Genomic DNA, 56,568 nt, shown 5'->3' on the forward strand with positions numbered 1-56,568 from the left:
CAAAGCCCGTATACATCGGCGCCTCCAGACTCATCTGCTTCATGTCGCTATTGTCCCATCCCGGCAGTCTGGCAGGAAGGTTTTGCAGACCTTCCCTGATTTTGGGCGAACCCTTCAACGCCTGGGTGTTGGCCGGCACCGTGCTGGTGCTGGCCGGGGTGCTGTGGGTGAGCCGGCAGTGAGAAGGTTTCTGAACGGAAAAGGAAAAGGAGACGAACCATGGATCTGGGAATCGCGGGCCGCTGGGCTTTGGTGTGTGGGGCCAGCAAGGGCCTGGGATGGGGGTGTGCGCAGGCGCTGGCGCGCGAAGGCGTCCACCTGGTGATGGCCGCGCGTGGGGCCGAGGCGTTGGAGCAGGCTGCGGCTGTCTTGCGCGCCGAAACAGGCGTGCAGGTGTTGACCGTGGCGGCCGATGTGACCACGCCCGAAGGGCGGCAGGCGCTGTTTGCCGTCCCGGGCGGTCCGGGGCGGGCGTTCGATATCGTCGTGACCAACGCCGGGGGGCCGCCGCCGGGGGATTTTCGTGAGTGGGGCCGCGACGCCTGGCTCCGGGCGATCGAAGCCAACATGCTCACGCCCATCGAGTTGATCAAGGCCACGGTGGATGGCATGGCCGAGCGCGGGTTTGGCCGCATCGTCAACATCACCTCCAGCGCGGTGAAGGCGCCGATCGACATCCTGGGCTTGAGCAACGGCGCGCGCAGCGGGCTGACCGGCTTCGTCGCGGGGGTGGCGCGCAGCGGCATCGCGGCCCGCGGCGTCACCATCAACAACTTGTTGCCCGGCAAGTTCGACACCGACCGTCTGCAGGCCACGCTGGCCGGCGCGGCCCAGAAATCGGGCAAGACCGTGGAGGAAGTGCGTGCCGCGCAAATGGCCCAGATTCCTGCCCGGCGCTTTGGCACGCCGCAGGAGTTCGGCGCCATTTGCGCCTTTTTGTGCAGCGTGCAGGCGGGCTACATCACGGGGCAGAACATCTTGCCCGACGGTGGCGCTTTTCCCGGGACTTTCTGACGCGGCTGGCGGGCAGATGCGGCGCCCTCAGCGCCGCGACGACACCACGATGCCGGCGACGATGAGCGCAAACGCCACCCCGTGAAACAGCCGGGGCGGCTCACCCAGGAACGCCAGCGACATGAGGGCGGCAAACAGCGGTGTCAGGTTGCTGAAAAAACCGGCCACGGTGGGGCCCGCCCGCTGCACGCCGGCGCCCCAGCAGCGGTAAGCCAGCAGGGAAGGGCCAATGGCCACGAACACCAGAATCGCCGCCAGCGCCCAGCTCCACTCGATATGCGCCTGCCCTTGGCTGCCCAGCCAGAGCCATTCGCCAGCGGTCAGCACCGAAGCGCTCACCAGGCCCAGCGCCGTCTGCGCCAGCAGGAAGGCAGCCCAGTCGTTGCGGATGTCGCTGGCTTCGTCGCGTTGGGTCAGCAGCCAGCTGTAGCTGGCCCAGACGAAGGCGGCCAGCAGCATCCAGGCGTCTCCGGGCACCCACTGCAACTCGCGCACCCGGCCCAGATCGCCCTGGGTCAGCACCACCAGCACCCCGAGCAGCGAGCAGCCCGCCCCCAGCAGCGCGCTGCGCCGGATCGGCGCCTGAAAGAACAGCCGGCCCACGAGCAGCATCCACACGGGCATGCTGGCCGCCACCAGGGTCACGTTGATGGGGGTGGAGGTCCGCAGCGCCAGATATTGCAGCATGTTGTAGCTGGCAATCGACAGCAGGCCCAGCAAAGCGTAGCGCTTCCAGTGCCGCCACAAAGGGCTGCCCCGCCGCAGCACCCAGCCCGCCAGGGGCAGCAGGATCAGCAGCACCAGCACCCAGCGCAGGAAGTTGAAGGTGACGGGGGGAATCCAAGGCGCGGCGATGCGGCCGACCACCGCGTTGCCTGCCCACATGAGGGGCGGGACGAGCAGCAGGCCCGCGGTGGACCAGTTCAGAGGGGGGTGGGACGAAGACATCCCCACAAATGTAACAAGCCGGACACCCCTGAGTGGCCCTAGGGGCTGCAAAGCCTGCGGCTTCGTGGCACCATCATGCCCGTTTGCCAACCAGGAGCCCGCATGAACAGCCCCATGACCCGCGCCGTGCAGATCGACCAGCCCGGCGGCCCCGAGCAGATGCGCATCGTCCAAGTGCCCGTGGGGGAGCCCGGGCCGGGCGAAGTGCGCATCCGCCACCACGCCATTGGCCTGAATTTCATCGACGTGTACCAACGCTCGGGCCTGTACCCTTTGCCGATGCCTTTGCGGCTGGGCATGGAAGGGGCCGGGGTGATCGAGGCCGTGGGCGAAGGCGTGAGCCACCTGCGCGTCGGCGACAGGGCGGCCTACGCCAGCCAGCCCCCCGGCAGCTACTGCGACGCGCGCGTCATGCCCGCCATGAACGTCTGCCGCCTGCCGGACGCCATTGCCTTTGAAGAAGGGGCGGCCATGATGCTCAAGGGGCTCACGGCCCAGTACCTGCTCAAGCACTGCAAGCCGGTAGAGGGTTTGCAGCCTGGCGATTTCGTGCTGTTCCATGCCGCTGCCGGGGGGGTGGGCCTGATCGCTTGCCAATGGGCTCGGGCGCTGGGGCTGCAGTTGATCGGCACGGCCGGCTCGGACGAGAAATGCGAGCTGGCCCGGGCCAACGGCGCGGCGCATGTCATCAATTACCGCACCGAAGACTTCGCGGCCCGGGTCAAGGCGATCACCGGGGGCAAGGGCGTGAAGGTGGTGTACGACTCGGTCGGCAAGGACACCTGGGACGCCTCGCTGGACTGCCTGGCTCCATTTGGCCTGATGGTGACCTTTGGCAACGCTTCAGGGCCGGTGCCGCCGTTTGCCCCGGCCGTGCTGGCGGCCAAAGGGTCCATCTACGTGACGCGCCAGACCCTGTTCAGCCACATCACCAGCCGCGAGCGCACCCAGGCCATGGCCGACGACCTGTTCGCGGTGGTCGCTTCCGGCCAGGTGAAGATCCATGTGGCGCAGCGCTATCCGCTGGAGCAGGTGCAAGCAGCCCATCGCAGCCTCGAAGCCCGCCAGACCATCGGCTCGACGGTGCTCATTCCGTGACGGCTGTCACGCGCTGGGTCAGACCCCCGTGAATTCCGGACGTCTTGTAAGACGTTGAGATATCGGCGACAATTTTGTCCAAGACAAAGTTGGGAACGCCGATGCGTGCATCAGAAGAATCCGGGCGCGAAGACGCCATTCACCCGCTGGATGCGCAGCGCCGGCGGGGTGACAAGCTGCTGCGCCTGCCCTTGCTGCTGTATGCGGCGGTGGCCGTGGCGCTGGGGGTGGCGTTTCCCAACCCGGTGATGTCGCTGCCGGCGGTGCTGGGTTGGGCGCTGGCGCTGATGGCGCCGGGCTTGTTGGCCACGGTGGTGTGGCGTGGCAAGCTGGCTGCGCGCCTGGTCGTGGCGTTGTCGCTCTCCGCCCTCGTGGCGCTGCACATCCAGCTCAGCGCCGGGATGATCGAATTCCACTTCGGCGTCTTCGTCACTCTGGCCTTGCTGATGGTCTATCTGGACTGGCGGCCCATCGTGCTGTCGGCGGCCTTTTTCGCGGTGCATCACCTGCTGTTTGACCGCTTGCAGGCGGCGGGCTTCGGCGTCTATTGCCTGACGCAGCCACACTTGGGCATCGTTTTCATCCATGCCGGCTATGTGGTGGCGCAAACCGCCTTCGAGGTGCTGTTCGTCTCGCGCCTGTCGCGCACGGTGCGCGACAACGCCGAAGTGGCGCAGTTGGCCGAGCGCATGAGCGAGGGGGAGCGCATCGCGCTGGACGTGCAGCATGTGGCTGTTCGCGCCCCCATGGCGGTGGAGCTCAAGAGCATTCTGGGGCGCATGGCTGCCGTCATGACCACGGTGCGGCAGACGAGCGATCACATCCTGTCGGCCAGCGCCGAGATCGCTTCAGGCAACCGGGATTTGAGCGAGCGCACCGAAAGAGCGGCCAGTCACCTGGCCCTGACCAGTTCCCATGTCGATACCCTGACGGCCACCGTGCGCCAAAGCGCTGAAGCCGCGCAGCAGGCCAGCCATTTGGCCGGTGAGGCGGCGCAGGTGGCGCAGCGTGGCGGCGCCGTGGTGGGCGACGTGGTGCAAACCATGGACGCCTTGCACGCGGGCAGCCGGCGCATGGCCGAAATCATCGGCGTCATCGACGGCATCGCGTTCCAGACCAACATCCTGGCTTTGAATGCGGCGGTGGAAGCGGCCCGCGCCGGCGAGCAAGGCCGGGGCTTTGCCGTGGTGGCGGCCGAGGTGCGCAGCCTGGCCCAGCGCAGCGCGCAGGCCGCCCGCGAGATCAAGCAGCTCATCGATGAGAGCGTCAATCAGGTGGCCGCCGGCAACGAGCGGGCGCAGTCCGCAGGCGCCACCATGAAGGATGTGGTGGACAGTGTGCAGCGCGTCTCCGAGATGCTGGCCGCCATCGCCGCCTCGGCCCGCGAGCAGAGCGACAGCATCGCCCAGGTCAATGGCGCCGTGGGCGAGTTGGACCAGATGACGCAGCAAAACGCGGCGTTGGTGGAGCAAAGTTCGGCAGCCGCCGAAAGCCTCCGCGACCAGGCACAGCGCCTGGCACAAATGGTGACGACGTTCCGCTTGGCCGGCTGAGCGCCAGTCTGGTCGGACTCACGGGGGCGGGCGCGAGGTGCCGGCTTCAGCGCGTTGGGGCGCGTTCGCACCAATAGGCCAGCTCGTGGTGCCGCAGCGGCTCGCGGATCACCTGCAGGCCCGTGAAGCCATGAGGGCCGCGGGGATCGTTTTGCGGCAGATAAAACGCCTGATGCATCAAGTAGGGCTCACCGGAGAACACGCCATAGGTGCGCACCTTCACGCCAGCGCCCGGCTCCGGGGGCAGGCGGTTGATCACCTCCAGCACGAAAGAAGCCCCTTCCAGCAGGGGCGTGACGGCGTCGGTCTGGCTGCCCGGGGCGATGGTGAAGGTGCGGGTGGCGCCCGCGAAACTCACGTGGCACTGAATGTTTTGTGCGCTGGCCACCCCCGCCACAGCGCCGAGCATGGCGAACCACAGACCGGCTGCCCAGCGTCCCCGTGGGCGGGTGACGATAGGCCGCCGGAGGCACGAAGTGGGGCGGGCAGAGGGGCTGGACATGCAAGGGGCAGGGCGGGATGCACGGTCAGCGCGAGCGCCGCACGCGCAGGATTTCATCCAATATTAACCCGATTGCTCCGATCGTGATGGCGACATCGGCCAGATTGAAGGCGGGAAAGTGGCCGCCACGAAACACCGGCGCCAGCCAGCGCCAGTGGAAGTCCAGCATGTCCACCACATAGCCGTGGACGAGCCGGTCGATCACATTACCCACCGCCCCGCCCATGATGCAGGCCAGCGAGAAGGCAAACAGCTTCTGGTTGTGGTGCGAACGCAACATCCAGAGGATGAACACCGTCGCGGCCACCCCCACCGCGGTGAAGAACCAGCGCTGCCAGCCGCCTGCCGTGGCCAGAAAGGAGAAGGCCGCCCCGGTGTTGTGCACCCGAACGATGTTGAAAAACGAGGTGACATAGGTGGATTCGCCCGGTCGGTAGAAGCTGACGATCCACCATTTGGTGGCCTGATCGGCCAGCAGAATGGCAAACGCCAGGCCCAGCCAGACCAGCATCCCCTTGGAAGACGGTTTGCCCATGCGCCGCCTGCCTCCGTCAAGCCACGGTGCGGGTTTCCCCGGCGCCAAACAGGTTGCTGGTGCAGCGGCCGCACAGCTCGGGGTGGGCGGGGTCGTGCCCCACGTCGTCGCGCCAGTGCCAGCAGCGGGCGCATTTGACGCCGCTCGACGGCTGCACGTCGACCGCCAGTTCCGTGCCCGGTTGCAAGTCCACGGACGAGACGATGAATACAAACTTCAGGTCGGCCCCCAGGCTGGAGAGCAGGGCAAAATCTTCCGGCGCGGCCCGCAGCGTCACGTGCGCTTGCAGGGACGAACCCACCTGCCCCTGTTCCCGCACCGCCTCGATGGCCTTGTTGACCGCGGCCCGCACTTGTAGGATGCGCGTCCACTTGGCCAGCAAGGCGGCGTTGGGCGTATCCAGCGGCAGGAAGGTTTCGGTGAAGATGGAAGGCGAGCCATTGATCGGCGTGCCGATCAGCGCCCAGGCTTCCTCGGCGGTGAAGCTCAGGAACGGTGCCATCCAGCGCAGCATGGCATGCGTGATCTGGTGCAATGCCGTCTGGGCGCTGCGCCGCGCCAGGCTTTGGGGCGCGGTGGTGTAGAGCCGGTCTTTCAGTGCGTCCAGGTAGAAGGCGCCTAGGTCTTCGGAGCAATAGACCTGCAATTTGGCCACCACGGGGTGGAATTCGTAAGCGTCGTAGTGGGCCAGGATCTCGGCTTGCAGTTCGGCCGCGCGGCTCAAGGCATAGCGGTCGATTTCCAGCATCTGGTCGGCAGGCACGGCGTCCTTGGCCGGGTCGAAGTCGCTGATGTTGGCCAGCAGGAAGCGCAAGGTGTTGCGGATGCGGCGGTAGGCGTCCACCACGCGGGCCAGGATCTTGTCGTCGATGCCCAGGTCGCCGGAGTAGTCGGTGGAGGCGACCCATAGCCGGATGATCTCGGCCCCTAGCTTGGAGCTGACTTGCTGCGGGGCCACCACGTTGCCCACGCTTTTGCTCATCTTGCGGCCCTGGCCATCCACGGTGAAGCCATGGGTGAGCAAGCCTTTGTAGGGGGCGCGGCCGTACATTGCGCAGGCCGTCAGCAGCGAGGAATGGAACCAGCCGCGGTGCTGGTCATGGCCTTCCAGGTACAGGTCGGCCTCGGGCCCGCTGTCGTGGCCGGCACCCGCATGGCTGCCTTTGAGAACCGTGGTGTGCGTGGTGCCCGAGTCGAACCACACCTCCAGGATGTCGGTGCTTTTGGTGTACTGGGCCGGGTCGGTCGCGTCGCCGATGCGCTGCAGGATCTCGGCCGTGGTGAGCTTGCTCCAGGCTTCGATGCCGCCGGCCTCCACCACCTGGGCGGCCAGGTCGATGATCTCGGGTGTGCGCGGGTGCGGCTCGCCGCTGTCCACGTGCAGCAGGAAAGGCAGGGGCACGCCCCAGCTGCGCTGGCGGCTGATGCACCAGTCGGGCCGGTTGGCGATCATGTCGCGCAATCGGGCGCGGCCGTTCTCGGGGTAGAACTGCGTGTGGTCGATGGCCTCCAGCGCCATCTGGCGCAGCGTCTTGGGGGCCTTGTCGGTGGTGAAGATGCCCTCGCCCTCGTCCATGCGCACGAACCACTGGGCGGCTGCGCGGTAGATCACCGGCGTCTTGTGGCGCCAGCAGTGCGGGTAGCTGTGGGTGATGGTCTCGGTGGCGAAGAGCCGGGCATGCTCGCGCAGCGTCTCGATGATCGCCGGGTAGGCCTTCCAGATGTTCTGGCCGCCGAACAGCGGCAAGCTTTCCTCATAGTGGCCGTTGCCCTGCACGGGGTTGAGGATCTGGTCGTAGGCCAGACCATGAGCGACGCAGGCGTTGAAATCCTCCACGCCGTAGGCGGGCGCCGAGTGCACGATGCCGGTGCCGTCATCAGCGGTGGCGTAGTCGGCCAGATAGACGGGCGAGAGCCGGTCGTAGCCCGGGTGCACGTGGGCCAGCGGGTGGTGAAAACGGATCATCTCCAGCGCACGGCCCTGGGTGGTGGCCAGCACGCGGCCTTCCAGGCCGTAGCGCTTCAGGCAGGCTTCGACCAGCGGCTCGGCCAGCACCAGCAGGCCGCGTGGGGTTTCCACCAGCGCGTAGACGATCTCGGGGTTGAGGTTGAGCGCCTGGTTGGCGGGGATGGTCCAGGCGGTGGTGGTCCAGATCACCGCATACATCGGCCGGCCTTCCAGGCCCTCGGGGCTGCCATGGGGCAGGCCGGTGTCGCGGAAGAAGGCTTGCAGCAGCTTGGCCGGCTCTGCGCACAGAAAGCCCACGTCCAGCGTCTGGCTCTTCTTGTCCTGGTATTCGATCTCGAACTCGGCCAGCGACGAGCCACAGTCGAAGCACCAGTACACGGGCTTCAAGCCGCGGTAAACGAAGCCGCGCTCCATCACACGCTTGAAGGCGCGGATCTCGTTGGCCTCGGTCACGAAGTCCATCGTGCGATAGGGCCGGTCCCACTGGCCCAGCACGCCCAGGCGCTTGAAGTCGGCCATTTGCTGGGCGATCTGCTCGGTGGCAAATGCCCGGGCCTTGGCCTGCATCTCGTCGCGGCTCAGGCCCCGGCCATGGAGTTTTTCGATGGCGTTTTCGATCGGCAGGCCATGGCAGTCCCAGCCGGGAATGTATTGCGCGTCGAAGCCGGCGAGCTGGCGCGCCTTGACGATCATGTCCTTGAGCACCTTGTTGACGGCATGCCCGATGTGGATCTGTCCATTGGCGTATGGCGGGCCGTCGTGCAGCACGAATTTGGGCGCGCCGACGCGGGCGGCACGCAGGCGCTGGTAAATGCCTTGCTCGTCCCACTGCTGCACCCAGCCCGGCTCGCGCTGGGGCAGGTTGCCGCGCATGGGGAATGGGGTGTCGGGCAGGTTGAGGGTGTGGCTGTAGTCGGTGCCGCTAGCGGCGGGGGCGGTGTCGGACATGGCGGTGTTCGGCAAATCGAAAGTGGGGCTCGACAGGCTCGACCCACTCCACACAGGGCAGGGCGATGAGGGGGCCGCGCATCCCGAGCCTGTCGAAGGCTGCGCAACCGCGCCCGGACCGAGCGGCCCAGGCAGCGGGCAGGGTCAAATTCGATCTCGGGTGGTTTGGCGGCGGACGGCGGCATGGCTGCTGGCGGCTGCCGGCTCGCCGTCGAAGAGGCGGGTGTGGGCGGCCAGCCAGGCACGCGCGTCGGCGCAGTCTTTGGCGATGCCCTGGGTCAGGGCGTCCAGACTGTCGTATTTCAGTTCGTCGTGCAGTTTGTGCAGCAGCTCCACCCGGATGATTCTACCGTAGGCCTCCCCCGGGGTGGGGGCATGCGCCAAGGCGCGGCGGACCCGCTGCGGCCACAGCAGGCAGTGGGTTTCCAGCAGGACGCGCCCGCCGTTGATGTCGTTCGGGTCCAGCGAAGGGCGCACCCCCAGGTTGGCCACGCCCGGCAGCGGGGCGGCTTGGGGGTCGGGGTCCAGCCCATGCACCTGGACGGCGAAGATCCCGCTGGCCGCCGGTTTCCAGTGCGAAAAGCGCAGGTTCAACGTCCGAAAGCCGTCGTCGGCCTGCGGGCCGCTGGCTCCCAGGCGGCGCCCCAGCTTGCGGCCATGCACCACATGCCCGGTGATGCCGTAGGGGCGGCCCAGCAGGGCGGCGGCCTCGTCCATGCGGCCGGCGGCCAGGGCTTGGCGCACGGCCGAGCTCGACACCCGCATCCCATGCACCTCGTAACTCATCATGCGGGCCACGTCGAAGCCCCAGCGGCTGCCCGCGGCGTCCAGCATGGCGTAGTCGCCCTGGCGCTGGGCGCCAAAGCGGAAATCGTCGCCCACCAGCACGTATGTCACGCCCAGGGCCTGCACCAGCACCTGCTCGATGAAGTCTGGCGCCGACAGGCTGGCCAATGCCTCGTCAAACGGCAGGATCACGCACTGCTGCACGCCGCAAGCACGCAGCTCGTGCAGTTTGTCGCGCAGGGTGGCGATGCGGGCCGGGGCCAGTTCGGGCTTGTGGTGGCGAGCGGCAAAGAAATCGCGCGGGTGCGGCTCGAACGTCAGGGCGCAGCTGGGCACGCCGCGGTGCCGCGCCTCGTTGTGCAGCAGCGCCAGCATGGCCTGGTGGCCCCGGTGCACCCCGTCGAAGTTGCCAATGGTCAGGGCGCAACCGGCCTCCCGGGCGCGGGCATGGCGCCACAGGTTGTTGAGGCCTTGGATGATTTTCATGGGGGTTGGCAGGCGATGGAGCCCGTGTCGGCGAGCGGACATCAAAGCGCGTTATATTGACACAAGTTCATGCATCCGTTGGCGCAGCTGCTCACCCGGCTGCGCTGGCAGGACGGATTCCGGTGCTTGGGTGCCCGATCGAGGGCGTTACACATGGAGGTCGGTCTTGAAGGTGTTGAAGTTGTCGGCGCAAGGGTTGCCGCAGTCGTGGCTGAGCCTGGAGGAAGCGGTGCTGCATTACGCCGCCGATCAGGTGCGCTGGGAAATGGGCCAGCCCGTGGCGGTGTTTCGCGGGGGGCATAATGCCGTCACCGGCCGCCAGTCCGTCATCGAGATCAACTCCATCATCGGCACCAAGGGCGTGCCACACATCAATCCGTTCGATCTCAAGCCCGCGCTGTCCAACGCCAAGCTCTTTGCGCGCGACCGCCATGTGTGCGCCTATTGCGGCGGCCGTTTCCACGAGGAAGACCTCACCCGCGAACACATCCGGCCGCTGGCCCAGCAGGGGCGCGATCACTGGATGAACGTGGTCACGGCCTGTCGCTCGTGCAACCACCGCAAGGGCAATCGCACCCCCGAGCAGGCCGGCATGCCGTTGCTGTATGCGCCCTACGTGCCCAGCCTCTGGGAAGACTTCATTCTGCGCAACCGCCGCATTCTGGCCGACCAGATGGAGTTTCTGATGGCGCATTTGCCGCGCCACTCGCGTCTGCATGCGTGAGCTTGGGGCCGATTTCGAACGCGGCGCAGTGCAGCGGTGGCATCCGGGCCGCCCCGAATGACCGGGGCCGCCGGGGCGGTGATACGATGCGTTTCAGTTTGTCCCTAGAGAGAGGAGCCGCCCGTGTCCACCACGCCCCCTGCATCGCACCGTTGGCGTTTTTTCCGTTGTGGGGGTTTCGATCAGGTGCGCATCGAGACGGCTGAGGACTTGCGCCATCTCGGGACGCTCGACCAGAAGCTCTGGGCAGTGCTGGCCTGCCCCACGGTGGGCCTGGAGTTCGATGAGCGCACGCTCAAGCTGCTGGATGCCGATGGCGATGGGCGCATCCGCGTGCCGGAGTTGCTGGCCGCCGTGCGCTGGGTCTGCGAGGTGTTGCGCGACCCCGGGGTGTTGTTCCAGCCGGGCGACAGCCTGCCCCTGTCGGCGCTCGATGACCGGCAGCCAGCGGGGCAGGAACTGCTGGCGGCAGCGCGTGACGTGCTGGCGCGGGTCGGCCGCGCGGGCGACGAGGTGCTTTCGCTGGCCGACCTGTCGGACCCGGCGCGCCTGTTCCCGCCCGAGCGTTTCAATGGCGACGGCGTCGTGCCGGCTGCGCTGACCGATGACGAAGGGGTCAAGGCCCTCATGGCCGAGGTGCTGGCCTGCGTCGGCGCGCAGACGGATCGCAGCGGTGAGCCCGGCGTGACCGCTCAGACGCTGGATGCTTTCCTCGCGGCGGCTGAAGAAGCGCGGCAGTGGCAGGCCCGCGCCTGCAGCGACGCGACGCAGATTCTGGCCTTCGGTGACGACACCGCGGCCGCCCTGGCCGCTTTCGATGCCGTGCAGGTGAAGGTGGAGGACTATTTCACCCGATGCCGGCTGGCGGCCTTCGATGAGCGTGCCACGCCTGCGCTCAACCCTGCCGACAGCCAATACGCCGAGCTGGCTGCCCTGCCGCTGAGCGACGCCCGGCAGGAGGTGGCCGCCCTGCCACTGGCCAAAGTCGTGCCCGGCGGCGCGCTGCCGTTGGTCGATGGCATCAACCCGGCCTGGCAAGCCGCGATGGCGGCCTTGCGGCAGCGTGTCGTCTGGCCGGTGTTTGGGGAGCAGCCGGCGCTCACGTTGGCGCAGTGGCAGCAGCTCAGCGCCAAGTTCACCGCCTACCGCGAATGGCTGGCTGCCAAGCCCGCCACGCCGGTGGCCGACATCCCGGCCGAGCGCCTGGACGCGCTGTTGCGGCCCGACACCGTGGCCGCCCTGCGTGCCCTCATCGAACAAGATGCCCAGTCCGATACCAATGCCGCCGGGGTGGACGCGCTGGAGAAGCTGTTGCGCCTGCGCCGCGATCTGGTGACGCTGCTGCGCAACTTCGTCAACCTGAGCGATTTCTACGGTGGCCAGCAGCCGGCCGTGTTTCAGGCCGGCACGCTGTACATCGACCAACGCAGTTGCAACCTGTGCCTGCGCGTGGCCGACATGGGCCGCCACGCGGCGCTGGCCCCGCTGTCGGGCACCTACCTCGTCTATTGCCAGTGCGTGCGTCAGGGCGAGGCGCCCATGACCATCGTCGCGGCGATGACCGGCGGCGATACCGACGAGATGATGGTGCCCGGCCGCAATGGCGTGTTCTACGACCGGCAGGGCCGGGATTGGAACGCCAGCGTGGTCAAGGTGGTGGAAGCCCCGATCAGCGTGCGCCAGGCATTTTGGGCCCCCTACAAGCGGGTGGCCCGCATGATCGGGGAACAGATCCAGAAATTCGCCGCGGCCCGTGACAAGGCGGTGGAAGCCAAGTCGGCCGAAGGCGTGACCCAGGTCGGCACCCAGGCGGCCACCCCGGCCGAAGGTGGTCGAGCGCAAGCTTTCGACATCGCCAAGTTCGCTGGGATCTTTGCCGCCATTGGCTTGGCGCTGGGGGCCTTGGGGACGGCGCTGGCGGCCGTGGTCACGGGCTTTTTGCGCCTGCCAGCCTGGCAGATGCCGCTGGTGGTGTTGGGTGTGGTGCTGCTCATTTCCGGGCCGTCCATGTTGATGGCGTGGCTCAAGCTGCGCCAGCGCAATCTGGGCCCGCTGCTGGATGCCAATGGCTGGGCGGTCAACATCCGTGCCCGCATCAACATTCCTTTCGGCGCGGCGCTCACGGGCGTGGCGGCTCTGCCAGCCGGCTCGGAGCGTGCGCTGCACGACCCGTACGCCGACCGGTCCAGCCCCTGGCCCTGGCTGGCGCTGTTGGCGGTTTTGCTGGGTGCGGTGTTCTGGGCACACCGCCAGGGGTGGTGGTAAGGCGCCCATGAAGCGCAGCGGCCTGTCGATCCCTGGGTGGCTGCTGGCGGTTGCTTTGACCGTTGCCAAGGTGGAGCCTGCCTCGGCGGCCCGGCCGGGGTTTGACGAGTTGTTTCTGCAGCACGACATCCCGATGCTGCTGATCGAGCCGGCCAGTGGCCGCATCGTCGATGCCAATCCGGCCGCGGCCCGCTTCTACCGCTACGACCGCGATGCTCTGCTGGGCATGAGTATCCAGCAGATCAACACGCTGACGCCGCAGCAGGTGGCCGAGGAGCGCGGGCTGGCCGAGCGGGAGGGCCGCAACTTTTTCATCTTCCGGCACCGCCTGGCCGATGGCGACATCCGCACGGTCGAGGTGCATTCCCGGCCCTTCGATTTCGATGGGCAGCGCCTGCTGCATTCGGTGGTGCTCGACATCACGCCCGGGCGCCACCAGGCGCAGGACCTCTGGCATTACCAGCAGCGCCTGGAGGAATTGGTGGACGCCCAGGTGCAGCAGATTGCCCGCAGCCGCACCTTGCAGTTCTGGCTGTTGCTTTCGGCCCTGCTGGCGCAGGCGCTGGTGATTGGCTGGCTGGTGCGCAGCATACGCCGCGCCCGGGCGCTGCAGGCCGAGCGCGAGACGCTGCTCCAAGCATTGGAGCAGGCCAATGCGCGGCAGAAGCGCACCATCGAGGCCCTGGCCGGCAGCGAGGCCTTGCTGGAGCGGGCCCAGCGCATCGCCCACATCGGCAGTTGGACCCTGGAGGCCGACACCGGCGAGCTGATCCGCTCCGGCGAGGTGGCCCGGATCCTGGGCTGCGACTTGCGGGCCGCGCCCACCACCTACGACGGCTTCCTGGCCATGGTGCATCCAGACGATCGGGCCCGCTTCGATCAGGCGTTCCAGCAGTCCTTGCAGGAGGGACAGAGCCGGTTCGATGTCGATTTGCGGATCGTGCGCCGTGGCACCGGCGAGGTGCGCCATGTGCACGTGCAGGGCGAGCACGAGCGCAGCCCCGAAGGCCGGCACGTGCGCTCCTTCGGCAGCATGCAGGACATCACCGAGCGCATGGTCTTGCAGGCGGCCCTGCATGCGCTCAACGCCGAGCTGGCCCGGCTCAGCGGACAGGCATTTTTCCGCGGCGTGTGTCAGCACCTGACCCAGGCCCTGGGGCTGGACATGGCGTTCGTCGGCCGGCTCGATGCATCTGGCCTGCGGGTACAGGTCGTTGGCGGTTGCGACGGTGACCGCCCGCTCGAACCGTTTACCTACGACCTGGCAGGCACGCCCTGCGAGAATGTGATGTCCAGCGGCAATGCCGTCTATCCTTCGGAGGTGCAGGCGCTGTTCCCCGACGATGAGGCGCTGGTGCATCTCGGGGTCCAGTCCTACATCGGCAACGCCTTGCTGGACAAGGCCGGCCAACCGATCGGCATTTTGGTGGCCCTGGGGCGCCAACCGCTGCCCCCGGCGCTCAGCACCCTGGCCAGTCCGTTGCTCGATTTGTTCGTCGATCGGGTGGCTTCCGAGATGCTGCGGGCCGAGGCCGAGGCGCAAATTCGTCAGCAACTGGCGTTCCAGCAACTCGCGGCGCAGGCGTCGGCCGCGCTTCTGGGCGTGGATGCCGAAACCGGCTTCGATCCGGCCGTCGATGAATGCCTCAGCGGCCTGGGTCGGCTCATGGGGCTGGACCGCTGCTACGTGTTCCAGTTCGATGAAAGCGCCACCTGGATGAACAACACCCACGAGTGGTGCGCGCCCGGCATCGAGCCACAGCGCCAGCGCATCCGGGATGTGCGGGTGCAATCCCTCTCCTGGTGGCTGTCTCGATTTCTGAGCACGGGCATTGTGCAGGTGCCCGATGTCGAGCAACTGCCGCCCGAGGCCCGTCTGGAACGGGCCGAATTTCGCCGGCGCCAGGCGCGGTCCGTGCTCACGGCCGCGCTCAAAGGCTCCGACGGGCGGCTCATTGGCTTTCTGGGGGGCGACAGTGTGAGCCGTCAGCGCGATTGGAGTGCCGATGATGCGGCCATGTTCGGCGTGCTGGCCGGCGTCATTGGTTCGGCCATCGACCGGCGCCGCGCCCGGCAAAAGCTGGACCAGGCGGCCAGCGTGTTCGAGCACGCCAACGAGGGCATCCTCATCACCGATCCCGAAGGCCGCATCCTCGACGTCAATGCCGCATTCACCCGCATCACCGGCTATGCCCGGGAGGAGGTGATCGGGCGCAACCCGCGGGTGCTCGCTTCGGGTCGGCACGATGCGGCCTTCTTCGCCGAAATGTGGGAGTCGCTGCGCTTGCAGGGGCATTGGAGCGGCGAGGTGTGGAACCGGCGCAGCAACGGTGAAATCTATGCCGAACTGCTTACCATCAGCGCCGTGCTCGACCGGCAGGGGCAGGTGCAGCGTTACGTTGGCCTGTTCACAGACATCACCGCGCTCAAAGAGCATCAGCGCCAGCTCGAACACATCGCGCACTATGACCCGCTGACCGGCCTGCCCAACCGCAGCCTGTTGGCCGACCGGCTGCAGCAGGCCATGGCCCAAGCCAGCCGGCGTGGTCTGCACATTGCGGTGGCCTACATCGATCTGGACGGCTTCAAGGACATCAACGACCGCTTCGGCCACGACACCGGCGACCGGCTGCTGGTCGAACTGGCCCAGCGCATGCGTCAGGTGCTGCGCGAAGGCGATACCCTGGCCCGGCTGGGCGGCGATGAATTCGTCGCCGTGCTGCTGGACCTGGCCGACCTGGGGGCCTGCGAGCCCTTGCTCGCGCGGCTGCTGGATGCGGCGGCGCACCCGGTGGAAGACGAAGGCCGCAGCCTGCAAGTGTCCGCCAGCGTCGGGGTGAGCTTTTATCCGCAGCTCGACAGCGTGGATGCCGACCAATTGCTGCGACAGGCCGACCAGGCCATGTATCAGGCGAAGCTGCTCGGCAAGAACCGCTACCACCTGTTCGATGCCGCGCACGATCGCGACGTGCGGGGCCGTCACGAAAGCCTGGAGCGGCTGCGCGAGGCGTTGCGCCAGCAGGAATTCGTGCTCCACTATCAGCCCAAGGTGCACATGCGCACGGGGCAGGTGGTGGGGGCCGAGGCCCTGATCCGCTGGCAGCATCCGCAGCAAGGCTTGCTGGCGCCCGCGGTGTTCCTGCCGGTACTGGCCAACCACCGTCTGATGGTGGACCTGGGGCAGTGGGTGCTCGACACCGCGCTGGCGCAAATCGAGGCGTGGCGGGCGCAAGGGCTGCACTTGCCGCTGAGCATCAATGTGGACGCCATCCAGTTGCAGCAGCCCGATTTCGTGGACCGGTTGCAGCAGGCCCTGGAGAGGCACCCCGGGGTGCAGAGCGGGGATCTGGAACTGGAGATCCTGGAGACCAGCGCGCTGGAAGACGTGGCGCGCATCGCGGAAACGATGCAAGCCTGCGCGGCGCTGGGCGTCGGCTTCGCGCTGGACGATTTCGGCACCGGTTACTCCTCGCTGACCTACCTCAGGCGCCTGTCGGTGCAGACGCTCAAGGTCGATCGCAGTTTCGTGCGCGACATGCTGGAGGACCCGGACGACCTGGCGCTGCTGGAGGGCGTGTTGGGGCTGGCCAAGGCGTTCCGGCGTCGGGCCATCGCCGAGGGGGTGGAGACGGTGGCCCATGGCGAGATGCTGCTGCGCATGGGCTGCGAATGGGGGCAGGGCTATGCGATTGCCAAACCCCTGCCGGCCCACGAAGTGGTCGATTGGGTGCGCGGTTGGGCGCCGCCAGACGCCTGGCAGGCCGTGCCCAGCGTCGATCACGACGACGTGCCGCTGCTGTTTGCCATGGTGGAGCACCGGGCCTGGACCGTGGCGCTCATCGACTACCTCAAAGGCGCTTCCCGGGTGCTGCCCAGCCTCACACCGGCCGATTCGCGTCTGGGGCAGTGGCTGGAGGAAAGTGGCCGCGTCCGGCATGCTCGCCGTCCGGAAATCGCGCTGGTCGAATCCCTGCACCGCGAAAGCTACCGCCAGGCGCGGGAACTGGTGGCTCGGTTGCATGAAGGCGCCCCGGCCTGGGACGAGGCCGGGTGTGCGCGGCTGGAGTCACTGCAGGCGGCCTTGCAAGAAACGCTGCGCAGTCTGATGCAGTGAGCCGTGGCCCGGTCCGCCGCGTGGCTGGCGGGATTCAGGCAAACACGCCGGCCGTGGCCTGCATCCGGGCCGAGACTTCGCCCAGATGGTGCAAGGTGTCGCCCCAGGTCATTTCGAGCTGGGTCAACGTCTTGAAGTAGTGGCTGACGATGTACTCGTCCGTCACGCCGATGCCGCCGTGCAGTTGTACCGCCTGCTGGCCCACGAACCGCATGGATTGCCCCAGCTGCACCTTGGCGCGCGACAGGGCTTGCCGGCGCTCGGCGACGGGCGCGTGGAGCTTGAGGCTGGCGTAGTAGCTCATGCTGCGTGCCAGTTCGAGCTGCATCTTCATGTCGGCCATGCGGTGACGCAGGGCCTGGAAGCTGGCGATCGGCACGCCGAACTGCTTGCGGGTGTTGAGGTAGTCGGCGGTCACGGCCAGGGTTTGGTCCATCACGCCCACGGCGTAGGCGCTGCTGGCCGCGATGCCGATGTCTGCCGCGTGCTCCAGCGCGGTCTGTCCGTCACGGGTGACCAGCTGGGCGGCGGCGCCGTTGAGACTGACCTCGGCGGCGCGGCTGCCGTCTTGCGTGAGGTAGCCGCTGGCCTGGGTGCCTGCCGCGCCTTTGGCCACCACAAACAGCCCCAGCCCTTGTTCGGTCAGCGCGGGCACCAGCCAGGCATCGGCGGCGTCTCCGGCCGGCACCAGGCTCTTGCGCCCGGTCAGGGTCCAGCCGTCACCCTGGGGCGTGGCGCGTGTCAGGGCCGCGCCCAGGGCATAGCGCAGGCCGCGTTCCTGATGCGCCAACACCACCAGCGCGTCGCCGCTCGCGATGCGGGGCAGCCATTCGGCCTGCAGGTCGGCGCTGGCATAGCCGCCGATCAGGGCCGATGCCAACAGCGTCTGCGCCAGCGGCTCCAGCACGATGCCGCGGCCCAGCTCTTCCATCACCACCATGCCTTCCACCGGCCCCATGCCCAGCCCGCCGTGTGCCTCCGAAACGTAGAGGCCGCACAGGCCCAGTTCGGCCAGCTCTGCATACGCGGCGCGGTCAAAACCCCCGGCTGCCACGATGGCCTTGCGGCGCTCGAAGCCGTAGCCCTTGTCCACCCAGCGGCGCACGGCGTCGCGCAGTTGCATCTGGTCATCGGAAAAATCGAAATCCATGTTTGGCTCCTCAACCCAGCACGGTCTGCGCCACGATGTTGCGCTGCACTTCGTTGCTGCCACCGTAGATGGTGGTCTTGCGCATGTTGAAATAGTTGGCCGCCAGCGGCGCGTTGGCCACCACGCCGCCGGGGAAGTCGCCCTGCCAGCCGGCGTCCATGGCCTCGAAAATGAACGGCAGGCTGAACGGGCCGGCGGCCAGCATCATGAGTTCGGTGTAGCGCTGCTGGATTTCGCTGCCGCGGATTTTCAGCAGCCCGGCGATGTCCAGGCTTTGCTTGCCCGACTTCTCGGCCGAGAGCACGCGCAGCACCAGCATTTCCAGCGCCACGATGTCCACCTCCAGCAGGGCGATCTGGTCGCGAAAGCGCAGGTCGTCGTACACGCCTTCGGCCTTGGCGATGCGCTTGAGGCGTTCCAGTTCGCGCTTGGCGCGGTTGACGTCGGCGATGTTGGTGCGCTCGTGGCTCAGCAGGTGCTTGGCATAGGTCCAGCCCTTGTTCTCCTCGCCGATCAGGTTTTCCACCGGCACCTTCACGTTGTCGAACCAGACTTCGTTGACCTCGTGCTCGCCGTCCAGCAGCTTGATGGGGCGCACGGTCACGCCGGGGCTTTTCATGTCGATGAGCAGAAAGCTGATGCCGGTCTGCGGCTTGCCTTCGGTGCTGGTGCGCACCAGGCAGAAAATCCAGTCGCCGTACTGGCCCAGGGTGGTCCAGGTTTTTTGGCCGTTGACGATATAGTGGTCGCCCACGCGTTCGGCGCGGGTCTTCAGACTGGCCAGGTCGGAGCCTGCGCCGGGCTCGCTGTAGCCCTGGCTCCACCACACCTCGCCGCTGGCGATGCCAGGCAGGAAGCGCTCCTGCTGCTCGCGGTTGCCAAAGGCCATGATGACCGGCGCCACCATCACCGGCCCAAAGGGCACGATGCGCGGGGCCCCGGCCAGCGCGCACTCCTCCTCGAACAAGTGCTTTTGGACGGCGTTCCAGCCCGGACCGCCGAACTGTTTGGGCCAGCCGTAGCCCAGCCAGCCTTTTTTGCCGAGAATCTTGGCCCAGCGCTGCATGTCGTCGCGGGTCAGGCGTTGGGCGTTGTGCACTTTGTGGGCGATGTCGGGTGGCAGGTTGGCCCGCACCCAGGTGCGGATTTCTTCGCGGAACGCCAGTTCTTCCGGCGTGAAAGCCAAATCCATGCGATGGTCTCCGTGGGGCTGAATGGTGGCAGGTGTTTTAGCACGGACGTTCGCCGGGCGGCTGTCCGGGGGGTGACAGGCGCCCTTACACTTGCGGGCATGTCCGATCACGCCTCCAAAAACATCGTCGTGCTCATCTCCGGGCAGGGCTCGAACATGCAAGCCATCGTGCGGGCCGCCCGCGACCGTCAATGGGGCCGCCGCTGGGGCGCGCGGCTGGCCGGCGTGGTGAGCAACCGCCCCGAAGCGGCCGGTTTGGCCTGGGCGCAGGCCGAAGGCTTGCCCACGGTGGCGCTGGATCATCGGGCCTATGCCAGCCGGGAGGCGTTTGACGCTGCGCTCATCCAGGCCATCGATGGTCTGTGCCCGCCTGGCCCCTTCCTGGTGGTGCTGGCGGGGTTCATGCGCATCCTCACGCCGGGCTTCGTCGAACATTACGCCGGCCGGCTGATCAACATCCACCCCTCGCTGCTGCCGGCTTTTCCGGGTTTGCACACCCATGAGCGGGCGCTGCAGGCGGGCTGTCGCTTCGCGGGCGCCACGGTGCATCGGGTCACGGCCGAGCTCGACCACGGGGAATACCTCGACCAGGTGGTCGTGCCCGTGATGCCCGATGACAGCGCCGACACCCTGGCCGCGCGGGTGCTGACCCAGGAGCACCTGATGTACCCCCGGGTGATCGAGCGCCTGCTCGCCGCAGGCTGAGCCTCGGTTGGAGGGGGCTGGGCGTCAGCGCAGGGCGTACATGAGGCCGCCGGCCAGCACCAGCGCCACCGTGATCCAGCCCAGCCGGTCGATGTGCCGGTGCAGCTGCGCTTCCATGCGGGCGCCGCCCCAGCGCATCAAGGCCGCCACCAGGAAGAAACGCGCCCCACGGCCCACCACCGAAGCCGCCACGAAGGGCAGCAGCGCCATCGACAGCACACCCGCGGCCACCGTGAACACCTTGTAAGGGATGGGGGAGAAGCCGGCCACGAACACCGCCAGCACGCCCCAGCGGTCGAACCATTCGAGCGCCTGCTGATAGCCGGCCCAGTAGCGCGGCTGGGTTTGCAGCCAGGGCTCGATCAGGCCGAAGGCATAGGCCCCGATGACATAGCCCAGCAGTCCGCCCAGCACCGAGGCGATCGTCGTGATCCAGGCAAAGCGCCAGGCCCGCTGCGGTTGCGCCAGGCACATCGGGGCCAGCATCACGTCCGGCGGGATGGGGAAGAACGACGATTCGGCAAAGCTCATGCCCCCCAGATACCAGGGCGCATGGCGATGGCGCGCCCAGCGCATGGCGCGTTCGTACAGCGGGGCGAAGATTTTCACAAGCGCCCTCGGGCCATCACAGGGTTTTGTGGAACACCAGGCCCGCGTGCTCGCGCATGGCGTGGAATTGGATTTTGGGCCAATTGGCTTCCACGGCGCGCAAGGTGGCGCTGTGGTCCACCAAGATGGCGGGGGCATCCACCGCGTCCCAGGCCATGCGGTGCAGGTTGGCGTCGATGAAGCGCTTGAGTTCCTGCTCGCCGCCGTTTTCCGGCGGGCAGGTGACCCAGCGCACCACATGGTAGGCGCTCGGGGTGATGCGGGCCTTGACGCCGTATTCGGTCTCCAGCCGGTGCTGCACCACCTCGAATTGCAACTGCCCCACGGCGCCCAGCATCAGCACGCTGCCGGCCATGGGGCGGAACACCTGGATGGCGCCTTCTTCGCCCAACTGCGTCAGGCCGGCCTTGAGCTGCTTGGTGCGCAGCGGGTCGGCCACTTCGACGTTGCGAATGATCTCGGGCGCGAAAAACGGCAGGCCGGTGAATTGCAGCGCTTCGCCCTCGGTGAGCGTGTCGCCGAGTTGCAGCACGCCGTGGTTGGGGATGCCGATGATGTCGCCGGCAAACGCTTCGTCCAGCAACTCGCGCCGCTGCGACAGGAAAGACACCACCGTGTTGGGCCGCAGCTCTTTGCCGTTGCGCGTGACTTTGAGCTTCATGCCGCGCTGGAAATGGCCGCTGGCGCAGCGCACGAAGGCGATACGGTCGCGGTGCGCCGGGTCCATGTTGGCTTGAATCTTGAACACCACGCCGCTGAACTTTGGCTCGGTCGGCTCCACCACGCGCTGCAGGGCGGGCTTGGGGCCGGGCGGCGGGGCCAGGTCCACCAGCGCGTCGAGCACTTCGCGCACGCCAAAGTTGTTGATCGCCGAGCCAAACAGCATGGGCGTCTGCTTGCCGGCAAGGAACTCGGCTTCGTCAAAGGCGGGCGACGCCCCCGCGACGAGTTCCAGCTCGTCGCGCGCTTGCTGCCATTCCAGGCCAAAGCGCCGCGCCGTCTCGGGGTTGTCCAGTCCGGCGAGCACCTCCTCGTCGCCACCAACGCGGTCTTCGCCCGGCGTGAACACACGCATCTGGTCGCTGCGGCGGTCATAGACCCCGTGAAACAGCTTGCCCATGCCCACCGGCCAGGTGAACGGCACCACCGTCATGCCCAGCTCACGCTCGATCTCGTCCATCACGTCCAGCGGGGCTTGCACCTCGCGGTCCATTTTGTTGACGAAGGTCAGGATGGGGGTGTTGCGGGCCCGACACACCTGCAGCAGGCGCCGGGTCTGGGGCTCCACACCGTTGGCCGCGTCGATCACCATGAGCGCGGCGTCCACCGCGGTCAGCACGCGGTAGGTGTCCTCGCTGAAGTCCTGGTGGCCGGGCGTGTCCAGCAGGTTGATGACGCAGTCGCGGTATTCCATCTGCATGACCGAGCTGGCCACCGAGATGCCGCGTTGCTTTTCGATTTCCATCCAGTCGCTGGTGGCGTGGCGCGCCGCTTTGCGTGCCTTCACCGAGCCGGCGATGTTGATGGCCCCGGAAAACAGCAGCAGCTTTTCGGTCAGCGTGGTCTTGCCCGCATCGGGGTGCGAGATGATGGCAAAAGTGCGGCGGCGCCGCACTTCGGAAACAATGTCAGACATGGGGCCCAATTATCCTGCACCCGTCCTGCTCCCATCCCGCTCCCGCTTGCCCGACAATGCGCGCCATGCCTTCTTCCGCAAGATCCACCGACTGGTTTGAGGCGCTGCTGGCGCGCGTCATGACCCTGGCGCAGCCGGCCGATGTCGCCGCCGCCGACTTCTTCCGCGAACACCCCCAGATCGGGGCGCGGGATCGCCATGCCCTGTCCGACCGGTTGTTCGCCCATTTGCGCAGCCTGCCGCTGCCCGACTGGCTGGCGCAATCGTTGCAAAGCCTGCTCGGCCCGGAGTACGACGCCTTCTGGCAGGCCATGCAGCACAGCGCGCCCCTGGACTTGCGGGTCAACACCTTCAAGGCCAAGCGGGCGGCGGTGCGCCAGCAGCTGCAAAGCCACGGCCTGGACGTGGCCGACACTCCCTATTCCCCCTGGGGATTGCGGCTGGCCGGCAAGCCCTCCCTGCGCGAGCTGCCCGCCTACCGCGACGGTCTCATCGAGGTGCAAGACGAAGGCTCCCAACTGCTGGTGCTGCTGGTGGAGCCGCGCCGCCATGACCTGGTGGTGGACTTCTGTGCCGGCGCCGGCGGCAAGACGCTGGCGCTGGGCGCTTGGATGCGCAACCAGGGGCGCCTTTATGCCTTCGACACCTCGGCGCACCGGCTCGATGCGCTCAAGCCCCGGCTGGCGCGCAGCGGGCTCACCGAAGTGCAAACCATGGCGCTGGCCCACGAGCGTGACGAGCGCCTGCAGCGTCTGGCGGGCAAGATCGACCGCGTGCTGGTCGATGCCCCTTGCTCGGGCCTGGGTACCCTGCGCCGCAGTCCCGACCTGAAGCTGCGCCAGACGCCGCAGGGCGTCGAGGCGTTGGCCGCTGCGCAGACGCGCATCCTGACCGAAGCCGCGCGGCTGGTCAAACCGGGCGGGCGGCTCGTGTACGCGACCTGCAGCCTGCTGCCCCAGGAAAACGAGCAAGTGGCCGACGCATTTGGCCAGGCGCATCGGGATTTCGTGCCGCTCGATGCCGCGCAGCCTTTGCAGCGGGCCGGCGTGGCAGACGCTGCCACCCTGTGCCACACCGGGCATTTGCGGTTGTGGCCCCATCGGCATCAGACCGACGGTTTCTTCGCCGCCATCTGGCAGCGCCGGCCCTGAGCGCTCGGGCGGGCCCGCGTTCGCTCGGCCGATACACCCGGTTACCGAAAATGTTTGGTGTTTTGGGGCGTCACCCCTACAATCCGCCGGGGCTGGTGTAAACGCTGGCCCGATGTACCCCTATGGGTGTGTGTGTTCTCGTGTGAAAGAGTTTATGGTTTCGATGGAATCCGGCTGGAACGCCTTGCTGACTTTTCTGGCCGACGGCCTCACCGGCGCGAGCTGGTGGCAGGCCCTGGTGGTGGCCCTGGTGCTGACCCACCTCACGATCGTCAGTGTCACGCTGTATCTGCACCGGCATCAGGCGCATCGCGCCCTGGACCTGCACCCGGCGGCGGCGCACTTCTTCCGTTTCTGGCTTTGGCTGACCACGGGCATGGTCACCAAGGAATGGGCCGCCATCCACCGCAAGCACCACGCCAAGTGCGAGCAGGAGGGCGACCCCCACAGCCCACAGGTGTTTGGCATCAAGAAAGTGTTCTGGGAAGGGGCCGAGCTCTACCGCGCCGAAGCCAAGAACCGCGACACGCTGGAGCGCTACGGCCACGGCACGCCCGATGACTGGATCGAGCGCCACCTCTACAGCCGCCACTCCCGCCTGGGGGTGAGCCTGATGCTCATCATCGACGTGGCGCTGTTCGGCGCCATGGGGTTGGCCGTCTGGGCCGTGCAGATGGTGTGGATCCCGTTCTGGGCCGCCGGCGTGGTCAACGGCATCGGCCACTACTGGGGCTATCGCAACTTCGAAGCCCCCGATGCCAGCACCAACGTGTTTCCCTGGGGCGTGATCATCGGTGGTGAGGAACTGCACAACAACCACCACACCTACCCCACCTCGGCCAAGTTCTCCGTCAAACCTTACGAATTCGACATCGGTTGGCTGTACATCAGCGCGCTGGCCAAGCTGGGCCTGGCCCGCCCCAAGAAAACGCCGCCCAAGCTCGCCTTTGGCGACGTCAAGCCGGTGGCCGATGAGAAAACCCTGGAAGCCATCATCGCCAACCGTTACGAAGTGATGGCCAGCTATGCCCGCGAGATGCGCGCCACCGTGCGTGCCGAGCTCGATGCGCTCAAAGCCCGCAGCGCCGACGTCTCCATGCTCAAGACGGCCCGTCGCTGGCTGCACCGCGATGACGACAAGGTGCCGGCCCAGTACAAAGCCAAGCTGGAGCAGGTGCGTGCCGAGCATCCCACGCTGGCCAAGATGCACGCCATGCGCGAAGAGTTGCGCCGCCTGTGGTCCGACACCTCCTTGACCCGCGAGCAGATGGCCAAGGACTTGCAGGCCTGGTGCCATCGCGCCGAGGAAAGCGGCATCGCCGCGCTGCGCGAGTTCTCCATCCGGCTGCGGGCTTTGCGCCCGGCTTGATCGGCGCATGCCCAGGCGGAGGACGCTTTCCCCTGGGCATCGGATCCGGGCATGAAAAAAGCCGCTGGCATCAGCGGCTTTTTGTCGTCAGGGTCAGGGCCGAATCACTTCAGCTTGACTTCCTTGTATTCCACATGCTTGCGAGCTTTCGGGTCGAACTTCATGATCGACATTTTCTCGGGCATGGTTTTCTTGTTCTTGGTCGTGGTGTAGAAGTGGCCGGTGCCGGCCGTGGATTCCAGCTTGATCTTTTCGCGTCCGCCTTTGCTTGCCATGGTGCGACTCCTATCAATTACTCGGCTTGACCACGGGCACGCAGGTCGGCGAGCACCGCATCGATGCCGTTCTTGTCGATCAGGCGCAGGGCGGCGCCGGAAACGCGCAGGCGCACCCAGCGGTTTTCGCTCTCGACCCAGAAACGGCGGGTTTGCAGGTTCGGCAGGAACCGGCGCTTGGTTTTGTTGTTGGCGTGGGAAACGTTGTTCCCGACCATGGGCTTCTTGCCCGTGACTTCACATACACGTGCCATGATGGCCACTCCATGAAATAGACGGCTTGCGCCGCACCTCGCCCGCGTCCTGTGTTGTGCCGCCTGCCCCGCGACCTTCTCAGGCGGCGAGGACGGCTCCGGCTCGCGGGCGGTCCTGTTTTGGCAACCCCTCGCATGGGCAGTTGGCGTGCAAGACGCTGCTCTCCCCATTGCATGAACTGCTTGCCAAACAAAATATTCTAGCTTGATCTCCGGGTCTTGACAAGGTGCGTTCGACCTCAGTCGGCCTGCTGCTCCAGGAAGCGCTGGGCGTCCAGCGCCGCCATGCAGCCGGTGCCGGCGCTGGTGATGGCCTGGCGGTAGATGTGGTCGGCCACGTCGCCTGCGGCGAACACGCCGGGCACGCTGGTCTGGGTGGCAAAGCCGTCTTGACCGCTGCGGGTGACGAGGTAGCCGTCTTTCATCGCCAGCTGGCCCTTGAAGATGTCGGTGTTAGGGCTGTGCCCGATGGCAATGAAGCAGCCTTGCAGGGCAATGTCCTGGGTGCTGCCGTCCTGGACGTGGCGGATGCGGATGCCGGTGACCCCTTGGGCATCGCCCAGCACCTCGTCGAGCACGTGCCAGAGCTTGAGTTCGATTTTGCCCTCGGCCACCTTCTCCATGAGCTTGTCCACCATGATGGGTTCGGCGCGGAAGGTGTCGCGGCGATGTACGAGCGTGACCTTGCTGGCGATGTTGGACAGATACAGCGCTTCTTCCACCGCGGTGTTGCCCCCGCCGATGACGCACACCGCCTGCCCGCGGTAGAAAAAGCCATCGCAGGTGGCGCAGGCGCTGACGCCCTTGCCCATGAACGCCTCCTCGGAAGGCAGGCCCAAGTATTTGGCCGATGCGCCGGTGGCGATGATGAGGGCATCGCAGGTGTAGGTGCCGCTGTCGCCGATCAGGGTGAAGGGGCGCTGCTGCAGCTGCACGGTGTGGATGTGGTCGAAGACGATTTCGGTCTTGAAGCGCTCGGCGTGTTCGAGGAAGCGCTGCATCAGCTCAGGGCCCTGGACGCCATGCACATCGGCGGGCCAGTTGTCCACCTCGGTGGTGGTCATGAGCTGCCCGCCTTGGGCCATGCCGGTGATCAGCACGGGATTGAGGTTGGCGCGGGCGGCATAGATGGCGGCGGTGTAACCGGCCGGACCGGAACCGAGGATCAGGACTTTGGCGTGTTTCATGGGTGGTGAAGGCAAAAAGGCGGGATGGGGATAGGGCCCCCAATTGTAGAAAGCCGCTGCCGACCGTGCCGCGGCTGGGTTAAGCTTAGCTGCTGCTTGCCATGACGTATTCCTTGAACACCTTGAACAACGATGCCGCCCACACCGCGCCCAGCGGCTTGCGGCGTTTCGCCCACGAATTCGGCCTCTTGCTGGGAGCCGCCGGCCTGCTGTTCTGGCTCATGGCCCTGCTCAGCCATTCTTTGCAGGACCCAGCCTGGTCCACCTCGGGCGCGGGGCTGGAGGTGGTCAACTGGGGGGGGCGCATTGGGGCTTGGCTGGCCGACATGAGCTACTACCTGTTGGGCATGTCGGTGTGGTGGCTGTGGCTGGCCGGTGGACGCGCTTGGCTGGCGGCGTTGGCCCGATGGCTGCGCGGCGCTGTCGCCACCTTGCCGCCCGGGGCCGAGGCCGCCGTGTTGCCGTGGTGGCGCCGCCCGGCCTGGCGGCGTGCTGGCTTCTGGCTGGGCTTGGCGGTGCTGCTGATGGCCAGCACGGTGCTGGAGTGGAGCCGGCTGCATCGGTGGGATGCCGGCTTGCCCGGCGTTTCGGGCGGCGTGCTGGGCGCGATGCTCGGCCCGGTGGCGGTGCGCTGGCTGGGCGTGACGGGATCGGCCCTGGTGGCCATCGTGGTTTGGGTGGTGGCGCTGGCCTGGGTGTTCCGCTTTTCCTGGGCGCATGTCGCCGAAACCTTGGGCCGATGGGTGGACGATTGGCTGCAGAGCCGCCGCGAGCGGCGCGAAGCCGATGAGGACCAGCGCATCGGCCGGCAGGCGGCGCAAGAGCGTGCCCGTGAAGTGCCTGCCAACGCCACCGAGCCGCCGCTGGAGGCCATGACGCCGGATTCGGCCGCATCGCCCGAGGCCGAGCCGCCGCGCTTGGCCGACGAGCCACCACCGGCCCGCGCCCGCGCGCCCAAGGCCAAGCCGTTGCAGATCGAGCCCACGCTGGTGGAAGTGCCGCCCAGCACGCGGGTGGTCCAAGAGCGGCAAAAGCCGCTGTTCCAGGACTTGGCCGACACCAAGCTGCCGCAGATCGATCTGCTCGATGCCGCCGGTCGCCAGCCAGCCACCGTGGCGCCCGAGACGCTGGAAATGACCAGCCGCCTGATCGAGAAAAAGTTGCGCGACTTTGGCGTGGAAGTCGCGGTGGTGGCCGCGCAGCCGGGGCCGGTCATCACGCGCTACGAAATCGAGCCCGCCACCGGCGTGAAAGGCTCGCAGATCGTCAATCTGGCCAAGGACTTGGCGCGCTCCCTGTCGCTGGTGTCCATCCGCGTGATCGAAACCATCCCGGGCAAGAACCTGATGGCGCTGGAGCTGCCCAACGCCAAGCGGCAGACCATACGCCTGAGCGAAATCCTCGGCTCGCAAGTCTATGCCGACGCCAAGAGCCTGCTGACCCTGGGCCTGGGCAAAGACATCGCCGGGCACCCGGTGGTCGCCGATCTGGCCAAAATGCCCCATTGCCTCGTGGCGGGCACCACCGGCTCGGGCAAGTCGGTCGGCATCAACGCCATGATCTTGAGCCTGCTCTACAAAGCCGACGCCAAGGACGTGCGCCTGCTGCTGATCGACCCCAAGATGCTGGAGCTCAGCGTCTACGAGGGCATTCCGCACCTCATCGCGCCGGTGGTCACCGACATGAAGCAGGCCGCCAACGGCCTGAACTGGTGCGTGGGCGAGATGGAGAAGCGCTACCGCCTCATGAGCAAAGTGGGCGTGCGCAACCTGGCTGGCTTCAACGCCAAGATCGACGAAGCCGCGCAACGTGGCGAGTCGATTCCCAACCCGTTCAGCCTCACGCCCGAGGCCCCTGAGCCATTGCAGCGCCTGCCTTACATCGTGGTGGTGATCGACGAACTGGCCGACCTGATGATGGTGGTCGGCAAGAAGATCGAGGAGCTGATCGCCCGCCTGGCGCAGAAGGCGCGCGCCGCCGGTATTCACCTGATCCTGGCCACGCAGCGGCCCAGCGTGGACGTGATCACCGGCCTCATCAAAGCCAACATCCCGACGCGCATCAGCTTTCAGGTCAGCAGCAAGATCGACAGCCGCACCATCCTCGACCAGATGGGCGCCGAGACGCTGCTGGGCATGGGCGACATGCTCTACATGCCGGCCGGCACGGGCTTCCCGACCCGGGTGCATGGCGCCTTCGTCAGCGATGATGAGGTGCACCGCGTGGTGGCCTACCTCAAGGAACAGTGTGGCGAGCCCGACTACTTCGACGGCGTGCTCGACGGTGGCGCGGGCGAGGGCGACGGTGGCGCGGGCGGCCTGCTGGGCGAGGGCGACGGCAGCGGCGAGAAAGACCCCCTCTATGACCAGGCCGTGGCCATCGTGCTGCAAGACCGCAAAGCCAGCATCAGCTACGTGCAGCGCAAGCTCAAGATCGGCTACAACCGTGCCGCGCGGCTGCTGGAAGACATGGAAAATGCCGGGCTGGTCAGCGCCCTGACCGCCAGCGGCCAGCGCGACATCTTGGTGGCCAGCCGCGGCGGGGAGGGCGCGGGGTGACTACACTCCCTTACACCTGCGGCGGAACCGCCCGGGCGCTGACGCGACTAACCCGCATGAACCCACGCCGTCTGTTTCTCGCTACCATCACCTTGGCCGCCCTGTCGGTGGGGCTGCCGGCCCATGCCGATGCCCTGGGCGAACTGCAAGCCTTCCTGAAAAATGTGCGTCAGGGCAAGGCCACCTTCACCCAGACGGTGACCAGCCCCTTGCGACAGGGCGAAACCGCCCCCCGCGTGCAGACCAGCAGCGGCGTGTTCGAATTCCAGCGCCCCGACCGCTTCCGCTTCCAATACAGCCGTCCGTTCGAACAGACCATCGTGGCCGATGGCCAGACGTTGTGGCTGTACGACCCCGACCTCCAGCAAGTCACGATCCGCCCCCAGGCCGAGGCCCTGGCCCAGACGCCGGCGGCCCTCATCGCCTCGGCCGCCGATGTGCGCGCCCTGCAAGACACCTTCGAACTGAGCAACGCCCCCGATGCCGACGGGCTGCGCTGGGTGCAGGCCCTCCCCAAGGCCAAGGACGGGCAGATCCAGTCCATCCGCATCGGTTTCCAGCAGGGCCGGCTGGCCGCGCTGGACATTCTGGACAGCTTTGGCCAGCGTTCCCAAATCCGCTTTGGCCCCATGGACACCCAGACCGCCTTCGGGCCGGGCCATTTCCGGTTCCAGCCCCCGCCCGGGGCCGATGTGATTCGCCAGTGACGGCGCGCCCGTGAGCACACCTGCCCCCCCTCTGGCCGAACGCTTGCGTCCGCGCAGCCTGGCCGAAGTCATCGGCCAGCGGCACCTGTTGGGCGAAGGCATGCCCTTGCGCACCGCCTTCGAGGCCGGGCGGCCGCACAGTTGCATCTTCTGGGGGCCGCCCGGGGTCGGCAAGACCACCATCGCACGCCTCATGGCGCAAGCGTTCGATGCCCAGTTCATCGCCATCAGCGCCGTGCTGGGCGGCGTCAAAGACATCCGCGAGGCGGTCGAGAAAGCCGAGCTCGCCCGCAGCGGCCTGCACCCGCAGCCCACCATCGTGTTCGTGGACGAGGTGCACCGCTTCAACAAAAGCCAGCAAGACGCCTTCCTGCCCCACGTGGAAAGCGGCCTGTTCACCTTCGTGGGCGCCACCACCGAAAACCCGAGCTTCGAGGTCAACTCGGCCCTGCTCTCGCGGGCCGTGGTGTACGTGCTGCACCCCTTGAGCGAAGACGACCTGGCCGAGCTGATGGACCGCGCCCATGCCCAGGGAGATGTGCCGCCCATGGCGCCCGCCGCCCGCCAGCGCCTGCTGGCCTACGCGGATGGCGACGCCCGGCGCCTGCTCAACACCCTCGAAACCCTGGCCGTGACCGCCCGCGCCCAGGGCGTGGCCCAGATCGGCGACGACTGGCTGCTGAAGGTGCTGGGCGAGCGCATGCGCCGCTACGACAAAGGCGGCGAGCAGTTCTACGACACCATTTCCGCCCTGCACAAAAGCGTGCGCGGCTCCGACCCCGATGCCGCGCTGTACTGGTTCGCGCGCATGCTCGACGGCGGGGCCGATCCGCGCTACCTGGCGCGGCGGCTCATCCGCATGGCGGCCGAAGACATCGGCCTGGCCGATCCGCGCGCCCTGCGCCTGGCGCTGGATGCGGCCGATGTGTACGAGCGCCTGGGCAGCCCCGAAGGCGAACTGGCCCTGGCCGAAGCGGTGGTGTACCTGGCCGTGGCGCCCAAGAGCAACGCCGTCTACCAGGCCTACAAAGCGGCGCGCGCCTTCGTCAAGCACGACGGCACCCGCCCCGTGCCGCTGCGTCTGCGCAACGCGCCCACCCAGCTCATGAAAGACCTCGATTACGGCAAAGGCTACCGCTACGCCCACGACGAGCCCGACGCCTTCGCCGCCGGCGAGCGCTATTTCCCTGACGGGCTGGAGCCGGCGCCGTTCTATCGGCCCGTGCCGCGCGGCTTGGAAATCCGCATCGGCGAAAAGCTCCAAGAACTGCGCGCGCGCAACGCCGCCCTAAAATGAAGGGTTTTTGCGCGCTTTGCAAAGCGCATGCCCAGCCCCACGCATTCGCCATGACCGCCCCAACCCCACACCCCGCCACCGAGCCCGCCGCCCACACCGACGAGAACCACATCATCGCCGAGCGCCGCGAGAAGCTGCGCGCGCTGCGTCAGGCGCAGGCGGCCGGCCAGGGCCCGGCGTTTCCCAATGACGTCAAGCCCCTGCACAAAGCCGCCGACCTGGTGGCCGAGTACGGCGGCATGAGCAAAGACATGCTGGAGCCGCTGAAGGTGCGCGTCAGCGTGGCTGGCCGCATGATGCTCAAGCGCGTCATGGGCAAGGCCAGCTTTGCCACCTTGCAGGACGCCTCCTTCGGCCCCACCGGCGGGCGCATCCAGATCTACCTGAACAACGACAGCGTGGGCGAAGCCGCGCATGCCGCCTTCAAGCACTGGGACCTGGGCGACATCGTGGCCGCCGAAGGCGTGCTGTTCAAGACCAAGACCGGCGAACTCACCATCCATGCCGATCGCGTGCGGCTGGTGACCAAAAGCCTGCGGCCGCTGCCCGACAAATTCCACGGCATCCACGACCAGGAAATCAAATACCGCCAGCGCTACGTGGACCTGATGACCGACGAGCAGGCCCGCCGCCGCTTCGTGGCCCGCAGCCTGGCCGTCACCACCATCCGCGAATACATGGTGCAGCACGACTTCCTGGAAGTCGAAACCCCCATGCTGCACCCCATCCCCGGCGGGGCCAACGCCAAGCCTTTCGTGACCCACCACAACGCGCTGGAGCAGGACATGTACCTGCGCATCGCGCCCGAGCTCTACCTCAAGCGCCTGCTGGTGGGCGGCTTCGAGCGCGTGTTTGAAATCAACCGCAACTTCCGCAACGAAGGCATCAGCGTGCGCCACAACCCCGAGTTCACCATGATGGAGTTCTACGCGGGGTACTGGAACTATCTGGATCTGATGGTGTTCACCGAAGGGTTGATCCGCCACGTGGCCCAGCGCGTCTGCGGCAGCGCCCGGCTCACCTACCAGGGCCGCGACGTGGACTTGGAGGCCCCGTTCGAGCGCCTGACCATCCGTGAAGCCATCCTCAAGCACACCGAAGCCGGCGACCGGGTGGACGACCGCCACTGGCTGCAGCAGCAGCTCCAGCAACTGGGGCTGGACCCTGCCAAAGAGCGGCTCGACAGCCGCAGCCTGGCCGGCTTGCAGGTCATGTACTTTGAGGAAACCGTCGAAGACAAACTCTGGAACCCCACCTTCATCTGCAACCACCCCACCGAAATCTCGCCGCTGGCCCGCGCCAACGACGCCGACCCCTCCATCACCGAGCGCTTCGAGCTTTACATCACCGGGCGCGAAGTGGGCAACGGTTTTTCCGAGCTCAACGACGCCGAAGACCAGGCCGAGCGCTTCCACGCCCAGGTGGCCAGCAAGGAAGCCGGCGACGACGAGGCCATGTTCTTCGACGCCGACTACATCCGCGCCCTGGAATATGGCATGCCGCCCGCAGGCGGCTGCGGCATCGGCATCGACCGCCTCATCATGCTGCTGACCGACAGCCCCAGCATCCGCGACGTGATCCTGTTTCCTGCGTTGCGGCGCGAGGGGTGAACCCCGGCCTGCCAGTGAAAAGGCCTGGGGTTGCCCGGGCCTTTGGGAGGTGGCGGCAGCGGTGGGCTGCTCAGGCGTAGGCTTCGAGCGCCTTGCGCATCTTTTTCATGGCGGCGGCCTCGATCTGGCGGATGCGCTCGGCGCTGACGCCGTATTCGGCGGCCAGTTCGTGCAGGGTCTTGCCGCCGCTGCCGTCGTCGTTGACCTTGAGCCAGCGCTCGGTCACGATGCGGCGCGAACGCTCATCGAGCTGCGCCAGCGCGTGGGCCACGCCTTCGGTGGCCAGCACATCGCGCTCGGTGGCTTCGAGCACGGCGCTGGGTTCGTGCCGGGCGTCGGCCAGATAGGCGATGGGGCCGTAGGCTTCCTCGCCGTCGTCGCCGGGGGCCGGGTCTAGCACCACGTCACCGCCAGAGAGGCGGGTTTCCATCTCGATGACGTCTTCGCGCTTGACGTTGAGCTCGCGCGCCACGACGTCGATTTCGTGGTCGCTCAGGCCCTCGCGGTGGGTGTCGGCGTCGCCGTGGTCGGCCTTGAAGGCCTGCTTCATGCTGCGCAGGTTGAAGAACAGCTTGCGCTGGGCTTTGGTGGTGGCGACTTTGACCATGCGCCAGTTGCGCAGGATGTATTCGTGGATTTCGGCCTTGATCCAGTGCAGCGCGTAGCTGACCAAGCGCACGCCCTGGGCCGGGTCGAAGCGCTTGACGGCTTTCATGAGGCCGATGTTGCCTTCCTGGATGAGGTCGGCATGGGGCAGGCCGTAGCCGAGGTATTGGCGCGAGACCGAGACCACCAACCGCAGGTGCGACATGACGAGCTTGCCCGCGGCCTCCAGGTCGTTGAAGCGGCGCAGCCGGTCGGCGTATTCGCGCTCTTCTTCGGCGGTGAGCATGGGCAGCCGGTTGACGGCGGCGATGTAGGCGTCGAGGTTGCCCAGCGGCGGCAGAGCGAGCGACGTGCCGGCCCAGCCCTGCTTGACGGCCGGGGCCAGTGCGTAAGGGGTGGTGGCGATGGCGTTCATGGTGTCCTCTCTCCGTGCAGACCTTGAGGGTCTCGTCACTATGTTAGCACTCTATTGATGAGAGTGCTAATGCAAAGTTCCGTGGCGCCACCCCGGATGGGGGTCAGAAGGTGTCCCAGCCGTCGTCTTCGGGCGCGGGGGAGGCGGTTTTTTTGGCGGCTGGCGGCGGCGCGGCGAGCTTTTTCGGCGCGGGGCTGGCAGGGGCGTGCGCAGCCGCGGGTGTCTTGGCGGGCGCGCTGGGCGTGGCTTGGGGCCGGTGGATGGCCGCAGAGGCTGTGGGGCTTTTGGCCGGCGCGGGCGATGCAGGGGAGGCGGCGGGGCTGGAGGCGGGCGGCAGGGAAGCCGGGGCCGATGGGCGCGCGGCCGCGGTGGGGCGCTTGCGGTGCAGCTCATTGGCGCTGAGCCGGCTGATGGAACTGCGGGCCAGGTCGGCGTCGTCGATGCGGAAGGTTTTGACCACTTCGGCGAGTTGGGCCGCCTGCTCGCTCATGCTGGCCGCGGCGGCCGCGCTTTCTTCCACCAGGGCCGCGTTTTGCTGGGTCATCTGGTCGAGGTTGCTCACGGCGGCGTTGATCTGGGTGGCGCCGTCGGCCTGTTCGGCCGCGGAACTGGCGATTTCGCCGATGATGTCGCGCACGCGGGTGACGTTTTCCACGATTTCGCGCATGGTCTCGCCAGCCTGGTTGACCAGTTCGGAGCCGGCGGCCACGCGGTCCACGCTGTTGCCGATGAGTTCCTTGATCTCTTTGGCGGCCTGGGCGCTGCGCTGCGCCAAGGTGCGCACTTCGCCGGCCACCACGGCAAAGCCGCGCCCCTGCTCGCCCGCGCGGGCTGCTTCCACCGCGGCGTTGAGCGCCAGGATGTTGGTCTGGAACGCGATGCCGTCGATCACCGTGATGATGTCGGCGATCTTGCGCGAGGCGGCGTTGATGTCTTCCATGGTGCGGATCACGTCGCCGACGACTTTGCCGCCCATTTCGGCGCTCTGCCCGGCCGTGGCCGCGAGCTGGTTGGCCACGCGGGCCGAGTCGGCCGACTGCTTGATGGCGCCGGACATTTCCTCCATGCTGGCGGCGGTTTCTTCCAGGTTGCTCGCCGTCTGCTCGGTGCGGGCGCTTAAGTCCTGGTTGCCGGCGGCGATCTCGCGGGCGGCCACCGAGATGTTGTCGGTGCCCTGGCGCACGTCGGCCACCACGTGCACGAGCTGGTCGCGCATGCCATTGAGGGCCTTGATCATGGCGCCGAATTCGTCCTGCCGGTTGGCGCGGATGTGGGCCGTCAGGTTGCCGGCGGCGATTTGCTCGGCGAAGGTGACGGCTTCGTTGAGCGGCGTGCGGATGTTGCGTATGAGGAAGTAAGCGCCGATGACGATGCCGGCGATGAGCACCAGCACCGCCAGCGCCGCGGTCATGACGTTGCGGGCGCGGCGTTCGGCAAAGGCTTTTTGCGACTCGACCAGCAAGGTGCCCTGGAGCTGGGCGAATTCGTTGAGGCTGGCGATGTAAGGGGGCACGCCCGGGTTGAAGCGCTCCTCGATGGCGCGGCGGGCGCCGGCCTCGTCGCCCTGGCGACTAAGTTCGCGCGCCGCGGCCAGGCCATCGAGCACCGTTTGGCGCTGGCGGGCGATGCGCTCCATGAGGGCGCGTTCGGCCGGCGTCAGCTCCATGGATTCGAGCCGTTTCTGCACTTCGGTGATGGCCTGGATGCCGGCCGGGATGAGGTCTTTGTAGAGAGCGTCGATTTCGGGGCTGCCGCTGATGACCTGGGCCTGCACGCGGGTGACGTTGGTCTCGGTCAGGCCGGCCCAGCGGGTGGCCAGCTGCACCTTCTCGCTCATCTGGGTGAGCATGCGCTCAGACTCGGCCGTGAGCCGGGCCGAGGTGGCGCCGGTCGAGATGACCACCGCGGCCAGCGCCACGATGATGACGAGGACGCTGGACCAGAGCTTGGCGCCGAGCGAGAGTTGATTGAACAGCTTCATGGAGGTTCCCAACGACGGAGAGGAAAACGGTCGGCGCAGTGTAACGGCGAATGCCTGCATGATCGGCCCCTGCCACCGAGGGCAGAATCAGGGTTTACGAGGGGGGTGAGCCACTGCCGGCGGGCCATACTGGGAGGCCGGCGCGGGAACCTGTGCGCCGCAGCCGGACCAGACACGGAGGCATTCTCACAGGAGGTATGAGCGATGGTTTTGCACGTTCCCCCCGAAGCCGCGCGGCGCGGTGTCGCGCCCCCCGTTCCGCGCCGCGACAGGCGCCTGGCCCGATGGGGCCTGGCGGCGGCCGCCGTGGCCTGGAGCGCGGCCGCATCGGCGCTGCAACCCGAGGTGGTGGCGCGTGGGCTGGAGCACCCCTGGGCCGTGGCGTTCGTGGACAGTGGGCACATGCTCGTCACCGAGCGGCCGGGGCGCATGCGCGTGATTGGCCCCGATGGCCGACTGGGTGAGCCGCTGCAGGGCGTGCCGCGCGTGGATGCCGGTGGGCAGGGGGGCATGCTGGACGTGATCGCCGACAGCGACTTTGCCCGCAACCGCATGGTGTATTTCTGCTTCTCCGAGCCGGCCGCCCAGGGCGGCGGCAACTCGACGGCGCTGGCGGCGGCCCGGCTGTCTGACGATCGGCAGCGGCTCGAACAGGTGCGGGTCCTCTTCAGCCAGCGGCCCAAAGTCGGCAGCCGGCACCATTTCGGTTGCCGCATCGTGGAGGCGCCGGACGGCCATCTGTTCCTCACGCTGGGCGACCGTTTCAGCCGGATGCAGGACGCGCAAACGCTGGACAACCACCACGGCAAGGTGATCCGGGTGCGCAAGGACGGTTCGGTGCCGCCCGACAATCCGCTGGTCGGGCGCGCGGGGGCGCTGCCCGAAATCTGGAGCTGGGGGCATCGCAACCCGCAAGGGGCGGCTTGGGGCCCTGATGGGCGGCTCTGGATACACGAGCACGGCCCGCAAGGGGGCGATGAGATCAACCGGCCCGAACCGGGCAAGAATTACGGCTGGCCGGTGATCACGTATGGCGAAAACTACGGCGGCGGGCGCATCGGCGCGGGCATCACCCACCACGAGGGGATGGAGCAGCCGCTGCACCAGTGGACGCCGTCCATCGCCCCATCGGGCATGGCTTTCGTGCGCAGCGACCGTTATGGCGCGGCCTGGCAGGGCAGCCTGATGGTGGGGGCCTTGCGCGGGCGGCATCTGGCGCGGCTGGAACTGGCGGATGGGCGCGTGGTGCGGGAGGAACGCTTGCTGGAGTCGCTGGGCGAGCGCATTCGCGACGTGCGCGAGGGGCCAGACGGATGGCTCTATGTGCTCACCGACGACCGCAACGGCCAGCTGATTCGCCTGTTGCCCAACCCTGCCCGGCGCTGAGGGGTTGTCTGGTGGAATAGGGTTGGCCGAAGCGGGTTTGCGGGTATGGTTGGGTTTTGTCATGGCCGGGTCACACGGCAACGGCAGCATAGATGGCCATGCAGCCCAGCCCCGAGCCTTCCACGCTGGCGGCCACGTTCCGCGCCGCCTTGCAGCATTACCGCAGCCGTTGCGCCCACGGTGATGGGCCGCGCCTGTCGCTGGCGGAGCTGGTGCGGCTGCATGGACATTCGTCGGCCCATGTGCTGCTCATTGTGATGGCGGCGCTGTCGATGGTGCCCATGGCCGGCGCCGGCAATGTGATGGGCTTTGGCATGCTGGCCATGGCTTGGGCGCTGTGGCGCGGGCACGACGACATCCACCTGCCCAGGCGCATCGGGGAAATGGCCTTGGGGCGACGCTGGGCCGATCGGGTGCTGGATGCGCTGGTCTGGCTCTATGGCATGGCCGAGCGCTGGCTGCGGCCACGCTGGCACTATTTGCTGCACCGGGCCACGCGCTACTGGTGGAGCGCCTGGATCGTGGCGATGACCGGCATCATCTTCCTGCCGTTGCCGCTGGGCAATGTGCTGCCCAGCCTGAGCCTGATGCTGCTGGCCTTGGGCTGGATGTTCCGCGACGGCGTGGCGCTGGTGGCGGCCATGCTCACGGGGGCAACGGCCATGGCTTATACGGCCCTGTTCTGGGGGGTGGTGGTGCAAGCGATGGGCAGCGTCTATCGTTGGCTGGCCTGAGCGGCGGGCTTCCAGTCGGTGACGAGCCAGGCGTCTTTCAGCGTGGCGGGGTCTGGCGTGAGGGGCTGCCAGGCCGGCCGCTGGTGGCAGGCCAGCGCCAGTGCCGGGTCCACCCCTCGATCGACCAACCATTGCCGCAGACGCTGGTCGGCTGCGGTGAGGGTGGCCGCACCGCCCAGGATGGGCATGTAGGGTTTGTGGCAGCGCAGCACAGCATGCGGCGTGGCCAGGCGGCGGGCGCCAGCGGCCAGCACCACCACGCACACGCCTTCGCAGCAGCGCTCCACGGCCGTGTCCAGGCCATGCGATTCGATCAGCCGGGCCACGCCCAGCGCTTCTGGCGCCAGTCCGCCTGCGCTGTCGATCTGCACGGTGCGCACGCCGGGGTGTGCGGCCAAAGCGGCTTGCAGGCGCGCGGTGGTGCCCAGGCCCAGTGGGCCGTAGAGTTCGAGCACGTCGCTGCCGTCGGGGTTGCGCTCGGGCAGCAGCCGCCATTCAGCGGCGGGTAGGGGGTCAAAGGCGTGGGCGTACCAGGCATGCAGCAGTGGATGCAGGAGGTGCCCGGTTGCCAGGGCGAAGGCCAGCGCGACGCTGCATTGGGCGGCGAAGGCCAGGATGCCGCGGGGCAGGCTCATGCCCTGCATCACCCGGCGTTCGGCCAGGGTGAAGGCCACCCAGATCCAACTCGCGCTCCAAAAGCCGGTGGCCAGCATGAGCGCCCCTGCGGCTTGCAACCACAGGGGATAGTGGGGCCCGACCGACCAGGTGGCCTGTGCCACGGCCCCAGCCACCAGCGCCAGGGCGGCTGCGCCCATCAGCCCCACGGCCAGCGTGCCGCGCAGGCCCAAGCGTTCAGGCGTGAGAGCCACCTTCGGCCTGAGCGGCCAGGCGCCGGGCCTCGGTTTCGAGGATCAGCCGGTCCACGCGGGACAGCGGGAGGTTGACCAGCAGCTCGATGCGCTGGTGCAGGGCGTGCATGGTCTGTTTGAAGGCGTGCAGGCGCTCGGCCTCGGTGCCTGTGACCAGGGCTGGATCGGGGTAGCCCCAGTGGGCCGTGGCCGGGTGGCCGGGCCATACGGGGCAGGGTTCGCCGGCGGCGACGTCGCACACGGTGATGATGAGATCGAGGTGGGGCGAATCGGGCTGGCTGAATTCGGCCCAGTTCTTGCTGCGCAGCCCCTGGGTGTCGATGCCCGCGCTTTGCAGCGCGGCCAACGCCAGCGGGTGGGGTTGGTGATCGGCTCGCGCCTGGGTGCCGGCCGAAAACGCCCGAAAGCGGTGCCCGCCCAGGTGGTTGAGGATGGCTTCGGCCATGATGCTGCGGGCCGAGTTGTGCACGCACAAGAACAGGACTTTGATCGGTTCGCTCACGGTGGGCTCTGGTCGGGAATGGGGGATCGATATTAAGACGATGGCGTGACAGTTTTGTGTCAAGTGGCGCGGGCGCGCCCCGGCGCGGCGCTGGCCGGTTGCTGCACGGGCTTGCCGGCGTGCGTGCTCCACTGCACGATTTCGAGCCGGCCGTCGTGGTGCTCGACGATGCCGGTGAGGCTTTCGACCCAGTCGCCGTCGTTGCAGTAGAGGGTGCCGTCGATCTCGCGCATCTCGGCGCGGTGGATGTGGCCGCAGATCACGCCATCGAGGCCGCGCTTGCGGGCCTCAGCGGCCACGGCCCCTTCGAAGCGCAGCACGTAGTTGAGCGCGCTCTTGACCCGGTGCTTGAGGTATTGCGACAGCGACCAGTAGGGCAGCCCGAGGCGGGCACGCCAGGAGTTCAGATGGGTGTTCAGCCGCAGGGTGAGCTCGTAGAGGTTGTCGCCGAGGTAGGCCAGCCATTTGGCGTACTGGATCACGCCGTCAAAGTGATCGCCGTGGATGATCCAGAGCTTGCGCCCGTCGGCGGTGATGTGCACTGCGTCTTCTACCACGTCCAGGCCGCCGAATTTGTGGCCGATGAAGTGGCGCGCGAACTCGTCGTGGTTGCCGGGCACGAAGATGACTTTGCAGCCTTTGCGGGCCCGGCGCAGGATTTTTTGCACCACGTCGTTGTGGCTTTGTGGCCAGTACCACTTGCGGCGCAACTGCCAGCCGTCGATGATGTCGCCGATCAGGTAGAGCCGGTCGCTGGGGTGGGCCTTGAGGAAGGCCAGCAAGGCTTTGGCCTGGCAGCCGGGGGTGCCCAGGTGCACGTCAGAGATGAAGACCGTGCGCAGCCGCCGCCCGCCAGGCGGGCTGGGGTCGTCGTCGGCATCGTCGCTGTCGGGGGGGGCGTGCCAGGCTTGCGCGGCGCGCGCGGCGGAGTCGGCCTGACGCTGGAGGCTGCCTTGCAGGAGTCCGTGGGCGACGAAGCCGTTGCGCATCAGGCCCCCAGGAAGTGCTTGCGGTAACGGGGCGGCAGGTCGGCCAGGCGCATCATCATGGGCAAGTCGGCGGCGTTGAAGTCCGGGTCCCAGGCGGGGGGGCCCAGCACTTTGGCGCCGAGGCGCAGGTAGCCTTTGATGAGCGCCGGCGGCTCGATGGGCAGGGAGTCGTCGAGCTGCTCGACCGGCAGCGGCAGGCGCGGGCGCACGTGGTATTCGATCGAGGCCAGGTGCTGCTCGCGGACTTGGCGCCAGATGCTGGCGGCGGCGTGGCCGTCGGTGATCACGCCTTGGCTGCCCTGGTGTTGCATGGGGATGCTGGCGCAGCCGATCATGGTGTCGAGCCGGTTGCGGGCCATGAATTCGGCCAGGGCGCCCCACAGGGCGAGGATGACGCCGCCGTGGCGGTGCTCGGGGTGCACGCAGCTGCGGCCAAGCTCGACCATCTGCTCGCGCAGGAAGCGCAGCCGGGTGAGGTCGAATTCGGTGTCGCTGTAAAAGCCGCCGACGCGCTTGGCCTGGGCCGGGGTCAGCACCCGGTAGGTGCCAACGACGGCCTGGGTGGCGGCATCGCGCACCAGCAGGTGTTCGCAGTAGTCGTCGAACAGGTCGATGTCGTGGCCGGGCAGGGTTTGGGGCAGGCGGGCACCCATTTCCCCGGCGAACACCGCAAAGCGCAGGCGCTGCGCCTCGCGCACTTCGTCGAGGTGGCGCGCCCAGACCACCTGGAGCTCGCCGCGAGCAGCGCGGGCTGCGCCGTGCGGGGTGGGGCAGGCGTGCCCCAACGCCGGGGCGGCGGGGCGGATGTGATCGAGGACGGACAGGTCGCTCATGCGGGGCTCCTAGTGTTGCTCCCGATTCTTCAAACGCTGTGTGTCGCCAGCATGGCGGTTTCGTGAAACCGGCATGACAAGCCGCGCCGGCGCCCGGTCACGCGACTGTCACCGTCCTGCCATGGTCATGCCATCTGTGGCCCGCAGCATCCATGGCAGCCGAGACGAAACAAGGAGCGGATCATGAACGTGACGGTGGTGGGCGCAGGCTATGTGGGGCTGGTGACGGCGGCTTGCCTGGCCGAACTGGGGCAGCGCGTGGTGTGCGTGGACCATGACCAGGCGCGCGTGGTGCTGCTGCAGGCCGGCGGGGTGCCGATTTACGAGCCCGGTCTGGACGAGCTGGTGCAGCGCAATCAGCAGGCGGGCCGGCTGCGCTTTACCACGTCGATGGCGCTGGGCGTCGAGCATGCGGAGGTGTTGTTCATTGCCGTGGGCACGCCGCCGCAGGAGGACGGATCGGCCGATTTGCAGCATGTGCTGGCTGTGGCGCGGCAGGTGGGGCGCCTGCTCACCCACGATCTGGTGGTGGTCAACAAGTCCACGGTGCCGGTGGGCACGGGCGAAGCGGTGCAACGCGTCATCGACGAGGCGTTGCGGGTGCGTGGCTGCCAGGGCTTGGCGTGCGCCGTCGTCTCCAACCCCGAATTCCTGAAAGAAGGCGCGGCGATCGAGGACTTCATGCGGCCGGATCGCATCGTCATCGGCGTGCCGCCGGGGCCGGCTGGCGCGCGGGCGCGTGAATGCCTGAGCCAGCTCTATGCCCCGTTCAACCGGCACCATGAACGCACGGTGTGGATGGATGTGCCCAGCGCCGAGCTCACCAAGTACGCTGCCAACGCCATGCTGGCCACACGCATTTCCTTCATGAACGAGATGGCTCTGCTGGCCGACCGTGTCGGGGCCGACATCGATGCCGTGCGCCGCGGCATTGGCGCGGACCAGCGCATCGGGCACAGCTTTCTGTATGCCGGCACGGGCTACGGGGGCAGCTGTTTCCCCAAAGACACCCGCGCCCTGATGCACACCGCCGCGGCGCACGGCAGCCCGATGCGGGTGGTCAGCGCGGTGGAGGCGGTCAACCGGATGCAGAAGCGCCACCTGGTGGGCATGGTCACCCAGCTCATGGGCGAGGACCTCAGCGGCCGCCGGCTGGCGGTATGGGGCCTGTCGTTCAAGCCCAACACCAACGACATGCGGGAGGCGCCGAGCCGGGTGGTCATCCAGGCGCTGCTGGCGCGTGGCGCCACGGTGCTGGCCCATGACCCGGTGGCCGGCAGCGAGGCCCGCCGCGTGCTGACCGAGGACATGGCGGCCCAGCCCGGCCTGCTGCAACGGCTGCATCTGGAGGAGTCGCCCGAAGCGGTGCTGCTCGATGCCGACGCATTGCTCGTGCTCACCGAGTGGAAGTGCTTTCACAGCCCTGACTTTGCCCGCCTGCGCGACTTGATGCGCGAGCCGCTGATCCTCGATGGCCGCAATCTCTACGATCCGGCCTTGCTGCAAGCGCTGGGCATCGCCTACCTGGGCATCGGGCGGCGCAATGCGCTGGGCGTGGCGCGTCTGGCGCTCACAGCCCCGATGCAGGCTGCCGCCAAGGCGCTTCGCGCGGCCTGATGCCAGCGCGGCCGGCGGCGTGGGCTTGCAGCAGCCGCAGCCAGACGGCTTCCACCTGGGCCACGATCTGCGCCCAGTCCAGGGTCTGGATGGACGCGCGCGCGCCTTGGCGCAACGTTCGGACCAGGGCGGGTTGGGCCGCCAAGTCCTGGGCGCGGCGCACGAAGGCGTCGGCATCCCCCACGGGGGCCAGCAGGCCGTTGTGTCCGTGGCGGATCAGCTCGGCCGCGGCCGCGCAGTCGAAGGCCAGCACCGCCAGCCCGCTGGCCAGCGCTTCCGGGGTGACGTTGCCATACGTTTCGGTGAGGCTGGGAAAGAGGAACACGTCGGCGCTGGCGTAGTGCGTGGCCAGATCGGCATCGCGCCGGGCGCCCACCAGCAGCGCCTGTGGGCACATGGCCTGCAGCGCCTCGCGTTCGGGGCCGTCGCCCACCACCACCAGCTTCACCCGGGGATTGACCTGCCGCATGCCCTCAAAGGCGCGCACCAGCAGGCCGAGGTTTTTTTCTGCGGCCAGCCGCCCCACCGACAGCACCACGCAATCGTCGGGCGTTGCGCCCCAGCTGGCGCGTAGCGCTTCGCTGCGGTGGCCGGGGTGAAAGCGTTGCGTGTCCACCCCGCGGGCCACCACCAGCAGCCGCTCGAAGCCCATGGCGGCCAGTTCGGCTTGCAGCTCCGGGGTGGGCACCATGGTGCAGTGGGCGCTGTTGTGGAATTTGCGCAGATAGGCCGCGATCGGCTTGCTCAGCCAGGCCGCGCCGTAGTGGCGGCTGTAGGCGTGGAAGTTGGTGCGGAAGTCGCTGCTGATGGGCAGCTTGAGCTTGCGCGCCGCCTGCAGCGCCGACCAGCCCAGCGGCCCTTCGGTGGCGATGTGCACCACATCGGGCCGGTGCAGCGACCATATCTGCAGCAGCGTTTTCTTGGCCGGCAGGCCCATGCGCAGGTGCGGGTAGCGGGGAATGGGCAGGCCGCGCAGCAGCACCTGCTCGAAGCCGGGCTCCGGCCCCGGCCGGTCGCCTGCCGCCTGCCGCGGGCGGATCACCTGCAGCTCGTGATTGCGGGCCTGCAGCCCCCGCACCAGCCGCTCGACCGTCAGCGCCACGCCATTGACTTCGGGCGGGAAGGTTTCGGTGACCACCGCGATGCGCAGCGAACGCTGCGAGGGCGGGTAGGTCTCGATATGGAGCGGGGGTTGGGCAGGGGCGTTCATGCCGGCATCGTCGGCGGGCTTCATAACAGCCGTGTGACAGGGTGGTGTCGCGCCGACGCGCGGCGATGCGTCAGCGCCGTGACGCCGCCCGTCCTGTCACGCCGATTTCACATCGGCTGCGCACCATGCGGCCATGCCCTTCGTCTGGGGCATGCCCAACCATCTGCATGAGGAACGCGACGTGAAAGACTTTCTCCAGGCCCTTCGGGTCCAGCGCTGGGACGACCACCGCTACTACCACCACAGCCGCATCAACCAGAGCCTGCACCTGCTCAGCGCCATCAGCTTTTTGGTGGCCTATGCCCTGCTGTTCAAGGATCCGGCCATGGCCGCGCTGATCGCGTGGCTGGTCTCCATGGTCAGCCGGCAGGCCGGGCACTTCTTTTTCGAGCCCAAGGGCTATGACCACATCAACCAGGTTACCCACGAATACAAGGAAGCGATCAAGGTGGGCTACAACCTGCAGCGCAAGGTGGTGTTGATGGCGATCTGGGCCTGCTCGCCCCTGTTGCTGGTGTGGCAGCCGGGCCTCTTTGGGCTGCTGGAGCCGCATGCCGACTGGCGCGGCTTCATCCACAACGTGGGCTGGATGTGGCTGTGGGTGGGGGTCGGCGGGCTGCTGTTCCGCATGGTGCAGTTGTTCGTGCAGCAAGGCGTACAGACCGGCCTGGTGTGGGTCACCAAGATCCTGACCGACCCGTTTCACGACATCATGCTCTACCACAAGGCCCCGTGGTACCTGCTGCGCGGGCAGATGATGGACCCCGGGCACCGCGCGCCCTAAGGGCCTTTGGCTGGCGATGGCCACCCCGCTGGGGCGGCCGGGCCACCCAGCGCCCATGGCTCAGCCGCCCAGCCCCAGGCGCTGGCCGGTTTGCCGCCAGACTTGCTGGCGGATCTGCGCCCATTTGGCCCCCAGCAGTTCGCGCGCCATCTGGCGGCGGATGGCGCGGTGCGTCAGGCCAGGGTGGCGCCACCACCAGCCGTCGGCCTGCATCGCTTGGCCGGCGGCCACGAAGCGGCGGATCACCTCGTCCATCTCGGCATCGGTGACGTGCAGGCTGAAGATCAGCCGCCCCGTGCCGACCCAGCTCAGCGCGATGCCGTGCGCCCGCAGGTAGAACTGCAGCAGCCAGTGATAGCGTGAGGGCTGGGTGTAGTTGAGGGTCCAGATGGTGGACAGCGCCGCGGCCTCGATGGGCAGGCCCGCATCGCGCATGGCGCGGTTGAAGCGCTGCAGCCGTTCTTCCCACCGCTCGTCCAGCCCGTCGTACAGGGCCTGGATGTCGGCATCATCGAGCCGACGCAGGAAAGCGTTCATGGCGCCCATCACATAGGGGTGGGCGTTGAAGGTGCCGCGGGCGAAGCACAGGTCGGCTGGGCGGTCTTCGCGGAAGCGTTCCATCCACGCCCGGCGCCCGCACACCACGCCCACGGGCAGGCCGCCGCCCAGCGTCTTGCCGTAGCACACCAGGTCGGCTTGCACGCCGAAATAAGCCTGCGCGCCGCCTCGGGCGAGCCGAAAGCCGACGAACACCTCATCGAAGATCAGCGCGATGCCCCGCTCCGTGCAGACTTCGCGCAGCCGGCGCAGCCAGCGGGTGTAGGCGGCGCGGTCGAAGCCGGCGCTGCGACTGCCGTCCATCAGGGTGGAGTCGCCAGGGGCGTTGCGGTTGGGGTGCAGGGCCTGGATCGGGTTGATGAGCACGCAGGCCACGTCGCGCCGGGTGCGCAGCACTTGCAGGCTGCGTTCGTCCATGTCGCGCAGGGTGTAGGTCTCGCGCGGGGGCAGGGGGTTGCCGGGGCCCGGCTGCACGTCTTCCCACCAGCCGTGGTAAGCGCCCGTGAAACGCACCAGATGGCGCTTGCCGCTGTGGTAGCGCGCCAGCCGCACGGCCTGCATCACCGCTTCCGTGCCCGACATGTGAAAGCTCACGTCGTCCATGCCCGAAAGCGCCTTGAGCCGCGCCACGTTGTCGGCCACGCAAGGGTGGTAGCCGCCCAGCACCGGGCCGAGTGCCGCGCCCAGCGTCGCGCCTTCGGCCATGCAGGCTTTGTAGAAGTCCACGCCAAACACATTGACGCCGTAAGAGCCGGTGAGGTCCAGGTAGTCGTTGCCGTCGAGGTCGGTGAGGGTGATGCCTTGCGCCGAGGCCCAGAACGCGCCCATCGGCAAGTGCTCGCGCGCATAGGCGCTGAACGGCAAGGGCACGCGGTAGCGGCTGGTCAGGCGCATGTCGGGCAGGCCCTCGCGGGCCTGGTCGCCCAGCGCCAGGGTGTGGGGGGCGAGCGTGCGCAAAGTCTCAGAGAGGCGGGCAAACCCGGCCCGGCGCCGGGCCACCACGTCGGCCGGCGCGTCATCGGCGGCGAAAAAGCGTTCCTCGCCATGGTGCCAGGCAGGCATCCAGCGGGCCACGCGCTTGGCCATGCGCGCATGGCCAGCCAGCGACCGGTGCTTGGCCCGCGAGAGCTGCAGCCGTCGCCGCAGGGCGGGCAGACCGGCAATGGCAGCGGCCAGGGCGCTGGCGGTCATCACGAGTTCGGCAGGCATGTCATCAACCTTTCAAAAGCGGGTGTGACAGTTGTATGCCGGCCATTTGACAGCGCCATGAAACCCCAGACCCTGCGTGACCGCCTCCTGCTGCAGGAGGACCTCAACTTCCTGCTGACCAACCGCGTGCCGCGCATCGCGCTGACGCGCTTCATGGGCTGGTACAGCCGCATCCGCAGCCCCGGGCTGACCCGCTTTTCCATCGCGGTGTGGCGGCTGTTCACCGAGTTGGACTTGAGCGACGCCAAGCAGCAGCGCTTTGCCAGCCTGCACGAATGCTTCACGCGCGAGCTGCGCCCAGGCGCGCGGCCGTTCGATGCGCGTGCCGATGTCATCGCCAGCCCCAGCGACGCCATCGTCGGGGCGCACGGAACCGTGGCCCAGGGCCAGGTGTTGCAGGCCAAGGGCTTTCCTTACACGCTGCTCGATCTGCTGGGCTCGCCGGGCTTGGCGCAGGCCCACGAAGGCTGCCGCTACGTCACGCTGCGGCTGACGTCGAGCATGTATCACCGCTTCCACGCGCCGCACGATCTGCGCATCGACCGCGTCACCTACATCAGCGGCGATACGTGGAACGTCAACCCCATCGCGCTGCAGCGCGTGGAACGGCTGTTTTGCAAGAACGAGCGTGCGGTCGTCGAGTGTCGCCTGCAGGCCGACGGCGCGCGCCTGACGCTGGTGCCCGTGGCCGCCATCCTGGTGGCCAGCATCCGGCTGCATTGCTTGCCGCAGCGCCTGCACCTGCGCTACCGGGGCCCCAACGTCATCGACTGCCAGGCCCAGGCGGCCAAGGGCGATGAGCTCGGCTGGTTCGAGCACGGCTCCACCATCATCGTGTTGGCGCCGCCCGATGCCCGGCTGGCAGCGGGCGTGGACACGGGCAGCCGGCTCAAGGCGGGGCAGGCATTGTTCGAGCGGCTGCCAGCCTGTCACGAAACGGTCACGCGCCCGTCATAGCCTGAAGCCTCCTCACACTGCCCACGCATTCATGGCCCTGCCGCACGACGAAATTCTGCGCCGCATCGAGCGCGACCTGCTCGACGGCTACGACGAAGAGCTGGAGCTCGAAATCGAAGACCGCGACCCGACGGCGCCCACCGAGGCGTTGGGGCCCGGTGCCACCGACGCGGACAAACAGCGCCGCATCGCGTACTTCAAGGAGTTGTTTCGGCTGCAGGGCGAGCTGGTGAAGCTGCAGGACTGGGTGGCCACCACGCGGCAAAAGGCCGTCATCCTCTTTGAAGGGCGCGATGCCGCGGGCAAAGGCGGCGTCATCAAGCGCATCACGCAGCGGCTCAATCCGCGGGTGTGCCGGGTGGTGGCGCTGCCCGCGCCGAACGACCGCGAGCGCACCCAATGGTACTTCCAGCGCTATGTGGCGCATTTGCCAGCGGCAGGGGAAATCGTGCTGTTCGACCGCAGCTGGTACAACCGGGCCGGGGTGGAAAAAGTCATGGGCTTTTGCACCCCGGAGGAATACGAAGAGTTTTTCCGTTCGGTGCCCGAGTTCGAGCGGATGCTGGTGCGGTCGGGCATCCGGCTCATCAAATACTGGTTTTCCATCACCGACGAGGAACAGCACTTGCGCTTCCTCAGCCGCATGCACGACCCGCTCAAGCAGTGGAAGCTCAGCCCCATGGATCTGGAAAGCCGCCGCCGCTGGGAGGACTACACCCGCGCCAAGGAAACCATGCTGGAGCGCACCCACATCCCCGAAGCCCCCTGGTGGGTGGTGCCGGCCGACGACAAAAAACGCGCCCGACTCAACTGCATCCACCACCTGCTGTCGCAGTTCGACTACCACGAGATCGAACGCCCCGAGGTGACCCTGCCCGAGCGCGTGCGCCACCCCGACTACCTCCGCCACCCGGTGCCGGCCAGCATGATCGTGCCGCAGGTGTATTGAGCTCATTGTCAGCGGCCAGATTGTCGCGTCAGCGACATGAAAGCTTAATACATTTGTCAAAAAACCCCTGCAAAATGGCCTGCTCGGGCGATTCGAGGCGAGTTGCCCACCGTTTCATGCTTTGAAGAGGAGCACCGATCCATGTCTTTCAAGCGAACCCTGCTGGCGTGCACCCTGGCCGTCGCCGGCGCAGCCATGGCCCAACAGGCCCCCACCGAAATCCAGATGTGGATGGGCCTGACCGGGCCGTCCGGCGAGTTGCTCAGCCGCTTTGGCGACGACTTCAACAAGTCGCAGAACGAATACCGCGTGGTCGTGTCGTTCAAAGGGCAGTACCCCGAGCAGCGTGCCGCGGCCGTGGCCGCGTTCCGTGCCGGCAACCCGCCGCACATCATGCAGATGTTCGACGCCGGCTCCGGCGACATGGTCCAGGCGCGCGGCGCCATTATTCCCGTCTCTGAGGTGTTCAAACGCGCCAACATCCGCTTCGATCCGGCCGATTTCATCGCCCCGGCGCGCGGCTACTACGGCCTGCCCAACGGCGATTTGCTGTCCATGCCGTTCAACGTCTCCACCGCCGTGCTGTTCTACAACAAGGACGCTTTCCGCAAGGCCGGCCTCAACCCCGACCAGCCGCCCCGCACTTGGCCCGAGTTGATCGACGCCGCGGGCAAGATCCGCGCCACCAACGCCGCGCCCTGCGGCTTCACCACCACGTGGCTGGCCTGGATCATGCTAGAGCAGTACAACTCCCGCCACAACGTGCAGATGGGTACCCTGGGCAATGGCCGTGGCGGCCTGGGTGCCTCCCTGACCGTGAGCAACCCCATGAACGAGCGCATGGTGCAGACGCTGGTGGACATGCAGAAAGACAAGCGCTTTGACTACGGCGGCCGCTCCAACGATGCGGCGGCCAAGTTCATCAGCGGCGAATGCGCCATGCTGACCCAGTCCTCCGGCGGGCTCGGCGCCATCGCGCGCGACGCCAAGTTCGAATTCGGCACCGCCCAACTGCCCTATTGGCCCGACGTGAAAGGCGCGCCGTATGCCACCACCATCGGCGGTGCCTCCCTGTGGGTGTTCAACGCGCCCAACCGCACCGACCACGAATTCCGTGGCGTGGCCAAGTTCCTCGACTTCCTGCGTTCCGACAAGGTCATGACCGAGTGGGCCAAGGCCACGGGCTTCCTGCCGGCCACCAACAGCGCCTTCAAGGCCATGAAGGACGAGGGCTTCTTCGAGAAGAACCCCGGCCGCGATGTGCCCATCCTCTCGCTGATCGAGGGCGCCAAGGGCGAGCACACCAACGGCTACCGCTTCGGCCGCTGGACCGAGATCCGCGACGTCTATCACGAAGAAGTCGAACGCGCCCTGCAAGGCCGCCAGAGCGCCAAGCAGGCGATGGTGAACTTCGAGCGCCGCGGCAACGCCCTGCTGCGCGCCTTCGAGCGCTCGGCCAACTGATCGAAGCCGGCCGGCGCGGCGTCGGTCGTTTCATCCACCATCCGCCACCCCTCGGCGAGGGGTGGCTTGTCGCATGCAAAGAAAAGTCATTTTCCCCAACCGCTGGCTGCCCTACATGCTGCTGGCCCCCCAACTGGCGGTGACGCTGGTTTTCTTCATTTGGCCCAGCGCCCAGGCCGTGATGATGGCCTTCCAGCAGCAGGACCCCTTCGGGCTGGCGGTGCAGTGGGTCGGGCTGGAGAACTTCCATGCCGTGCTCACCGATCCGGCCTACTACGACTCGGTGGTGCGCACGCTGGTGTTTTCCACCGCCGTGACTGTGCTGGCCCTGGCGCCGGCGCTGGCGCTGGCCGTGGCCGCCGACGCCCTCATCCGTGGGCGCGGCGCCTACACCACCGGGCTGATGGTGCCTTATGCGATTGCACCGGCCATCGCCGGCGTGCTGTGGCTGTTCATGTTCAATCCGGCCATCGGCGTGGTCTCTTATGGCCTGCGCAGCGCCGGCGTGGCCTGGAACCCCACGCTCGATGGCACCGACGCGATGATCCTGGTCATCCTCGCTTCGGCGTGGAAGCAGATCGCCTACAACTTTCTGTTCTTCCTGGCCGGCCTGCAGTCGATTCCCAAATCGCTGCTGGAGGCTGCCGCCATCGACGGGGCCAGCCCCTGGCACCGCTTCCGCACCATCATCTTCCCGTTGCTGTCGCCTACCACGTTCTTCTTGCTGGTGGTCGGGCTGGTCTATGCCTTCTTCGATACCTTTGGGGTGATCCATGCCGTGACCGCTGGCGGGCCGGCCAAGGCCACCGAAATCCTGGTCTACAAGGTGTACTACGACGGCATCGTGGCCCTGGATCTGGGCAGTTCGGCGGCGCAGTCGGTGCTGCTCATGCTGCTGGTCATCGGCCTGACGCTGGTGCAGTTCCGTTTCGTCGAACGCAGGGTGCATTACTCATGAAATCGCTGTCTTCCGCGTCGGCGAACCGTTCCCAATGGTTCGCCCACCTCGTGCTGTGGGTCGGCCTGGCGATCACCGCCTTTCCGCTCTATGTGGCTTTCGTGGCTTCCACGCTCACCAATCAGGAGATTGCCCAGGCGCCCATGCCCCTGCTGCCAGGCGACCAGGGCTGGGCAAACTACCGTCAAGTGTTGGTCGATGGCATGGGGGGCACCCACCTGTCGCCACCGGTCTGGACCATGCTGCGCAACAGCCTGGCCATGGCGCTGGTGATTGCCTTGGGCAAGATCGTGGTGTCGGTCCTGTCGGCCTATGCGGTGGTGTTCTTCCGCTTCCCGGGGCGCATGGTGTGCTTCTGGCTCATCTTCATCACGCTCATGCTGCCGGTGGAGGTGCGCATCCTGCCCACCTATCAGGTGGTGACCGATCTGGGCCTCATCAACACCTTTGCCGGGCTCACGCTGCCGCTGATCGCGTCGGCCACGGCCACGCTGCTGTTTCGCCAGTTCTTCCTCACCTTGCCGGATGAACTGGTCGAGGCCGCCAAGATCGACGGCGCCGGCCCGCTGCGCTTTTTCTGGGACGTGGTGCTGCCGCTGACGCGCATCCAGATCGCGGCGCTCTTCGTCATCCTGTTCGTGTACGGCTGGAACCAGTACCTCTGGCCGCTGCTCATCGTCACCGACATCCACCTCGACACCATCGTCGTGGGCATCGCCAAGATGATCGGTACCGGCGATGCCGCCACCGACTGGAACCTGGTCATGGCCACCACCGTGCTGGCCCTGCTGCCCCCCGCGCTGGTGGTGGTGCTGATGCAGAAATGGTTTGTCCGCGGCTTGGTGGACAGCGAAAAATAAGGACACACACAATGGCTTCTCTCGGATTCAAACAAGTCATCAAACGTTATGGCGTGGGGCCGGCTGCCGTGCAGGTGATTCATGGCGTGGACGCGCAGATCCACGACGGCGAATTCATCGTCATGGTCGGCCCGTCGGGCTGTGGCAAGAGCACCTTGCTGCGCATGGTCGCGGGGCTGGAGGACATCACCGGCGGGGAAATCACCATCGGCGAGCGAACCGTCAACGGCATCGAGCCGGCCAAGCGCGACATCGCCATGGTGTTCCAGAACTACGCCCTCTATCCCCACATGAGCGTGTTCGACAACATGGCCTACGGTTTGCGCATCCGGCGCCTGCCGGAAGCCGAGGTGCGCGCCCGCGTGGAAGCCGCGGCCAAGACGCTGGAGCTCTCGGCCCTGCTGCAGCGCCGCCCCAGCCAGCTCTCGGGCGGGCAGCGCCAGCGCGTGGCCATGGGGCGTGCCATCGTGCGCCAGCCCCAGGTGTTCCTGTTCGACGAGCCCCTGTCCAACCTCGACGCCAAGCTGCGCGCGCAGACCCGGCTGGAAATACAGAAACTCCACCGGACGCTGGGCATCACCTCGCTGTTCGTCACGCACGACCAGGTCGAGGCCATGACCCTGGCGCAACGCATGATGGTGATGAACGGCGGCCGCATGGAGCAGTTCGCCACGCCGGAGGAGGTGTACCGTCGCCCGGCCAGCCTGTTCGTGGCCGGCTTCATGGGGGCGCCGCCCATGAATCTGCTGCGCCACGCGCCCGGGGTGCAGGCTGGCACGGTGCTGGGCATTCGGCCCGAGCACCTGCTGTGGGACGAACAGGGCTGGGCCTGCGTGGTCGATTCCATCGAACTGCTGGGCGCCGAGCGCCTGCTGCATTTGCGCCTGGGCGAGGAAGACCTGACCATGCGCATCCCGGCGCAAGACGCCGCCCCCGCGCTGGGCGAGACGGTTCGCATCCGCCCCAACGAGGCTTTCATCCACACTTTCGACGCCGACACCGGCCTGCGCCGCGCATGAGCACCGCTTTTCCAACCCCATGGCCCTATCCCCTGTGGATCGCGCACCGTGGCGCCGGCAAGGACGCCCCGGAAAACACCCTCGTGGCCTTCCAGCGCGGCTGGGAGGCGGGTTTTCGCATGTTCGAGTGCGATGTCAAGCTCAGCGCCGACGGCGTTCCCTACCTGCTGCACGATGCCACGCTGGACCGCACCACCAACGGCCATGGGCCGGTGGAGCATCTGCCTTGGGCCGACTTGGCGCGGCTCGACGCCGGCGGCTGGCACTCGGCCCGCTATGCGGGCGAGCGACTGTTGCGGCTCGACCAGCTCGCCGCCTGGTGTGAGACGCACGGCGCGCTGGTGAATCTCGAAATCAAGCCCGTGCCGGGCCACGAAGCGGCCACGGGCGCGGCCGTGGCCCGCGCCGTCCAGACGCTGTGGGGCCAGGCGACCGTGCCCCCGCTGCTCACCTCGTTTCAGCCCCATGCCTTGCAAGCCGCCCAGCAGGCCGCCCCCGAGTTGCCGCGTGGCCTGCTGCTGGAAAAATTCTGGCCAGGCTGGGAAGGCGTGGCCGAGGCGCTGCAGTGCGTGGCCTTGGTTGGTCACCACCCGCTGATCGACGCGGCCCTCATGCAGACCGCGCAACGCCACGGCTGGCGCGTGCTCAGCTACACCGTCAACGATCCGGCCGAGGCCAGGCGCTTGCGCCAACTCGGCGTCGAGGGCCTGATTACCGACATCATGCACCTGCCGGCCACGGTCTGAGTCCGCTGCCATGCGACGATCCGTTTCGTGGTCGCAATTGACCGGCACGGAAGTATTCGACCTTGCCGTCGTCGGTGGCGGCGCCACCGGCCTGGGCGTGGCGCTGGATGCGGCGCTGCGCGGGTTTTCCGTGGCGCTGCTGGAGTCCCACGACTTCGGCAGCGGCACTTCCTCGCGCTCCACCAAGCTGCTGCACGGGGGTGTGCGCTATCTGGCCCAGGGCCATTTGGGGCTGGTGCGCGAGGCCCTGGCCGAACGCGCCACCGTGCTGCGGCTGGCGCCCCATCTGGCGCAGCCGCTGCCATTCGTCATGCCGTCTTTCCGCTGGTGGCACACCCCGTTTTATGGCTTGGGCCTGAAGTTTTACGACTTGCTTGCCGGCGCGGCGGGCTTGGGGGGCACGCGCTGGCTGTCGCGGGCGCAGACCCTGGCCGCCTTGCCCGGCGTGCGGGCCGAGGGCTTGCGCGGCGGCGTGCGCTACTGGGACGGCCAGTTCGACGACGCGCGCCTGGCTGTGGCCCTGGCCCGCACCGCCGAGCGTGCCGGCGCCCTCGTGCTTAATCATGCCGAAGTCGTCGGTATCGATCGCCTGGCCCCCGAGTCCCACGCCGGTGCCCGCCTGGCCTTGCGGGTGCGCGACACCTTGCTGGGCCAGCCGGCCACGCTGCGGGCCCGCGCCGTGGTCAACGCCACGGGCGTCTGGGTCGATGCCTTGCGCCAGGAGGCCAGCGGCCAATCGGGTGGCGCGGCGGCCGCGCGGCTGGTCTCGCCCAGCCAGGGCGTGCATCTGGTGGTCAGCCGCGACTTTTTGCCTGGCGAGCAGGCCCTGCTCGTGCCCCGCACGCAGGATGGGCGCGTCCTCTTTGCCGTGCCCTGGATGGGCGCCCTCGTCTTGGGCACCACCGACACCCCCCGGCAAGACCTGCCCCGCGAGCCCGAGCCCTTCGAGGCCGAGCTGGACTTCATCCTCAGCGAGGCCACCAAAGTGCTCAGCCGCCCCGTGCGTCGCGCAGACATTCGCAGCCAATGGGTGGGCCTGCGCCCCCTCGTGGCCGCGCCGCCGAAAGCCGCTGGGGGCGGCACCCAAGCCCTCTCGCGCGAGCACACCATCGTGGCCGATCCGAACGGCCTGCTCACCGTCACGGGCGGCAAGTGGACCACCTACCGCGCCATGGCCGAAGACGTGCTGCAAGCCTGTTTCGATCACCATTGGCTCCCCGCCAGGCCCGCGGGCGTCACCGCCCGCCATCCGCTGGTGGGTGCCCCAACGGCAGACGCCCCAGGCGTGCCTTTGCACCAGCCCCCGGGCCCCCACCTGTACGGCAGCGAATGGCCCGATGTGCTGGCCTGCCCCGGGGCCGATCGACACCTCGGCTTTGGCCTCACGGAAGCCATGGTGCGCTTTGCCGCGCGCCAAGAACACGCCTGCACCGTGGAAGACGTGCTCGCCCGCCGCTGGCGGGTGCTGTTTCTGAACGCCGCCGCCGCTGGCGACATGGCCCCCGCAGTCGCAGCCGTCCTGCAGGAAGAAACGGGCTTGGACCCCGGCCTTGCGGCCTTCCTGCAGCTTGCCGCCGCCTATCGGCCGCGCTGAGCAAAGAGCGGCGTTCGCTTCAGACCTGGGCCACGGCCGGGCCGTGCGGCACCGCGCCCACCACCGGGCGCATCGCCTCGTGCACGATGCCTGCGATCATCTCGGCCGTGCCCGCGCTCAAGGTCCAACCCAGGTGGCCGTGGCCGGTGTTGTAGAACACATTGGGCTTTTTCCCTCGGCCCACGCGCGGCATCATGTCCGGCATCATCGGCCGCAGCCCCGCCCAGGGCACCACTTGGCGTGTGCTCACGCCCGGGAAGCACCGGTTCACCCAGTCGATCAGCGGGCGGATGCGATCGGCCCGGATGTCCTTGTTCATGCCGTTGAACTCGGCCGTACCTGCCACCCGAAAACGGTCTGGCCCCAGCCGGCTCGTCACCAGCTTGGTTTCATCATCCAGCAGGCTGACCCAGGGCGCGGCCTGGCGGCTGGCCTCGTCGAGCAACTGCACGGTGATCGAATAACCCTTGACGGGGTAGATGTTGACCCGATCGCCCAATTGCGCGGCCAGTCGGCGGCTGGCCACGCCAGCGCACACCACCAGGGCATCGAAGTCCAGGGTTTGATCGCCCTCGGGCGAGCGCAGCGTCACCTGGGCCAGTTGCCCGTCGCTGCGCAGCCGCAGCACCTCGGCGCCGCAGCGAATACGTGCGCCATGCCGCTCGGCCGCCGCTGCCAGGCCCACGGTGTACTTGTGGATGTCGCCGGTCGAATCGCTTTCGGTGTAGAAACCACCGTAATAGTTGCCGGCCAGCGTCGGCTCGATGGCCCGCATCTCTTGCGGCGTCACGGCGCGGCGCGACAGTCCGCCCAGCGCCAGCAGCTGGCTCACGCGCGCGGCGTGGTCAAAGCCTTTCTTGTCGCGGTAGATGTGCAGGATGCCGCGCTTTTCGCTGTCGAACGCAATGCCTTCGGCGGCCGCCCAAGCAAAGAAATGCTCGCGTGCCGCAATCGCCAGCCGAGCGGTGGCCGTGGTGTTGCGCTCGTAGTGCGGGATGCTGGCCATGAATTCCAGAAACCACGATATCTTGTGCCAGCTGGGCTTGGGGTTGAGCAGCAGTGGCGCGTCGTTGCGCAGCATCCACTTCAAGCCCTTGAGCAGGGTGGACCAATGGGTCCAGACCTCGGCGTTGGAGGCCGACAACTGCCCCCCGTTGGCAAACGAGGTTTCCATGGCGGGGTAGCGGTTCTGCTCCAGCAGCGTGACCTGCAGGCCGCGCTTGGCCAGCGCGTAAGCGGTGGTGACACCCGTGATGCCACCGCCAATGACGGCAATCGATTTCATGGCTCGGTTCCAGACACGTCAGACAGGGAAAAGCGCATCCCGCCCCATGCGGCCTGCGCGCCCCCTCTGTTTGGAACCTGAGAGATTCATGGCCGGCCAGTGGCCGACCACTTGCTCCTGCGGTGGGCGGGTTGACGAGACCCGCCACTCTTCAGAGTGCAGTGACATGCCCGCCGGTCCTTTTGCCTGAGAGTTTCCGGGGCGGTTGCTCCTTCGGCGCCGACCTGCGGCTGCAGGACGGGCTCTCCCGACGGGTAAGTGAATGGATTGTAGGGCGTGCCGCTGCCGCCATCAAGGCAAAAGTCGTTTGCTCACGAAGCCTGCCACTCGATGCCCACCGGGGCCGAGCTCTCGCCGCTGGCGAGCTTGAACGAGCCGGCCGCGCGCACCAGCTCTTGCGC

The 56,568-nt window shown here is 67.6% G+C and carries 48 protein-coding genes and 1 riboswitch (1 of these 49 only partly in view); of the genes, 26 read left to right on the top strand and 22 right to left on the bottom strand.

The genetic code is table 11. The features are described from left to right. Both DFR43_RS13640 and DFR43_RS11215 read left to right on the top strand, forming a co-directional pair. On the top strand, positions 1-182 hold a 182-nt coding region (locus tag DFR43_RS13640; RefSeq protein ID WP_211338646.1), incomplete at its 5' end, for a hypothetical protein. Positions 183-219: 37 nt separating this feature from the next. Beyond that, positions 220-1,014, top strand: coding sequence for an SDR family oxidoreductase (locus DFR43_RS11215; RefSeq protein ID WP_133598711.1), 795 nt, complete (start codon positions 220-222; stop codon positions 1,012-1,014). A gap of 27 nt (positions 1,015-1,041) precedes the next feature. Here DFR43_RS11215 and DFR43_RS11220 read toward each other — a convergent pair whose 3' ends face one another. Then, positions 1,042-1,962 carry a DMT family transporter gene (locus DFR43_RS11220; RefSeq protein WP_133598713.1) on the bottom strand — a complete coding sequence of 307 codons (921 nt, stop codon included), beginning with the start codon at positions 1,960-1,962 and terminating at the stop codon, positions 1,042-1,044. A 114-nt stretch (positions 1,963-2,076) separates the two neighbouring features. On the opposite strand from DFR43_RS11220, the gene DFR43_RS11225 reads away from it, so the two are divergent. Further along, positions 2,077-3,060: a quinone oxidoreductase family protein gene (locus DFR43_RS11225; RefSeq protein WP_133598801.1), complete on the top strand. Its 984-nt coding sequence runs from the start codon at positions 2,077-2,079 to the stop codon at positions 3,058-3,060. Positions 3,061-3,161: 101 nt separating this feature from the next. Then, the gene (locus DFR43_RS13930) at positions 3,162-4,613 is read left to right on the top strand and encodes a methyl-accepting chemotaxis protein (protein ID WP_133598715.1); all 1,452 of its coding nucleotides are present in this window, start codon (positions 3,162-3,164) and stop codon (positions 4,611-4,613) included. A gap of 46 nt (positions 4,614-4,659) precedes the next feature. Here DFR43_RS13930 and DFR43_RS11235 read toward each other — a convergent pair whose 3' ends face one another. The 4 genes from DFR43_RS11235 to DFR43_RS11250 all read right to left on the bottom strand — a co-directional run bounded on the left by DFR43_RS11235 (position 4,660) and on the right by DFR43_RS11250 (position 9,839). Continuing rightward, positions 4,660-5,115, bottom strand: a complete 456-nt coding sequence (locus tag DFR43_RS11235; RefSeq protein ID WP_164499742.1) for a hypothetical protein — start codon at positions 5,113-5,115, stop codon at positions 4,660-4,662. A 25-nt stretch (positions 5,116-5,140) separates the two neighbouring features. Next, the gene (lspA, locus tag DFR43_RS11240; protein WP_133598719.1) at positions 5,141-5,650 is read right to left on the bottom strand and encodes a signal peptidase II; all 510 of its coding nucleotides are present in this window, start codon (positions 5,648-5,650) and stop codon (positions 5,141-5,143) included. Between the two features lie 16 nt (positions 5,651-5,666). Further along, on the bottom strand, positions 5,667-8,567 hold the full coding sequence (gene ileS, locus DFR43_RS11245; RefSeq protein WP_133598721.1) for an isoleucine--tRNA ligase: 2,901 nt from the start codon (positions 8,565-8,567) through the stop codon (positions 5,667-5,669). Positions 8,568-8,711: 144 nt separating this feature from the next. Further along, on the bottom strand, positions 8,712-9,839 hold the full coding sequence (locus DFR43_RS11250; RefSeq protein ID WP_133598723.1) for a bifunctional riboflavin kinase/FAD synthetase: 1,128 nt from the start codon (positions 9,837-9,839) through the stop codon (positions 8,712-8,714). A 166-nt stretch (positions 9,840-10,005) separates the two neighbouring features. Between DFR43_RS11250 and DFR43_RS11255 the strand changes: the two genes are divergently transcribed. The 3 genes from DFR43_RS11255 (at position 10,006) to DFR43_RS11265 (ending at position 16,942) form a co-directional block, all read left to right on the top strand. Next, the gene (locus DFR43_RS11255; protein ID WP_133598725.1) at positions 10,006-10,563 is read left to right on the top strand and encodes an HNH endonuclease; all 558 of its coding nucleotides are present in this window, start codon (positions 10,006-10,008) and stop codon (positions 10,561-10,563) included. Positions 10,564-10,686: 123 nt separating this feature from the next. Continuing rightward, entirely contained in the window at positions 10,687-12,828 is a 2,142-nt protein-coding gene (locus tag DFR43_RS11260; protein ID WP_133598727.1) for a hypothetical protein, read from the top strand. A 7-nt stretch (positions 12,829-12,835) separates the two neighbouring features. After that, positions 12,836-16,942 (top strand): EAL domain-containing protein, encoded by a 4,107-nt coding sequence (locus DFR43_RS11265; RefSeq protein ID WP_133598729.1) that lies wholly within the window; start codon positions 12,836-12,838, stop codon positions 16,940-16,942. Between the two features lie 34 nt (positions 16,943-16,976). On the opposite strand, the gene DFR43_RS11270 is transcribed toward DFR43_RS11265, so the two are convergent. Then, the gene (locus DFR43_RS11270) at positions 16,977-18,092 is read right to left on the bottom strand and encodes an acyl-CoA dehydrogenase family protein (protein WP_133598731.1); all 1,116 of its coding nucleotides are present in this window, start codon (positions 18,090-18,092) and stop codon (positions 16,977-16,979) included. Positions 18,093-18,102: 10 nt separating this feature from the next. Beyond that, positions 18,103-19,284, bottom strand: coding sequence for an acyl-CoA dehydrogenase family protein (locus DFR43_RS11275; RefSeq protein ID WP_133598733.1), 1,182 nt, complete (start codon positions 19,282-19,284; stop codon positions 18,103-18,105). 99 nt (positions 19,285-19,383) lie between these two features. On the opposite strand from DFR43_RS11275, the gene purN reads away from it, so the two are divergent. After that, a complete protein-coding gene (gene purN, locus DFR43_RS11280; RefSeq protein ID WP_133598734.1) occupies positions 19,384-19,989 on the top strand; it encodes a phosphoribosylglycinamide formyltransferase in 606 nt (201 codons plus the stop codon). 24 nt (positions 19,990-20,013) lie between these two features. Here purN and DFR43_RS11285 read toward each other — a convergent pair whose 3' ends face one another. Continuing rightward, positions 20,014-20,598 (bottom strand): YqaA family protein, encoded by a 585-nt coding sequence (locus tag DFR43_RS11285; RefSeq protein WP_133598736.1) that lies wholly within the window; start codon positions 20,596-20,598, stop codon positions 20,014-20,016. Between the two features lie 16 nt (positions 20,599-20,614). Further along, the gene (locus tag DFR43_RS11290) at positions 20,615-22,234 is read right to left on the bottom strand and encodes a peptide chain release factor 3 (RefSeq protein WP_211338647.1); all 1,620 of its coding nucleotides are present in this window, start codon (positions 22,232-22,234) and stop codon (positions 20,615-20,617) included. Positions 22,235-22,299: 65 nt separating this feature from the next. On the opposite strand from DFR43_RS11290, the gene DFR43_RS11295 reads away from it, so the two are divergent. Then, positions 22,300-23,385, top strand: coding sequence for an RsmB/NOP family class I SAM-dependent RNA methyltransferase (locus DFR43_RS11295; protein WP_133598740.1), 1,086 nt, complete (start codon positions 22,300-22,302; stop codon positions 23,383-23,385). A gap of 154 nt (positions 23,386-23,539) precedes the next feature. Beyond that, complete coding sequence (locus tag DFR43_RS11300) at positions 23,540-24,754, top strand: DesA family fatty acid desaturase (RefSeq protein ID WP_133598742.1); 1,215 nt, start codon at positions 23,540-23,542, stop codon at positions 24,752-24,754. A gap of 104 nt (positions 24,755-24,858) precedes the next feature. On the opposite strand, the gene rpmG is transcribed toward DFR43_RS11300, so the two are convergent. The 3 genes from rpmG to trxB form a co-directional block, all read right to left on the bottom strand. Beyond that, the gene (gene rpmG / locus DFR43_RS11305) at positions 24,859-25,029 is read right to left on the bottom strand and encodes a 50S ribosomal protein L33 (RefSeq protein WP_133598744.1); all 171 of its coding nucleotides are present in this window, start codon (positions 25,027-25,029) and stop codon (positions 24,859-24,861) included. Positions 25,030-25,046: 17 nt separating this feature from the next. Beyond that, positions 25,047-25,283, bottom strand: coding sequence for a 50S ribosomal protein L28 (gene rpmB, locus DFR43_RS11310; protein ID WP_133598747.1), 237 nt, complete (start codon positions 25,281-25,283; stop codon positions 25,047-25,049). Between the two features lie 239 nt (positions 25,284-25,522). Then, positions 25,523-26,470, bottom strand: coding sequence for a thioredoxin-disulfide reductase (gene trxB, locus DFR43_RS11315; protein WP_133598748.1), 948 nt, complete (start codon positions 26,468-26,470; stop codon positions 25,523-25,525). Between the two features lie 101 nt (positions 26,471-26,571). Here trxB and DFR43_RS11320 point away from each other — a divergent pair, with 101 nt between their 5' ends. Genes DFR43_RS11320 through lysS form a run of 4 tightly spaced genes read left to right on the top strand, consistent with a single transcriptional unit; the run spans position 26,572 to position 32,642 of the window. Continuing rightward, entirely contained in the window at positions 26,572-29,028 is a 2,457-nt protein-coding gene (locus DFR43_RS11320; RefSeq protein ID WP_133598750.1) for a DNA translocase FtsK, read from the top strand. Positions 29,029-29,084: 56 nt separating this feature from the next. Continuing rightward, a complete protein-coding gene (gene lolA, locus DFR43_RS11325; RefSeq protein WP_133598752.1) occupies positions 29,085-29,735 on the top strand; it encodes an outer membrane lipoprotein periplasmic chaperone LolA in 651 nt (216 codons plus the stop codon). A gap of 10 nt (positions 29,736-29,745) precedes the next feature. Then, complete coding sequence (locus DFR43_RS11330; protein WP_133598754.1) at positions 29,746-31,032, top strand: replication-associated recombination protein A; 1,287 nt, start codon at positions 29,746-29,748, stop codon at positions 31,030-31,032. A 50-nt stretch (positions 31,033-31,082) separates the two neighbouring features. Further along, entirely contained in the window at positions 31,083-32,642 is a 1,560-nt protein-coding gene (lysS, locus tag DFR43_RS11335; RefSeq protein WP_133598756.1) for a lysine--tRNA ligase, read from the top strand. Between the two features lie 70 nt (positions 32,643-32,712). On the opposite strand, the gene rpoH is transcribed toward lysS, so the two are convergent. Continuing rightward, a complete protein-coding gene (gene rpoH / locus DFR43_RS11340; protein WP_133598758.1) occupies positions 32,713-33,663 on the bottom strand; it encodes an RNA polymerase sigma factor RpoH in 951 nt (316 codons plus the stop codon). A 103-nt stretch (positions 33,664-33,766) separates the two neighbouring features. After that, positions 33,767-35,644 (bottom strand): methyl-accepting chemotaxis protein, encoded by a 1,878-nt coding sequence (locus DFR43_RS11345; RefSeq protein WP_133598760.1) that lies wholly within the window; start codon positions 35,642-35,644, stop codon positions 33,767-33,769. A 204-nt stretch (positions 35,645-35,848) separates the two neighbouring features. On the opposite strand from DFR43_RS11345, the gene DFR43_RS11350 reads away from it, so the two are divergent. After that, positions 35,849-37,030, top strand: coding sequence for a PQQ-dependent sugar dehydrogenase (locus tag DFR43_RS11350; protein ID WP_133598762.1), 1,182 nt, complete (start codon positions 35,849-35,851; stop codon positions 37,028-37,030). Between the two features lie 98 nt (positions 37,031-37,128). Beyond that, positions 37,129-37,764, top strand: a complete 636-nt coding sequence (locus DFR43_RS11355) for an exopolysaccharide biosynthesis protein (protein WP_164499743.1) — start codon at positions 37,129-37,131, stop codon at positions 37,762-37,764. Here DFR43_RS11355 and DFR43_RS11360 read toward each other — a convergent pair. Genes DFR43_RS11360 through DFR43_RS11375 form a run of 4 tightly spaced genes read right to left on the bottom strand, consistent with a single transcriptional unit; the run spans position 37,746 to position 40,957 of the window. Then, positions 37,746-38,633: a hypothetical protein gene (locus tag DFR43_RS11360; protein ID WP_133598766.1), complete on the bottom strand. Its 888-nt coding sequence runs from the start codon at positions 38,631-38,633 to the stop codon at positions 37,746-37,748. The two genes, DFR43_RS11355 and DFR43_RS11360, sit on opposite strands and share 19 nt — an antisense overlap. Then, positions 38,617-39,135, bottom strand: coding sequence for an arsenate reductase ArsC (locus DFR43_RS11365; RefSeq protein WP_133598768.1), 519 nt, complete (start codon positions 39,133-39,135; stop codon positions 38,617-38,619). The genes DFR43_RS11360 and DFR43_RS11365 overlap by 17 nt, the downstream gene beginning before the upstream one ends. 59 nt (positions 39,136-39,194) lie before the next feature. Next, positions 39,195-40,124, bottom strand: coding sequence for a UDP-2,3-diacylglucosamine diphosphatase (locus tag DFR43_RS11370; RefSeq protein ID WP_133598770.1), 930 nt, complete (start codon positions 40,122-40,124; stop codon positions 39,195-39,197). Beyond that, a complete protein-coding gene (locus DFR43_RS11375) occupies positions 40,124-40,957 on the bottom strand; it encodes a GNAT family N-acetyltransferase (protein WP_133598772.1) in 834 nt (277 codons plus the stop codon). Before DFR43_RS11375 ends, DFR43_RS11370 begins: the two co-directional genes overlap by 1 nt. 183 nt (positions 40,958-41,140) lie before the next feature. Here DFR43_RS11375 and DFR43_RS11380 point away from each other — a divergent pair, with 183 nt between their 5' ends. Continuing rightward, complete coding sequence (locus DFR43_RS11380) at positions 41,141-42,574, top strand: UDP-glucose dehydrogenase family protein (protein WP_133598774.1); 1,434 nt, start codon at positions 41,141-41,143, stop codon at positions 42,572-42,574. On the opposite strand, the gene DFR43_RS11385 is transcribed toward DFR43_RS11380, so the two are convergent. Continuing rightward, positions 42,528-43,784: a glycosyltransferase family 4 protein gene (locus DFR43_RS11385; RefSeq protein ID WP_133598776.1), complete on the bottom strand. Its 1,257-nt coding sequence runs from the start codon at positions 43,782-43,784 to the stop codon at positions 42,528-42,530. The genes DFR43_RS11380 and DFR43_RS11385 overlap by 47 nt on opposite strands. A 133-nt stretch (positions 43,785-43,917) precedes the next feature. Between DFR43_RS11385 and DFR43_RS11390 the strand changes: the two genes are divergently transcribed. Further along, on the top strand, positions 43,918-44,568 hold the full coding sequence (locus DFR43_RS11390; RefSeq protein ID WP_245988911.1) for a hypothetical protein: 651 nt from the start codon (positions 43,918-43,920) through the stop codon (positions 44,566-44,568). A gap of 60 nt (positions 44,569-44,628) precedes the next feature. Here DFR43_RS11390 and DFR43_RS11395 read toward each other — a convergent pair whose 3' ends face one another. Beyond that, positions 44,629-46,335 carry an aminotransferase class III-fold pyridoxal phosphate-dependent enzyme gene (locus DFR43_RS11395; RefSeq protein WP_133598778.1) on the bottom strand — a complete coding sequence of 569 codons (1,707 nt, stop codon included), beginning with the start codon at positions 46,333-46,335 and terminating at the stop codon, positions 44,629-44,631. Positions 46,336-46,392: 57 nt separating this feature from the next. On the opposite strand from DFR43_RS11395, the gene asd reads away from it, so the two are divergent. The 8 genes from asd (at position 46,393) to DFR43_RS11435 (ending at position 54,882) form a co-directional block, all read left to right on the top strand. Continuing rightward, on the top strand, positions 46,393-47,292 hold the full coding sequence (gene asd / locus DFR43_RS11400; RefSeq protein WP_133598779.1) for an archaetidylserine decarboxylase: 900 nt from the start codon (positions 46,393-46,395) through the stop codon (positions 47,290-47,292). A gap of 31 nt (positions 47,293-47,323) precedes the next feature. After that, complete coding sequence (ppk2, locus tag DFR43_RS11405; RefSeq protein WP_133598781.1) at positions 47,324-48,241, top strand: polyphosphate kinase 2; 918 nt, start codon at positions 47,324-47,326, stop codon at positions 48,239-48,241. A 141-nt stretch (positions 48,242-48,382) separates the two neighbouring features. Further along, positions 48,383-49,705: a sn-glycerol-3-phosphate ABC transporter substrate-binding protein UgpB gene (gene ugpB, locus DFR43_RS11410; protein WP_133598783.1), complete on the top strand. Its 1,323-nt coding sequence runs from the start codon at positions 48,383-48,385 to the stop codon at positions 49,703-49,705. A gap of 73 nt (positions 49,706-49,778) precedes the next feature. After that, positions 49,779-50,663 carry a sn-glycerol-3-phosphate ABC transporter permease UgpA gene (gene ugpA, locus DFR43_RS11415; protein ID WP_133598785.1) on the top strand — a complete coding sequence of 295 codons (885 nt, stop codon included), beginning with the start codon at positions 49,779-49,781 and terminating at the stop codon, positions 50,661-50,663. Further along, positions 50,660-51,523 carry a sn-glycerol-3-phosphate ABC transporter permease UgpE gene (ugpE, locus tag DFR43_RS11420; RefSeq protein ID WP_133598787.1) on the top strand — a complete coding sequence of 288 codons (864 nt, stop codon included), beginning with the start codon at positions 50,660-50,662 and terminating at the stop codon, positions 51,521-51,523. Before ugpA ends, ugpE begins: the two co-directional genes overlap by 4 nt. Before the next feature lie 11 nt (positions 51,524-51,534). After that, positions 51,535-52,542, top strand: coding sequence for a sn-glycerol-3-phosphate ABC transporter ATP-binding protein UgpC (gene ugpC, locus DFR43_RS11425; RefSeq protein WP_133598789.1), 1,008 nt, complete (start codon positions 51,535-51,537; stop codon positions 52,540-52,542). Beyond that, the gene (gene ugpQ / locus DFR43_RS11430; protein WP_133598791.1) at positions 52,539-53,288 is read left to right on the top strand and encodes a glycerophosphodiester phosphodiesterase; all 750 of its coding nucleotides are present in this window, start codon (positions 52,539-52,541) and stop codon (positions 53,286-53,288) included. Before ugpC ends, ugpQ begins: the two co-directional genes overlap by 4 nt. Before the next feature lie 10 nt (positions 53,289-53,298). Continuing rightward, positions 53,299-54,882, top strand: a complete 1,584-nt coding sequence (locus DFR43_RS11435; protein ID WP_133598793.1) for a glycerol-3-phosphate dehydrogenase/oxidase — start codon at positions 53,299-53,301, stop codon at positions 54,880-54,882. A gap of 19 nt (positions 54,883-54,901) precedes the next feature. Here DFR43_RS11435 and DFR43_RS11440 read toward each other — a convergent pair whose 3' ends face one another. Together DFR43_RS11440 and DFR43_RS11445 are read right to left on the bottom strand one after the other, a co-directional pair. Continuing rightward, positions 54,902-56,167 carry a D-amino acid dehydrogenase gene (locus DFR43_RS11440; protein WP_133598795.1) on the bottom strand — a complete coding sequence of 422 codons (1,266 nt, stop codon included), beginning with the start codon at positions 56,165-56,167 and terminating at the stop codon, positions 54,902-54,904. Between the two features lie 164 nt (positions 56,168-56,331). Then, positions 56,332-56,427, bottom strand: a riboswitch (glycine riboswitch). Positions 56,428-56,478: 51 nt separating this feature from the next. After that, positions 56,479-56,568, bottom strand: partial view of a methyl-accepting chemotaxis protein gene (locus DFR43_RS11445; protein ID WP_133598797.1) — the 3' portion only. It continues 1,536 nt past the right edge of the window; only the last 90 of its 1,626 coding nucleotides appear in the window; its start codon lies beyond the right edge, outside the window; the stop codon is at positions 56,479-56,481.

This window comes from Tepidicella xavieri (assembly GCF_004363315.1).
GTDB lineage: Bacteria > Pseudomonadota > Gammaproteobacteria > Burkholderiales > Burkholderiaceae_C > Tepidicella > Tepidicella xavieri.

What these genes read in the sequence shown, in the direction of transcription:
- DFR43_RS11295 (WP_133598740.1), top strand. Translation starts at nt 22,300, where the DNA reads ATGCCTTCTTCCGCAAGATCCACCGACTGGTTTGAGGCGCTGCTGGCG.
- DFR43_RS11320 (WP_133598750.1), top strand. Translation starts at nt 26,572, where the DNA reads ATGACGTATTCCTTGAACACCTTGAACAACGATGCCGCCCACACCGCG.
- lspA (WP_133598719.1), bottom strand. Translation starts at nt 5,650, where the DNA reads ATGGGCAAACCGTCTTCCAAGGGGATGCTGGTCTGGCTGGGCCTGGCG.
- DFR43_RS11250 (WP_133598723.1), bottom strand. Translation starts at nt 9,839, where the DNA reads ATGAAAATCATCCAAGGCCTCAACAACCTGTGGCGCCATGCCCGCGCC.
- DFR43_RS11435 (WP_133598793.1), top strand. Translation starts at nt 53,299, where the DNA reads ATGCGACGATCCGTTTCGTGGTCGCAATTGACCGGCACGGAAGTATTC.
- ugpB (WP_133598783.1), top strand. Translation starts at nt 48,383, where the DNA reads ATGTCTTTCAAGCGAACCCTGCTGGCGTGCACCCTGGCCGTCGCCGGC.
- lolA (WP_133598752.1), top strand. Translation starts at nt 29,085, where the DNA reads ATGAACCCACGCCGTCTGTTTCTCGCTACCATCACCTTGGCCGCCCTG.
- ppk2 (WP_133598781.1), top strand. Translation starts at nt 47,324, where the DNA reads ATGGCCCTGCCGCACGACGAAATTCTGCGCCGCATCGAGCGCGACCTG.
- rpmB (WP_133598747.1), bottom strand. Translation starts at nt 25,283, where the DNA reads ATGGCACGTGTATGTGAAGTCACGGGCAAGAAGCCCATGGTCGGGAAC.
- DFR43_RS11380 (WP_133598774.1), top strand. Translation starts at nt 41,141, where the DNA reads ATGAACGTGACGGTGGTGGGCGCAGGCTATGTGGGGCTGGTGACGGCG.
- DFR43_RS11220 (WP_133598713.1), bottom strand. Translation starts at nt 1,962, where the DNA reads ATGTCTTCGTCCCACCCCCCTCTGAACTGGTCCACCGCGGGCCTGCTG.
- trxB (WP_133598748.1), bottom strand. Translation starts at nt 26,470, where the DNA reads ATGAAACACGCCAAAGTCCTGATCCTCGGTTCCGGTCCGGCCGGTTAC.
- ugpQ (WP_133598791.1), top strand. Translation starts at nt 52,539, where the DNA reads ATGAGCACCGCTTTTCCAACCCCATGGCCCTATCCCCTGTGGATCGCG.
- DFR43_RS11385 (WP_133598776.1), bottom strand. Translation starts at nt 43,784, where the DNA reads ATGAACGCCCCTGCCCAACCCCCGCTCCATATCGAGACCTACCCGCCC.
- asd (WP_133598779.1), top strand. Translation starts at nt 46,393, where the DNA reads ATGAAACCCCAGACCCTGCGTGACCGCCTCCTGCTGCAGGAGGACCTC.
- purN (WP_133598734.1), top strand. Translation starts at nt 19,384, where the DNA reads ATGTCCGATCACGCCTCCAAAAACATCGTCGTGCTCATCTCCGGGCAG.
- ugpA (WP_133598785.1), top strand. Translation starts at nt 49,779, where the DNA reads ATGCAAAGAAAAGTCATTTTCCCCAACCGCTGGCTGCCCTACATGCTG.
- ugpC (WP_133598789.1), top strand. Translation starts at nt 51,535, where the DNA reads ATGGCTTCTCTCGGATTCAAACAAGTCATCAAACGTTATGGCGTGGGG.
- DFR43_RS11370 (WP_133598770.1), bottom strand. Translation starts at nt 40,124, where the DNA reads ATGCGCAACGGCTTCGTCGCCCACGGACTCCTGCAAGGCAGCCTCCAG.
- DFR43_RS11275 (WP_133598733.1), bottom strand. Translation starts at nt 19,284, where the DNA reads ATGGATTTGGCTTTCACGCCGGAAGAACTGGCGTTCCGCGAAGAAATC.
- ileS (WP_133598721.1), bottom strand. Translation starts at nt 8,567, where the DNA reads ATGTCCGACACCGCCCCCGCCGCTAGCGGCACCGACTACAGCCACACC.
- DFR43_RS11350 (WP_133598762.1), top strand. Translation starts at nt 35,849, where the DNA reads ATGGTTTTGCACGTTCCCCCCGAAGCCGCGCGGCGCGGTGTCGCGCCC.
- DFR43_RS11345 (WP_133598760.1), bottom strand. Translation starts at nt 35,644, where the DNA reads ATGAAGCTGTTCAATCAACTCTCGCTCGGCGCCAAGCTCTGGTCCAGC.
- lysS (WP_133598756.1), top strand. Translation starts at nt 31,083, where the DNA reads ATGACCGCCCCAACCCCACACCCCGCCACCGAGCCCGCCGCCCACACC.
- DFR43_RS11290 (WP_211338647.1), bottom strand. Translation starts at nt 22,234, where the DNA reads ATGTCTGACATTGTTTCCGAAGTGCGGCGCCGCCGCACTTTTGCCATC.
- DFR43_RS13930 (WP_133598715.1), top strand. Translation starts at nt 3,162, where the DNA reads ATGCGTGCATCAGAAGAATCCGGGCGCGAAGACGCCATTCACCCGCTG.
- DFR43_RS11390 (WP_245988911.1), top strand. Translation starts at nt 43,918, where the DNA reads ATGCCCTTCGTCTGGGGCATGCCCAACCATCTGCATGAGGAACGCGAC.
- DFR43_RS11265 (WP_133598729.1), top strand. Translation starts at nt 12,836, where the DNA reads ATGAAGCGCAGCGGCCTGTCGATCCCTGGGTGGCTGCTGGCGGTTGCT.
- DFR43_RS11355 (WP_164499743.1), top strand. Translation starts at nt 37,129, where the DNA reads ATGCAGCCCAGCCCCGAGCCTTCCACGCTGGCGGCCACGTTCCGCGCC.
- DFR43_RS11395 (WP_133598778.1), bottom strand. Translation starts at nt 46,335, where the DNA reads ATGCCTGCCGAACTCGTGATGACCGCCAGCGCCCTGGCCGCTGCCATT.
- DFR43_RS11235 (WP_164499742.1), bottom strand. Translation starts at nt 5,115, where the DNA reads ATGTCCAGCCCCTCTGCCCGCCCCACTTCGTGCCTCCGGCGGCCTATC.
- DFR43_RS11440 (WP_133598795.1), bottom strand. Translation starts at nt 56,167, where the DNA reads ATGAAATCGATTGCCGTCATTGGCGGTGGCATCACGGGTGTCACCACC.
- DFR43_RS11300 (WP_133598742.1), top strand. Translation starts at nt 23,540, where the DNA reads ATGGTTTCGATGGAATCCGGCTGGAACGCCTTGCTGACTTTTCTGGCC.
- rpoH (WP_133598758.1), bottom strand. Translation starts at nt 33,663, where the DNA reads ATGAACGCCATCGCCACCACCCCTTACGCACTGGCCCCGGCCGTCAAG.
- DFR43_RS11225 (WP_133598801.1), top strand. Translation starts at nt 2,077, where the DNA reads ATGACCCGCGCCGTGCAGATCGACCAGCCCGGCGGCCCCGAGCAGATG.
- DFR43_RS11375 (WP_133598772.1), bottom strand. Translation starts at nt 40,957, where the DNA reads ATGAGCGACCTGTCCGTCCTCGATCACATCCGCCCCGCCGCCCCGGCG.
- ugpE (WP_133598787.1), top strand. Translation starts at nt 50,660, where the DNA reads ATGAAATCGCTGTCTTCCGCGTCGGCGAACCGTTCCCAATGGTTCGCC.
- DFR43_RS11215 (WP_133598711.1), top strand. Translation starts at nt 220, where the DNA reads ATGGATCTGGGAATCGCGGGCCGCTGGGCTTTGGTGTGTGGGGCCAGC.
- rpmG (WP_133598744.1), bottom strand. Translation starts at nt 25,029, where the DNA reads ATGGCAAGCAAAGGCGGACGCGAAAAGATCAAGCTGGAATCCACGGCC.
- DFR43_RS11270 (WP_133598731.1), bottom strand. Translation starts at nt 18,092, where the DNA reads ATGGATTTCGATTTTTCCGATGACCAGATGCAACTGCGCGACGCCGTG.